Origin of the sequence: Bradyrhizobium sp. 41S5 (assembly GCF_011516665.3) — a bacterium.
Lineage (GTDB): Bacteria > Pseudomonadota > Alphaproteobacteria > Rhizobiales > Xanthobacteraceae > Bradyrhizobium > Bradyrhizobium quebecense.
Window position 1 is genome coordinate 115343 of record NZ_CP083722.1, and the last position, 57671, is coordinate 173013.

A 57671-nucleotide genomic window follows, 5' to 3' on the forward strand; every position below is an offset into this window, starting at 1 on the left:
CCTGACGTTTTCCTATGCCAACGCGCCAATGTCCTCCGCCGACCGTCTCATCAACCCCCTCGGCTTTCTGGTCTCGGAATATCGCGCCGATCCGGAGGTCGTGCCATGAAGTCTTTCGTTCTCTTGATGACCTTTGTCCTGGGATTCGCGGAGCCGGCTTTTGCGTTGCAACAGCCGTCACCCGGACAACATGATGCGCGCGTGCGAACCGTGACCTACGATCCAGCCAACGTGGTCCGGGTCAACGGCGTGATTCGGGCGTCAACCCAGGTGGTGTTTGCCGACGATGAGGAGGTCGCGCATGTCGCAATCGGCGACGCGATCGCATGGGAGGTCGCACCGGCGGGCTCAATCCTGTTCCTTAAACCCCGGGAGAAACATCCGCCAACCAATCTGCAGGTCGTCACCACGCGCCCTGATGGCCGCAAGCGCTCGTATCAGTTCGAGTTGTCGATCGCCGAGACGACTCTGGCGGACAGCTATTTCGTCGTCCGCTTCGCCTATCCCGGCGACGAGATCGAGCGTCGGCGTGCGGAGGCGGCCGCCCGTGGCGCGGAGCGGGAAGGCGCGCTGATCGACCAGACCTTTGACCTGCATCATGCCTATGGCGCCCGCAACTGGCGCTTTTCAGCACAGGGCTCGGTCGACCTCGAGCCCGAAGCCGTTTTCGACGACGGCAAGGAGACCACGTTCCGCTTTGCAGGCAACCGCGAAGTCCCCGCGATCTACCTGATCAACTCCGACGGCTCGGAGAGCCTGGTGCCCAAGGATGTCCGCGGCGAGCTCGTGGTGGTCCATGCCACGGCGCGGGAGTTTCGGCTGCGCAAAGGCGACACCGTGCTCTGCATTTTTAACGAAGCATTCGACGCGGTGGGAATTAATCCGGGCACCAACACCACAAGCCCGTCTATTGAGCGGCGGGCGAAGAAATCAGCACCAACTCCAAGGCCACGATAGGCGAGGGCGATATGACCGAACATGATGATGAGAAGATCGCCGGCGACCGTGCCATTACGCCTGTGGGAGGAGGGGACAATGCTCGCGCGACGATGCTCAAACGCGGCTTCGGCGCGCTGGCGCTCACCGCCTTTGCCGCTCTGATCATCTGGGGCACTTGGAAGGGCGAGAAGCCTGTCAGCGATTCCGCCCGAAAGCTGATAATCCGCCAGGCGGCAGCTTTCGAACCCATCCCGGAAGCGCCGGCCGCGCCTGTTACCACGGCCTCAGTTGGAGCCCCGCCGGTCTCAGCCACGCCAGCGGTCCCCGCGCCCGCCTCCGACCAGCTTCTGGAAAGTGCCCGGCGCGCACCGGTGCTGGCCTATAACAGGCCGAGTTCTGTAGGACGCGCGGCCCACGACGGCGTGACCGGAAGTGTCGTCACCGACCCCTATGGGTTCGGACGGGGCGAGCCGCGCAACGACCTCGCCGACAAGCTGAAGCCGACCCCGATCGAGGGCGTGCGCGCGGCGCGGCTCCCCAACCGCAATCTGCTGGTCACCCAGGGCACCTCGATCCCGTGCGTGCTGGAGACGGCGATGTCCTCGGACGTGGCCGGCTTCGTCTCCTGCGTCGTCGTGCGGGACGTGATGTCCGATTCCGGCAACGTGGTGCTGATGGAAAAAGGCACGCAAGTGGTTGGCGAGTATCGCGGCAATGTGCGGCGCGGATCAAAACGCCTGTTCGTGCTGTGGACCCGCGCCAAGACGCCGACCGGCGTCATTGCGGCATTGGCCTCGCCGGCCACGGACGCACTGGGTCGCGCCGGTTTTGACGGTGACATCGACACCCACTTCTTTGAACGGTTCGGCTCGGCGCTGTTGCTGTCCATCGTCAGCGACGCCTCCTCAATCGGGCGTCAGCAGCTGCAGGACAGCTCGATCCAGATCAACAACACCACGGGAGCCACCAACACTGCCGCCAGCATCGCCGTCGAGCAGTCGATCAACATTCCGCCCACTCTGAACAAGAATCAGGGCGAGCTCGTCAATATCTTTGTCGCGCGCGATGTTGATTTCTCCTCGGTCTATCGATTGCGGCGGGTCGAGACCCGCACGCAGATTTTGGACCGCACCGTCCCCGGGGGCCTCGTGGCCCCGGCGGTGGTGACAAAGTGAGTGCCGTACATTCCATCGAGCGCGATGGCAGCCGGCTCGTGCTAGCGCGCTATCTCGAGCCGTTGGCTCCATTTCTGCCGGACAAATCCTTGACCGAAATCGTCGTCAATCGCCCCGGCGAGGTCTTCGTGGAAGGTCCCGGCGGCTGGACCCGGCACGAAGCGCCAGCTCTGACGCATGCCTACCTATCACACCTGGCGACCGCGGCCGCCGGCCACACCCGTCAGGACATCGGCCCGGAGCATCCGGTGGTCTCGACCACCCTGATCGGCGACGAGCGCTGCCAGATCGTGGTGCCGCCGGCGGTGCCAACAGGAACGATCAGCCTCACCATCCGCAAGCCGTCGGCTTTGACAATGACACTGGACGCCTTTGACCAGGCAAAACTGTTCGATGAAGTCCGCGCCGCCAACAACGAACTCACTACCGACGAGCATCGGCTTCTGGCCCTGAAAGAGGCCGGTGCCTGGCGCGACTTCCTCCAGCTTGCCGTCTCAACGCGGCGCAATATCATCATTTCCGGCGCGACGGGTTCGGGAAAGACCACGCTATCCAAGGCGTTGATCTCGGCGATCCCGGCACATGAGCGGCTCATCACCATCGAGGACACCGCCGAGCTTGTTGTCCCTCATCAGAATTGCGTGCGGCTGCTCTACGCCAAGGACGGGCAGGGTCTTGCCAAAATTGGCCCGCGCGAACTTCTGGAGTCCTGCCTGCGGATGCGGCCGGATCGCATTCTGCTGCAGGAGCTGCGCGACGGGACGGCGTTCTTCTATCTGAGGAATGTGAACTCGGGCCACCCCGGATCGATCACAACGGTTCATGCCGACAGCGCCAGGCTCGCCTTTGAGCAGCTGACGTTGCTTGTCAAGGAAAGCGCGGAAGGGCGCGACCTGCATCGCGACGACATCCGCTCACTGCTGCTGCTTCTCGTCGACGTCGTCATCCAGATGCAGAAGCGGGACGGCCGCTACCGCATTTCGGAGATTTATTATGACCCCGTTCGCAAACGCGACCAGAACAATTAGGGCCGCGCAGGGCCTGGCAGTCGCGCTCGCGGGCTGCGCGCTGTTCCTGCTGGTCGCCTCGAACGTTCTGCTGCTGGGGCTCCGGCTTCACGATGGAGGACTGCATTGGTCGGAGATAGCGACGGGCTGGCCGCGTTACGGCGCTGACACACGTTTCGACCGCTGGCTGACTCTGTCGACTCTCACCGGGGTGGTTGTGGTCTTTGGCCTGCTCGGCGCACTCTTCCGGCACCGTCCTCTCCCGCTTTACGGCAGCGCGCGTTTCGCGTCCGAGCGAGAGATCAAGGCCGCTGGCCTGCGATCCAAGGAAGGCGTGCTACTCGGCCGTAAGGACGGTGCACTGCTCTGCTTCGGCGGGTCGGAACACGTCCTGGTCTACGCTCCGACCAGGGCGGGGAAGGGTGTCGGCTATGTCATTCCAAACCTATTGAATTGGCCAGATTCGGTGGTCGTTCTCGATGTAAAGAAGGAAAACTGGGATCGGTCTGCGGGATTTCGCGCAGCTCACGGGCAGGAGGTCTACTTGTTCGATCCGCTCGAGGAGAACGGTCGCACCGCGCGCTACAATCCGCTTGGTTATGTGCGCGGCGATCCCGCGGATCTCTATGACGATCTGCAACGCATCGCGGTGATGCTGTTTCCGGCCGAAAGCCGAGGCGATCCGTTCTGGTTCGAGGCGGCCCGCTCGGCCTTTGTGGCGATCGGCGGCTATGTCGCGGAAACGCCGGGCTTGCCATTGACGATCGGAGAAATCCTGCACCAGCTGTCCGCTGCCCCCGACCTCAAGACACATTTCGACAAAATTGTCGCCGCGCGCAAGTCCGGCCCTTCGCCACTGTCGCGGAATTGCATCACGGCCTTGAACGACTTCCTCGCGGCTTCTGAAAACACCATGAACTCCGTGCGCAAGACCGTCACGGCGAGGCTCGGGCTTTGGCTCAACCCGCGCATCGATGCCGCCACATCGACCAACGATTTCGATCTGCGGCAGCTGCGGCAAAAACCGATGTCGATCTATCTCGGCGTGACCCCTGACAATCTCGACCGCATGGCGCCGCTTCTGAACTTGTTCTTTCAGCAGGTGGTCGATCTCAATACCCGCGAGCTGCCGGAACAAAATCCCAAACTCAATCGCAAGGTGCTGCTGCTGCTCGATGAATTTCCGGCGCTGGGCAATGTCAACGTACTCGCGAAATCCGTCGCGTTCATCGCCGGTTACGGCATCCGCCTCCTGACCGTGGTCCAGAGTCCGGCCCAGCTGCGCTCGATTTACGGGGTCGACGCTGCCCGCAATTTCATGACCAACCATGCCGTCGAGGTGGTGTTCGCGCCGAAAGAACAGGACGTAGCAAATGAGCTTTCCGAACGCATCGGATACGACACCGTGAAAGCGCGGAGCCGCAGCGGGCCAAAAGGGCTCGCGATGCGCTCGACCAGCGAGACGGTCTCTGAACAACGGCGCGCCCTGATGCTGCCGCAGGAGCTGAAGCTTCTTCCAAGATCCAAGGCCTTCATCCTCGGCACAGGCCTTCCCCCGGTCGTCGCCGACAAGATCGTCTATTACGAAGACAAGGCGTTCCTCACACGCCTGCTACCCGCACCGGTCCAGCAGCTGCCGGGCGGCCGCTCGACCGCGCTGCTTGACGCCGAGATCAAGGAGCTGCGCTCCGAGGTTGCGGAGCTACGCGCGGTATTTCGGTCCCGCCCGTTGACTGACGAAGAGGTAGCCGACCCCTCCACAATTCCAACCAATGCCAGCTTTGATTTCGGGGACGTGGACGTCGACCTCGAAGGACTCTCTGAGGACGACCTGAAAGCCTGGGTCCAGAACTACATCGACGCCCAAGCCGTCCCGCCGGCGCGACGGTCCAGCCGCAAGCAGAACGGACGACAGCATGAACGACACGCGTGACCACAGCGGGGATTTCAGCCTGGAGCGGCAACGTCGCGCGGGGCGCGCTTTCACCCGAGGCAAGGGGGACGCCGAGTCCACAGCAACAGCCCCCAACACGCCTTCATCCGCGGAGGTCACGGAAGTTGCGTTTCCGGACCGCATCCGTCGGAGATATTACGTGGTGGCCAGTGAACCCCAAAAGGATGGATCCGACCGCGAAGCCCGGCTCTATGCCGATGAGCGGAAAGAGTACCTCGCGTTCAAGGCCACTGACGATCGCCTGGTCACCCGCATAGCTGCCGCAGAAGTGATCCGGGACATGGTCAGCGTGGCACAATATCGCCACTGGGAGGCACTTCACGTCCGTGGTTCTGTCGAGTTCCGACGCGAGGCCTGGCTCGAGGCTGGCGCGCGCGGGATGGATGTCAAAGGCTATCAGCCAAGCGAGCCTGATCGCCAGGCGCTCGCTGACCGGCGAGTCGCATGGGATCGAGCCCGGGCCCGGGCCAACGATGCAGAGGCTCGCTCCGCCTCCGACAGGCCGCTGCAGGCGGATAGGCTCGATTACGACAAGGGCGTTTCCGGACGTCTTATGGAGGTCGGCTATGGCCCCTACCGCAACCGCGCCGACGCCGAGCCATCAACCTATGTAGCCATTGAACTGGATGATGGCCGGCGACATCAGGTGTGGGGCGTCGGGCTTGAAACGGACGTCGCAAATAGCGGCGGCAGGCCTGGCGACCGCATCTCTTTGCGCAGGGATGGCGTCGAACCCGTCATCAGGGCAATCAAATCCATAGACGCCGCCACAGGACTCGCTAGCATTGAGCGGCGGCAGATGTGGCGCAACAGGTGGAGTGTGACGGTGGAGGCACGCCGTGCAGACCGACCGGCGGCCGCGCATGATTCCGACCTGCTCGCTGCCCAATCCCAGATCGCCGTCATCAACAAGCTTGTCGAACGCGCTCTGCCGAACGATGAGAATGCTCGCCAGAACATTATGGCTTTCGCCAGGGAGCGCATCGCCCAGCATCTTGAGAACGGGCATTCGTTTTCGCGGGCAGCAGTCATGGAACCGGTTCGAGATCGTCATCCATCGGAACGAGATAAGGAGATCCGAATAGCTCAGACTGGTGAACGCGCGACAGTGCGTGAGCGTCAGCGCTGAATGCACGAGGTCCATCAATGGGCCGCATTGGGCTTTTGGGAAAGTAACCCCGCCCGAAGACAATCCAAAAATCAGCGTGTTTCTGATTTACCATGCTGGCTGGATTGGACGCCAGCATGGCCAGCATGGATAGGCAAGCCTTATTCTCTGGATCTCCGTGCGTGTCGTGGCCGCCATCGAGCGCGGGATGTCGCGCAATCGTGCCGCCAAGCAGTTTGGGGTGGCGATCAGTACTGCCATCGGCTGGATGCAGCGGGTCGAGGAGAGCGGCAGCGTTGAGCCTGGCCAGATGGGCGGTCACAAGCCGAAGGCGGTTTCGGGAGACCACGCAGTCTGGCTGTCGCAGCGGATCAGGGACGGCGATTTCACCAAACGCAGTCTCTTGCCGAGCTTGCCGGTCGCGACCTGAAGATCGACTATCGGTGTGGGACTTCGTGCATGCCGAGAAGCTCAGCTTCAAAAAAGCGTGGCGGCTGGCGAACGCGATCGCCCCTCGGCCTGGACACGGTGGGGCGTGCCCCACCGCCGATCCCCGACGCGCTGTCGTTCGCGCTTTATTGCAACGCGCTGCTGAGTATATGCGCCCCGGAGGCAGACCAGATGAATACCAACCCACCCGTTCAGCTCACCGCGAATTTCTCCATTTCCACTCGCGAGCAGTCGCCGCACCCGGCGCAGGGGCTATTTTCGTACAAGTGCGTTAGCATTGCTGGCCGGCAGCGAAAACGCTCGCTTGGCCTGCTCAGCGATTTTGTCACCAATGAACTGCCGCACCGCATTGCGGAGATTAGATGCAGTGAACAACCAAACGACGCGGTCAGGACCCTTGGCCGCCCGCGTTGAAGGCCGGGGATTGGGCGAAGGCGCTTTCGGCCGTCGAAGAGGCTGTCGCCGTGATGCCGGACGACCTCCATTTCCGCATGCTCCATGCGGATCTGTTGCTTCATAAACTGCGCGGCTTGCAGTCCGGCTTGCCGGCCCTGCGGCAATTTGTTCGGGACGCGATCGACAAAAATCCGAGCTATGGATGGAAGGGGCGCTGCGCCAACTCTTCAGTTCGGCGAATGATAACTCCCACTTCCCGCCTGCCGAGCGCCTTGGGATGGGCAAGGATGTTGTCCGAACTGCTCGGCCCTTATAGCACGACAACCGGTGAGCAACCAGCCGAGCGAGATATGTCGTTTTGGCGTTATCTTTGTCGATTTGTCGCGGTCGCAACACGATCATTCAGAGTCTGCCACCACGCGCTCAGCCAAGTCACTGAACAAAATGGAGAGCGGCTTTTGGAGTTCATCCTGTGCAACTGGCACGAACATTGAAGACGTCATTTCGTGACGGCAGCGGCCGCTGACCGTCCTCACGGAAAAGGAGTCAAGAAATGAAAGGCGACATGTCCGACTATGATGTAACTGAACTGACTCTCGAAGAAGCATGTTCAACGTCGGGAGGCGACAAATGTATCATTTTTAAGCCCCCGGGTGGCGGAACCATTGATGCCAATCCCCTGCCCCCCGCCGGGGATAGAGGGTTGATGTAAACTGACTACAAGCCTGCCAGAGACGCGATCATAAATCGCGTTCGCTGGCAGGCTTATTCTTATGCCCTCGTAACATGAGAACTCCATCGGGAACAACCGTTCGGATGCGTCGTAGAGGCCAGATTCGCGCGAAGGCCGATCTTGCTCGCGACCTCAAGATGACTAATCTCGACCGGCGGCGGAGGCCGAAGCCCGTGAATCGGCATCGCTGACGGTGCTTACCATCTGGAAAGAGGGGAGCCATGAAGCCTGAGATGTGGCTGAATTAACAGTTGAAGAAGCATCTGAACCTTCCGGAGGGAGTAGTTGTCGCAACTGCACTCGCGGCTATGGCTGCGTGGCAGCTGTCATCCGCCGCACTTGCATCTGAAGCGAGTTAGATGCGCAACCGCCTGACGTCGCATGGTGCAGACTGGCAGTTTCGCTACCAAATTAACGATTGCAAACCTTGTGACATAATCGAACAATGACCAATATCTTACTTCCTCCTGAAATTGTGAGCTACACGGCCGAAAGCATCCTCTCCCGGCAATCAGGACGATCTTTTCTCATTTACAAGATCATTGTGCTTTCTGTGGTCGCCGCATTGGTGGCGTTGCCACTCATTACCGTAACGGTCTCTGTTCAAAGCGCCGGCACCATTCGTCCCACCATCGAGAAGACTCCCCTGATCGCGCCCGTCTCAGGGCGCATTTCGCGTATCCTTGCCGTTGAGAACGATGTGGTTGCCCTGGGGCAAGAGATCCTCACCCTCGATGCCGTGGTGGTTGAGGAGAAGCTCAGAGCAGTTACAGGCGAAATTCGCGCCAAGGGCGATCTAGCCCGTGACCTTGAGACCCTAATCTCCTCCGGAACAGAAGCCAAGGACCCGATCCAGCTGCTGACCGAGTCCGCCACGGCCGAGCGGCTGCATTTTCTGAACCTGCTGCGGGAGAATGAATATGCCCGCAGTAACGCCGCGGCAGAACTCGAGCGCGCCAAGCGGCTGCTCTCCGTTGCTGCAGCGCCCGCAAAGGCGGTCGACGAACGGGCTTTCGCTCTCCAGAGCATTGAGGTCAAAGGCGAGATCCTCGCCCGGCGCAAAGCCGCCGAGTGGAACCAACAGCTCTTCGACACGAATCTGCGCTTGAAGGAACTCACTGCCAGCTTGCATCAGCTCGAGAACGAACGAGATCTGACCCGGATTCGAGCTCCCGTGTCCGGTGCTCTAGAGCAATTCTCCGGCCTCACCCCTGGTGGCTACGTCCAGGCGGGGCAAACTGTCGCTCGCGTCTCGCCGGATGGCGAACTGGTGGCGGAGATCTACGTCTCCCCCAACGACATTGGCTTCGTGCGAACCGGCCAGTCAGTGCGGCTCCAGGTGGATGCCTTCAACTACAATCAATGGGGCGTTCTAGAGGCGACAGTGCTCAACGTGGCCCAGGACTTCACCCTCCACGATAAAAGCCCGATCTTTAAGGTCCGCTGCGCGCTCTCTGCCAGTCATCTCACGCTCAAGAACGGAGTCATCGGTCAGTTGAAAAAAGGCATGACCGTGCGAGCCCGCTTCCTCGTGGCCGACCGCAGCCTCCTTCAACTCTTCTACAATGAGGTCGACGATTGGCTCAATCCGCTCCTTGCAGGCGGTTAATTCTTCCTCTTCAGAAACAGTGAGCGTCAATGTCGAGTAACGTCATCAAGTACAAACAGCGCGACGCCACGGATTGCGGAGCCGCCAGTCTTGCTTCCGTCGCAGCTTTCTATGGCTACAAGCTGCCATTGTCACGCATCCGCCAGTATGCGTCGACCGGCCGCTCCGGCACCACGGTGTCGGGCCTCATGCAGGCGGCTCAACAGCTAGGCTTCATCGCCAAAGGGGTGAAGGGTGGGTTCGACAGCCTTTACAAGATTCCCAAGCCCGCCATCGCGCATTTAGTCGTTAAGGAGGTCCTACACCACTTCGTCGTCATACAGGCGATCGACCGCCGGTCGATCATCGTCATGGACCCGGCCTATGGCGAAATCCGCAAGTTGTCGCACCAGGAATTTAAGATGCAATGGACTGGCGTCTTAGTGCTTTTGGTTCCGGCAGACATATTCCAGCGCCGCGACGAAACAACCTCATCCTTCGTCCGCTTCGCCCGTCTGCTTGCGCCACATAGGGAGCTGATGGCGCAGGCTCTCATCGGGTCACTGGTGACGACGATCCTTGGCCTCTCAACGGCTATCTACGTCCAGAAGATCGTCGATCATGTGATCGCAGCGGGCAACCACAACCTACTCAACCTGATGAGTGTCGCCATGCTGCTGATCCTGCTGCCGCAGACTCTGATCAATCTCCTCAGAAATCGGCTCCTCCTGCAAACGGGACAGAAGATCGATGTCTGCTTGATCCTCGGCTATTACAATCACGTCCTGAGCCTGCCTCAGAAGTTTTTCGACAGCATGCGTATAGGTGAAATCGTCTCCCGTATGAACGACGCAATGAAGATCAGAAGCTTCCTGAACGAAGTCTCGATCACCATGGTGGTTAACGTGCTCGTGATACTGTTCTCGTTCGGGCTGATGTTCGTCTACTCGTGGAAGATCGCCTTGGTCGTGGCGACCTCTATCCCACTATACTTATTGGCCTATTGGACCATCAATTGGCTGAATAGGAAGCGCCAGCGCACCATTATGGAAAATGCCGCCGATCTGGAAGCGCAATTAGTTGAATCACTAGGAGCGGTCTCCACGATCAAGACATTCGGTATAGAGAGCCTGGCCAATCTTAAGATGGAGACCCGCTTCATCAAGATGCTACACTCCGTCTATAGCGCCGGCCTTATCTCGGTCTTCGGAGACAATGCCTCAACCCTCCTCTCAAACCTATTCACCGTCGTGCTGATGTGGTTCGGTACGACGCTTGTCCTCGATCAGAGCGTCACGCCCGGCGAACTACTGTCCTGCTATACGCTGCTTGGCTATATTACCCGGCCGGTTGCCAGCCTGATCCAAACCAATCGGATCGCTCAGGATGCGTTTATCGCCGCGGATCGCCTGTTCGAGATCTTCGACCTGGAGCCGGCAAGCGGTGGCAGCATCGATGCCACCAAGTCCGAACTTGGCGATATCTGCCTGGAGAACGTCACGTTTCGCCATGGCGCGCAGCCTGAGCTTTTCCAGCATCTCAGCATCACCTTCCGCCGAGGCGAGATGACGGCCGTGGTGGGGAAAAGCGGCTCAGGCAAGAGCTCCCTTGCAGCGCTGGTGCAGAATCTCTATCCGCTTGAGCGTGGATGTATCCGGATCGGCCCGCATGACCTCCAGGACCTCTCGACTGAATCCCTGCGTAAAGTTGTCGCTGCGGTACCGCAGTCGGTCGACGTGTTCTCCGGCTCGGTGATCGATAACATCGCCCTTGGTGAGTTCGAGCCGGACATCGAGAAGATCGTGAAGATCTGCGATCAAATAGGGCTGCGGTCGGTGGTCGACCGCTGGCCCGGTGGCTTCCAGGCCTATCTGGGCGAGAACGGCGTACGCCTGTCCGGCGGCGAGAAGCAGCGTCTAGCCCTGGCTCGCGCCCTGTACCGGGACCCGGAAATCCTGATCCTCGATGAGGCGACCTCCTCTCTCGATTCGGTCGCCGAGGCGCTTGTCGTAGGGGTGGTTGAGGAATTGCGTCGGGCCGGTAAGATCATCATCGCCATCTCTCATCGACTGAGCACCATTTGCGAGGCCGACAAGATCGTGGTCCTAGACAATGGACGGGTTGTTGCGGAAGGAAGGCATCCTGATCTGCTGGCAGCTGAAGGTGCTTACGCTCGCTTGTGGCGGGCACAACTTGGAACCGGCTAACATTTCTACTGTTATTGCTGTGTGCATCTGAGCAACACTGGTCGGGATCATCACCTTGAGCCGCTTGCCGCACACCCGATCCGACGCCTCCCACAGCGCCGTCAGCGCGTCCTTGATCGTCGCGCCATATCTGCGTCTTCGCTTTCTTGTTGTCTCGAGCTTGCCCGATCCTACCGTCTCGCGTCGCCGGAGCGCGCGCACCGCATGCTTGCGATGCCAGCCCGTCGTCGCGCACAGCTCGTCGAGGATCCGTCCCTTCTCCCCTCGTTTGGCCGACCGGTAACGCTCCGTTGCTGCCGACACCACCCTCTCAGCATTCGCCAACCGGCGAAGGGAAACTCCACCGCCCTTGTAGCGGACGTACATCTTATGACCACATCGTGCGCACCAGGCGATGCCGTGGAGCAGGAGCTCGCCATTGCTAGAGCATTTTCGGTTCTGATTGAATCAGAACCGAAGCTCTAGATTCTTGTTTTGACGCGTTTTCTTCACGCGAACCGGTATCCACTTCGCTCGAAAATGCTCTAGGCGCGACGCAGGACTTGGGTTGTCGATCTGGATCGCGACGCAGCCGATCGATTTCCGTCGGGGGATGGACCGCCACCATCGATCGCCTGCTCGTCGATGTGAAGATCGCGGCAGCGGCGTTCAGGCGGCGCCGTGCCGGATTCTATTCGGCAATCAGGCGCGAGGTCCCGATCCGCACGTTCGCTGACTGGAACAGCCCGGTGCCCGGCTTCGGCGAGGTCGACATGGTCGCCCATGGCGGCACGTCGGTGGCTGGCTCGTTCATCCAGACCCTCACGATGGTCGATGTCGCCACCGGCTGGACGGAGTGCCTGCCGTTGCTGACGCGGGAAGGTTCGCTCGTCGTCGAGGCGATCAACCGCGCACAGAGCCTATTCCCCTGGCTGTTGCGCGGCGTGGACTTCGACAACGACAGCGCCTTCATGAACGATGTCGTCGTGCCATGGTGTCGCGAACAGAAGCTCGAAGTAACTCGCTCGCGCGCCTACAAGAAGAATGATCAGGCGTTTGTCGAGCAGAAGAGTGGTGCCGTCGTCCGCCGCCTCATGGGCTATGGCCGCTTCGATGGCGTCGAGACGGCGCGTATGATGGGCCACATCAACTTCTTCCAACCGTCGTTCAAGCTGAAGGAGAAGCGTCGCGAAGGAGCTAAAGTGATCAAGCGCTATCATCTCCCATCGACGCCCTAAGAGCGTGCCTTAGCGCATCCCAAGGTGACCGCGGCCGTGAAGAAACGGCTACGCGATCAGTATCGCTCGCTCGATCCGGTCGCGCTGTTGGCAGCGATTCGCGCGATCCAAGAGGAACTAGGCAATCGCGTCGATCATCGTGCCGGACAGGCGCGCGGCCCGCAACCCGCTCACACTAGCATCCTGCCAGCGACCGCAGCGACGTTCGCGAAGACGCTCGGCTCGGCAAGAGCGTGACGGTCGGCGAGCCGCGTGCTACACACCGGCGAACTCGTCGACCCTATAAGACCAGAGTTCGCATGCCGTCCAAGCTCGACCCGCATATTGCCGCGATCGAAGCGTGGCTCGCAGAGCAGCCGCAGCTGACGGCACTCGCAATTGTCGGCCGGCTGAGCGAGAAACACCCCGAGGAGTTCGGAAAGAGACAGCATTCGATTGTGCAACGTCTGCTGAGGGCGCTCAGACGAAGGGCTGCCGAACGGTTGGTCGCCCAGGGCCCGCTCGACGACGCCACAACCGCTGCCCCATGGCCCGGGCTATGTAGGGCCCCGACCCGCCCACAGCCCCTCTCGTCGAGCAAGCCGGAAAAGCCACTTAGCGCGGCCAATCCTTCAAGGTCGTATCGACCAGTACGATGGCGCCATGAGGGTAACATTCGCTAATGCGGCAATACGCGAGCCAAAATTGGACACGATGACGTAATTGCGGTCGGCGCCCGCGGCTCGAAAGGTCCGCTATCTTCAAGCCTTCCCGCAATCTCGCGAATCGGAGGGGGCTATGAAGCAATATGTTGGGCTGGATGTCTCGCAAAGAGAAACGTCAGTATGTGTGGTCGACGAAGTGGGTCAGGTCTTGTTCGAGGGAAAGGCCAAGTCCGACCCGGGGGCGCTCACGGCACTGCTTCGCAAGCGGGCGCCACAGGCGGAGCGCATCGGATTTGAGACCGGGGCGATGGCGAGTTGGCTATGGCATGAACTTCGTAGGGTTGATCTTCCGGTGGTCTGCATCGACGCGCGGCATGCCCACGCGGCTTTGTCCGTACGCATGAACAAGAGCGATCGGAATGATGCTCGAGGTCTGGCCGAATTGGTGCGGGTTGGCTGGTATCGAGAAGTCAAAGTCAAGAGTGAGGAAAGTCAGAAGATCCGCGCGATACTCATCGCGAGATCTCGGCTCGTGGCCATTCGTCGAGATATCGAGAACCAGGTCCGCAGTCTAATCAAAGAATACGGCTTGCTCTTCCCACGCGCGATCGGACTGAAGTTTCGCAATCAGGTCTGCGAGCTATTGGGCGAAGATCATCAACTCCTCGGTGTGATCGCGCCGCTTCTGTCGATCCATGAGCAGATCTGCAAGCAGCAAAGCAAGTTCGACGACGAGGTCCGCCAGTTGGCGAAGTCGGATGAGACGACGCGCCGCCTGATGACGGTTCCTGGTGTCGGCGTGGTGACCGCCTTGGCCTTCCGCCATACGATCGACGACCCATCGCGCTTCCGATCGGCATCAAGCGTCGGCGCCTATCTGGGTCTTACGCCCCGACGAAACCAGTCTGGTGAAACTGACATCAACGGCAAGGTATCACGATGGGGCGACCGTCTTCTCCGAGCGTACCTGTACGAGGCGGCGACCGTCCTGCTTTATCGAACGAAGAAATGGTCCTCTCTCAAGGCTTGGGGCATGAAGCTCGCCAATCGGATTGGCGTGCGAAAGGCAAAGGTCGCCATCGCGCGCAAAATCGCCATCGTTCTTCACTGTATCTGGGTCGACGGCACATCGTTCGACTGGGGCCAGGCGAAGGAAGCCTGATCCGATCTTGTAAAGTTCCTGGTCCGGGCTGCCGGACATGGCGATGTCCCGCTGGGACGGTGTTGTGGCGACCTCGGTCAATCGGCTGGTGGCGGCTCGCACTCCGCTGCAAACGTTGAGGCGCCCGACCCGGACATCATCATGAGGCGCTGCGCGACCTCGGAAAGGACCGTGACCCCAGCGAAGACATCAACCAGCCCCGGCGATCCAATGCCTGGCCGGCAAAGCACGTATCAGCCGCGCCCGCGCCGTCTCCGCAACCCGGACCAGCTCCGACGGCGCGAGCACTACCTCCGTGCCGTGGGCGAGTTCAGAAATGTAAGCTTGACAACAAACCGCAATTAAAGGACGCCGATTGACAAAGCGAACGTCCTTCTGTCGTTCCCGCGTGGATAAGAGGGACCGGCTTACCGTCATCAACGCCGTTTGAGGCAATGCGGTTTTGGCAACGATTTCGCCTGTAAGCGTCCCGAGCTTATCCTCAACGTGGACCGCCCCCTATATATCCACCTATTGCGGCAGCTGCCATCCCAACAACGCCGACAATTGCAAACACAACCCCCCAAAGCACGCCTCCCGAAGTAGCAGATGCTTCCTCAGGAGTTAGTTCCGTTAGACCCAAGGCTGAGATATCGGCCTTCATTGCTGTGTCCTTTCCAAATCTTAGGATGAGTGAGCGATGCTGGCAAGAAAATCAAGAATCGTGCCAACTGCATAGGAACAGCCCAGAAAAGCGTTCTGCTATCTATTCAACGGCTTAACTGAGTGCGGCGGCACGCCGGCCGAACATCACCGTGTCACGGACGCGACAAAACGCCCTTACTAACCTACTCCGAGGCCCTCCGGCACGTGCAGGCTCAAGAGGCCAAGGGCAACATGGTGGCCTGGGTCATCGATCGCGCCGGAGCAGGCGCCACCAAATAGGAATGGTGATCAGTAAGCGCGATTTTCTTCGCACGCCGGCGGTTTTGATGGATTGCCCTGGTATCGGGCGATACCGAGCCGTTCAGGCAGTGGCGGCTTTGTGGAAGTTGAAGGGCAGCAGGTCTGTAATATCGGCGTCGCCGGCGCGCTGAGGCAATTCGGTGAGGACGTGGCGCAACCACGCTAACGGCTCGACACGTGAGGCGCGGCAGGTCAGCATCAGGCTATAGACGACGGCACTGGCCTTGGCTCCGTCCACGGTATCGCTGAACAACCAACTCTTCCTGCCAGTTGCAAAAACCCTGATGTCGCGCTCCAGAAGATTGTTGTCAATCGGCATGCTGCCGTCCCCGGTGTAGCGCGTCAGATATTCCCATTGGTTTCGGGTGTAGGATACGGCGTCGCCGAGCTTGCTGTCAGGCAAGACCTTCGGGGCCATGTCATCGAGCCATACTTTGAGAGCATTGAGGATGGGGACACTATGTTGCTGGCGGAAGCGGCGAATGCAGTAGGCCTGTGTTTCACCCTTCTCCGGTATTCCGTCCCACGCCCGCCTTTCAACCCGGTAGAGCTGTTCAAAGAACCGCAGCGCTTGCTCGGGCGGACCGCCGCCCTTCTTCCTGGCTTTGAGGGCATCGACAAAGCGCCGCCGGGAGTGGGCCATGCATCCAATGTGGGTGGCCCCTTCCAGCGTGCGCCATGCGGTATAGCCGTCACTCATTACAATGCCACGGTAATCGCCGAGGAAGGCTTGCGGGTGGATTTGGCCGCGGCCCGGCTGATAATCCAGAAGAACGATCGGCTCGTGGCTGCCCTTGCCGCTGCGATAAGCCCACATGTACGATGTGCTGGTGGCCCGTTTGTCCTTCTCCTTGAGGACCTGAACCGTTGTCTCGTCGCCATGGATGAGAGGTTGTGATCTGAGCCGCAGCTTCAGGGCGTCGTAGATGCGATGCAGATGCTTCTCGCTCGAGCCAATCACCCAGTGGCCCAAAGCGCCGCGGCTGACAGGAACACCTGCACGTTCGAAGGCCTGCGCCAGGCGGTAGAGCGGCGTGCCATCGACATATTTGTGAACCAGCGCGAACGCCAGCGTCGAGGGCGTGGCAACGCTGCCCGGCAATGGTTGCGGCGGCATCGGCGCGGTCACGACAGGGGCGTGGATCCCGGTGCGATCGCAATGGCGGCACGCATATTTGAAGCGCACATTCTGTAAAACCTTCGCCTTCACCTCGATATGAAGTTGCTCGGTGACAGCCTCGCCCATGCGATGCATCTGGCCACGGCAGCAAGGACACGCCTTCTGATCGTCGGACAGGTCATACTCGACGCGCTCACGAGGTAGGTTCCCCGGCAGCGGCTTGCGGCCGCGCTTCTTTCCCATTGTGTTTTCGACGGGTGGCAAGCCCGTGTCCGGAAGTTCGGCGATATTGTTCGTTTCACTGCCGGCGTCCTCCTCATCGGAGGCCTGCTCGGCTTCATTGAAGAGACGATCAACATGCTTTTCGCTGCGCGGCGCAAAACGATGCAGGCGTGCCAGCGCCAGTTCTTCCTCGAGCTTGGCGACGCGGTCGGCGAGTTGATGGTTCTCCGCCTGCAGCGCAGCAATGCGTGCCAACAGCACTTCAACACTCGGATCGCCGGTTCGATTCATCGAATTCTTGAATCTGAACCGTACCGACGCGTCAACCGCTCAACTCGAGAGCTCAGCCGGCAACCTGATATTGCCGCACCGGATGGCGGACCATCGCATCGATATCGATGCCGTCAAGGATCCAGTGCAATTGCTCCGTCGTCAGCGTGACGATCGCCTCCTGGCGGCGCGGCCATCGGAACCTGTCTTCGGTCAGCCGCTTCAGGACCAGTACAAAGCCGGACCGATCGAAGAACAGAAGCTTCATCCGGTCGCAACGGCGATTGCAGAACGCAAAAACCGCCGGAGTGAATGGATCGAGCGCCATCGTCTCCTGGACCAGGACCGCAAGGCTGTTGATGCCAGCCCGGAAGTCGATCGGCTCACGGTGCAGATAGACCTGCAGGTCATCGCCCAGTCTAAACATCGCCCAGCGCTCCGATGATCGCCGTCAATGCATCCACATCGCCGCATTCCAGCGCGAGCTTCACGCCATTCGGCAGCGACACGCTCACTTTGGCCGGAGAACAAAAAGCTGGAGTCCCTTTGGGTTCCGAACCACGCACTTCATCGTAAGCCGGCAAATCAACCGTCGCCACGCTGTCTTTTCGCGACAGGTCCCGCTCGGACTTCCCCTCAAGCTGAACCGGGATGAACGCCGGGCGTGAGGACGGCGGCAGCGACCTGGTCGCGCTGTGCTTCTTGATCCACTTCCGAAGGAGGTTCGCGTTGACCCCATGTTCGAGTGCAAGCCTCGATACCGAAACCCCAGGCTCAAGGCAGGCCGCGACAAGACGCTCTTTCGATGCCGCCTCGTAGCGCCGGCGACCGTTCCGGCCGACAAGCCTGACCCGCAGTTTCTGATCATCGTCGCTCATCACAAGGTGTCCACCTATTTTGGTGGACACCTCATGCATCAGGACTCTCAAAAGCAAAAGGTGCGGAGAAATTCGCGCTTACGCATGAACTGTGGATTCTTGTAGTTGACCAGCGCAGCGTTCTCTGAGCCAAATCGCGGTCAAACCCACCTTTTGCCAGTCGCGAGGGCTCTGAGCGCGACTGCGAGGAAGCAGAGCTAAAGCCATGTCTCCTTTAGAAGCAATCAGCCGCTGGCTGGAATCACAGGACTTAGACACTCAACTTGAGGTCGCTGCATACGTGACATTCTCGATCTTTAGGAAGAGTGACGTTCTCACGCTTGGCGGGCCGGAGGAGCTCGACACTCTTCAGCGTTGGTTGACCGAACCAGAGTTGGATCCAAGGGCCGCCGCAGGTCGTGCTCTGACCTTCCGGCTCGCCTTCGAGTACTTTGCCGAGGGCAGAATCAGAGGGGGTGGATGGAAACAAACCGAAGAACTAGAGCGTAAGAATCTGGAACAAGCTAAGCGCGACGGAAAGCTTGCGGCTGCGCGCAAGGCGCAAAGAAAGCTTCAACTGTTGCCAACCCGAAAAGAGCACTGGTATCGTGTTGCGAAATCCTGGAATGAATTGGCGGCGACTTATCTAACACGCGAGGCTCTCGCTCTCGGATCTTTGCCGAGATGCGACCTGAAGGCCATTTCAAATAGTCACTGTCTTCCATTGGTGCCTACGGTCGAGGCTTCGGATGCGGCCTTGGTTCCGATAGTGCCCGCTACAGCTGTTGAAGAAGGCGAAGAAGGGAGGAACGAAGTGCTCTTCTCACAAAAGAGTGGACAGAGTTAAGCTGCTTATACCTCGGTCGGCAAGGAACTTGGTCTGCGCGATGCGTTTGCGGTGGACGGCCCATTGCACGATCGTTGAACCTGTTGGCGTCGATGCCGCTCCTCGTTTCGCCAACCGCAAAACAGGAATCCGACATCAGCCCATAGGTTCCACGATGCAGGTTTCATGAAATCGATCCTCTAGTAGGAAGGATGGCTTCGCCGGATTGATTTCCGTCACCTGGAGATTAATCCCGCGCGAAGGTTGCGTGGACGCCGGGCTTGGTGGCAAATCGGATGCGGTCGTCGCGATGGCCTGGATAACAGCATGCCCCATCGAATGGCGCTTTTGATTCTCACGAAATTTCAGATCCCTCCGAAGGATTGGAAAAAACGACACATCGCCTGGGGACGCAAGCAATACGCGGCGACAATGACAGACCGGGAATGCGAATATGAAGCAGCAGGAATTCTCCCATGAGCGATAGTGACAAGGTGGGGCGGTGTCGGCCGCCCAAGGAAAGCCAATTTGGACGTGGACAGCGCCGCGCTTCAGGCCGTCCTAAGGGCGCAAGGGGCGAGAACGCGATCGTCCAGGATATTGCCACGGAGCTTCATCGGGTCCAGCTAAACGGTCGCGAGGTGGAGAAAACAACTGCTGAGCTGCTGCTAATTTCGATGCGCGACCTTGCGATGGAGGGTAACCTCAAGGCGGTAAAATGGTTGAACGAATATCGTGCCCGTCTAGACCCCGGAAGATATGCCGCCCGAGGCCTGGATAGAAAGGGAGCTGTTCGAAAACAGGTTCAGAACTGACCCAGAACTCTGGGACGATCCGCTATTAAGACCGGTTAGTCCTGGACAATAGGCGCGAAGATCACAGAGAGCGGCGATGAAATCTGATCCCGATCTTTACGGGCTGTTCGGCGCTGAGACCGAGTTTAGTACCTGGGAACAGCGTACTAAGCAGGGAATACTACCCACTCGCGAGCAACTGAAAGCCATTCTGCTCGCAAACGCGGGCCAACAATTTCCGGATTGGCTGCTCGGAGTAGTCATCATAGGGATTGAGGGCCGGCTCAAGGGCACTCGCGGGCGACGGAAGGAGAACGCGCTCTTGAAAAGCCGATGGACGCTCGCCGTGGCAAAATATGAATATTTGCTGCCATGGCTCCAACGGCGGGAAAAACGCTGCGGACTCCAGGGTTGGAGCGTGTTGCGCGGGAAGCATTGGTGGACGGGACCCCCGCATGAACGAGCGGCCCGCATCGTTATTGCTCAGCTCAATCTGAGCATAGACTGGCGCGCGTTTCTCAATCGAATCTCTTCAGATAAATCTGCCGATTTGTTGTGAATGTTGGGTGCTAATCGCTCCGCTAGACCTCCTTGATCCAGGCAAAGGAGGTTTTCATGCTGGAGCATGTTCAAAAACAACGACTTTCCATCGATTATTTTCCGACACATCAATTAAATCCCTGTCAATCGGCGTTCGACTGGGACCCCCTATCGGCATCCAAAAGGGACCCCTTTGATCGGCGTGCTCTGCTGGTAGCGCTCGGGTCGTCGGAGCTGGTCGGGGTTGCGGAGACGGCGCGAGCGCGGGTTGTTTGAACATCGTCGCGGCTTTTGAATCGCCAGCTGTCGTTGCCGGTCTCGACGATGTCGCAGTGATGGGTCAATCGGTCGAGTAGCGCGGTGGTCATTTTGGCATCGCCGAACACGGCAGAGTACCCCTATTCTTGAACGGGTCGTGTCTCACGTCACGATCACTGACCCGCATCATTTCCTATTTGGGCACCGGCTTGAGGTGCTGAAGGAGCGGTCGGGACGCGGTCCCGCCTACGTTGTTGTCGCGCTGCCGGACGGACGGCGGCGGGGGGTTCGGATCGCGTCGACGGATCTTACCGAGACGTCGATCGCTTTCCGCCCGAACGCGGCCGACCTGCCGCGCATCAGTGTACGGACGCTGATCCCATTGATGCAACATTTGAGCGCGAGTCTGAGCCTTCTCGACGAGAAGGTGATTCGCGATGACCCACCGACCGCTCCCAGGTCGCGTTGCGTATCGACCCCTGCCAACGTTGGCAAATCCATCCGGCCGTCCGATGGCCGACATTCCGCGCCTCTGGCCGAATCTGTCGACCGCGACGCAAACCCAGATTGCTCAAACGATCGCCGCGCTGATGCGGCGAATGCAAGCGATCCCCGGCACGCCCGGAAGGGGACTGGGTCGTGCTGATCAGCTCGACCGTCGCTGACGAGCGGCTCACGACGGCTCACCGAGCCAAGTTGGCCTATGTCTACGTGCGGCAGTCATCCGTGAACCAGGTGCGCCAGCATCAGGAGAGCACCGAGCTGCAGTACCGCCTTGTCGATCGCGCCATCGGTCTGGGCTGGCCGCCCGAGCGCGTCCAGGTGATTGACGAGGATCTGGGCAAATCCGGTGCTGGCGGCGTGGACCGTCATGGTTTCCAGAAGCTCATTGCCGAGATCGGCCTTGGCAACGCCGGTCTCGTGGTGAGTCTCGACGCTTCGCGCTTGGCCCGCAATAACCGGGACTGGCATCAGCTTCTCGAACTGTGCTCGGTATTTGGCGTGCTGATTGCGGATGGCGAGCGGCTTTACGATCCGCGCGCCTATCACGACCGCCTGCTGTTGGGCCTGTCCGGCATCATGAGCGAGGCGGAGCTGCATCAGCTTCGGATGCGCCTTCACCAAGGGGAACGGCAGAAGGCGGCGCGGGGCGAACTGCGGCTGCCGCTGCCGGCCGGGCTCGCCTACGATCGAGCGGGCACAATTGTTCTCAATCCGGATGAGGAGGTGCGCGCCCGTCTTCATCTCGTATTTGCTAAATTCCGGGAACTGCAAAGTGCGCGCCGTGTGATGCGCTACTTGGACAGGAATGGATTGTCCTTGCCGGTTCGGCCGCTGCTTGGACCTGCTCCACACGAGATCGTCTGGCGTGCGCCAGATAGCACACGCGTCCTTAATATCCTTCAGAATCCGGCCTATGCTGGGGCGTATGTTTATGGCCGCCGGCAAAAGGACCCGAGCCGATGCCGGCGGGGATCGCTGACGGGAACGGTCAAGGTAGCGATCGCGGATTGGGCGGTTTGCCTCCACGCCGCTCACCCAGGCTATATCAGCTGGGAGGAGTTCATGGCCAACCAGGGGCGATTGGCAGATAACGTCTGCCGCTATGAGGCAGGTCACTCTGGCGTACCGCGCAAGGGGGCAGCCCTGTTACAAGGAATTGCGGTCTGCGGTCGTTGTGGACGGCGCATGAGCATGCGCTACACGGGCCCGAATGCCGACTATCCGGTCTATTGCTGCCGCTCGGATCGGGACCAGCAAGGCAGTGCAATGTGCCAGGAAGTCCGGGCCTTGGCGGTTGACGCGCTGGTCGAGCGGATAGTCCTCGACGCCCTGGTGCCGGATCAGATTGAGATCGCACTCGCAGCCGCGGGCCAACTGGAGCAGGAGAGCCGTCAGCTCGAGCGCCAGTGGGCGCTTCGCGTGGAGCGCGCCCGCTACGAGGCCGAGCGCGCTCGGCGCCAGTATGACGCCGTAGAGCCCGAGAACCGTCTTGTGGCGCGCTCACTTGAGCGGGCTTGGGAAGAGAGGCTGCGTGTCGCAGAGGCGGTCGAGCAGGAGCATGCGCGTTGGCGCGGGCAAGAGCCGCTTCTGATTGGCCCGGCGGAATGCGCAGGGCTACAAGCGCTCGGCGAGAACCTGCCGCGGATTTGGAACGCGGCCACCACGTCGGCAGCCGATCGCAAGCGCATTCTGCGATTTGTGATCCGCGAAGTCGTTCTTGATCAGAAGCGGACCCGAGGTCAGGTGTGGCTCAAGATCGTCTGGCAGACCGGTGCAACCAGCGAGCATCACGTGCAACGGCGCGTTCAGACATACCGTGATTACATCGACATTGATCGGTTGCGGCAACGGATCGTCGAGTTGAATGCTGAACACAAAATGGATGCCGAGATCGCGGCAATACTCAATCAGGAAGGCTTCGTCGCGGCTCGAGGTTGCGCCTTCAAAGGCGAGAATGTCTGGCTGTTGCGTACCCGCTGGGGCATTCCCACCGTCAAAATCAACGGCGTGGACAAGAATCCGATGCGCTGGCCCGATGGAAGCTTCTCAATTCAGGGCGCAGCGGCTGAGCTTGGAGTGACCCCGCAGACGGTGTTCGATTATCTCGCGCGGGAATTGCTGGCAGGTCGTCAGTTAGCCAAAGGCCAGCCATGGCAGATCGAGCTCTCAGACGACCAAATCCGTCAGCTTCGCAATCGGGTACGACGCACCAAGCGTTCGAAGAAGGAGGCATCATGAAGTCATCGGCTCACCGAACACACTGGGCCATTCGCCGAACGCAAGATTGGTGGTGACAATGATGGAGGTGCGCTCGTAGAGCCGGCTGATGAGATGGAACAGGAGCTGACCGCCGGATTGCGCGAACGGCAGATAGCCCAGCTCGTCGAGAACGATGAAGTCCATGCGGGTCAGATGCTCGGCGAGCCGTCCCTGCCGACCGTTGCGGGTCTCGGTCTCGAGCCGGTTGACGAGGTCGACTACGTTGTAGAAGCGTCCTCTGGCGCCATCGCGGATGCAACTTCTGGCGATGGCAATGGCCAGGTGGGTTTTGCCTGTACCGGTGCCGCCAACCAGCACGACGTTGCGTTGTTGGGCGATGAAGCCGCCGCCAGCGAGATCATTGACGAGAGTCTGATTGATCGGCGTGCCGTCGAACTGGAAGTCGGCGATGTCCTTGGCGAGCGGCAGCTTGGCAATGGTGAGCTGGTATTTGATCGACCTGGCTTGCTTCTCGTTGATCTCGGCGTTGAGCAGGTCGCCGACAATGCGTTGAGGCTCGTGCTGGCGCTTGACGGCAGTTGCCATGATCTCGTCGAAGGCAGCCTTCATGCCGTAGAGCTTAAGTTCGCCCATGAGGTCGAAGATTTGGGTTCGTTCCATCAGATGGTCCTCCGGAGGTTGTCGTAGCGGGCACAATCGGCGATCGGTGCATGACGGAGCGTCAGTGCGGCCGGCGTCATGATGTTGGCCGGTGGGGCGGGTTCACGTTGACGGGCCAGGATATTGAGAACGACATCGGCGGAATGGACGCTGTGACTGAGCGCTTCGGCACAAGCCGCTTCCACCGCGGACAGACCGTCAGTCAGCACCGCGGTGAGGATGTCGACCATCTGCCGATTGCCATCGTCGGTGCTGGCCAGCTTGCGCCGGATCCGCTCGATCGCGGCCGGCAGCACCCAGTCTTTGAAGGGAGCACCGTTGCGCAAGGCGCCGGGTTTGCGGGCGAGCACCGGCACATAATGCCAGGGGTCGTAGACGGTATCGCCGCGGCCAAAGGATCGCGGGTGCTCGGCAACGATACGTCCATCCTGACGGATCACGATGCGATCGGCATAGGCTTGAACCTCGACCGGTCGTCCGACTGCACTGGCTGCGACCGAGTACTTGTTGTTGTCGAAGCGCACCAGGCAGGTCTTCGAGACCGATGCTGTCACCGCATGGAAGCCGTCGAAGCGGCCGGCATAGGGAACGAGTTTGGGGCGTTCGGCTTCGAACACGTCCCAGATCGTCTGATCGGTCAGCTCCGGATGGCGATGAGCCTTGGCGTAGGCGATGCATTTGTCGAGCAGCCAGGCGTTTAACTCGTCGAGGTTTTTGAACCGCAGCCGCGGCGTGAAGAAGCGTTCCCGGACCAGCCCGACCTGGTTCTCGACCTGCCCCTTCTCCCAGCCCGACGCTGGCGTACAGGCGACCGGATCGACCAGATAGTGGCTGCACATCTGCAGGAAGCGGCGATTGTAGAGACGGCCTTTACCGACAAAGATCGTCTCCACCGCGGTCTTCATGTTGTCGTAGATGCCGCGGGTGCAGGTGCCTTTGAACAGGGCGAATGCCCGGTCGTGGGCGTCGAACACCATCTCCTGCGTCTCGCGCGGATAGGCCCGCACGAACAGCATGCGGCTGTGACAGAGCCGGACATGAGCAGCCTTCACCATCACCGTGGTGCCGCTCAGCAGGACCACCTCGTGGCTCCAGTCGAACTGGTAGGCTTCGCCTGGTGCAAAGCTCAGCGGCACATAAGCCGACGCTGTCGAGGTGCCGCGTTCCTTGGTCCACCGTCGGGCGTATCGACGAACCGCATCATAGCCGCCGGCATAACCCAGGCCGCGGAGTTCCTCGAATAGCCGGATCAGCGTCAGCCGTTCCCGCGCCGCCTTGCTCTCATTCCCTGCCAGCAACCGATCAAGCTCGGCACTCCAGGCACCCATCTTCGGGAGCGGCTGCGTCTCGCGCTCGTACCGGAACTCCGTCGCTTGAGAACGAATGACCTTGCGAACCACCTTCCGCGATACGCCAAGTTCTCGGCAGATCGCCTTGATCGGACGACCATCAACAAAGTAGGCGCGACGGATCTTACCAATCGTCTCCACCACCAGCATCCCAACCTCGGCTTCCATGACTCGATGGAAGCCACTGTGGACCCTTATCCCGGGGTCCCGATTGGATGCCGATCACCCCGAAACGGGGTCCTTATTCCATGCCGAAACACAGCAATGCCCGCGTTCGCCGCGTAGCCAACCGAGAAAGACTCGCATCAGCATCGCCGTATCCAGCCGGTCGGTCTTCGCCCGCCGGTGCTCGCGCGTGACCGCAACGCTCGTCGAATGGATCACATACGCCTCGATGCCGCGCTCTTGCAGCCATCGCGCTAGCCAGAAGCCGTCGCGGCCTGCCTCGAAGGCGACCGCGACCCGGTCGATCCGCCGCTGTTTCCTCTCCGCTTCGCAGCGCCAGCGACTGACCAGGTTGAGTAACGCCACCGGATCGGGATCGAGCTTCTTCATGGGATGCCGCTCAATACCAGGCACCATCCCGGCGACGAGCCAACTTGACTTGCTCATTTCGATAACCGTCATCAACGTGCTATGTTGATTCAGCGCGGTGAGGGAACGACTCAAATCATCGACTGCGGGCATGATCTACATCCATCTTTGGTGGTCCAGCGCCGATAGTGCCTCAGCCTCGCCGCCCCCCATAGCTTCTCCAGGCGCTCCCATGCGCGCGGTGCATCTGGCCTACTTTTGCGCCGACCACGTGGCCAGCTTTTCCGCCGCCCTTGACAGGGGTAGCCAGTACGTCTCTATCAAGTACACCGAGCGCCTGGCTGAAGCTGGCATTGAGCCTTCTGTCGGCAGTGTCGGAGATTCCTACGACAATGCTCTCGCCGAAACCATCAACGGTCTCTACAAGGCCGAGGTGATCCATCGGCGCGGACCGTGGCGAAGCTTCGAGGCCGTCGAGTTCGCAACCCTGGAATGGGTCGATTGGTTCAACAACCGAAGGCTCCTGGAGCCCATCGGCAACGTCCCGCCGGCCGAAGCCGAACAACGCTACTACGCTATGCTGGAACAACCCGCCATGGCGGCATAACTTAAACCAAATGGCCTCCGGCAATCCCGGGGCGGTTCAACCTCAGCTCGGACCGCGGCTCTGGCAGTGCCTTGTCGCTGTCCCACTGGAGACCAATCCAATGGAGCCGGTCGGGCCTCTCATGTCGCCATGCAGTTGCGGTTGCCGAGAGCGGGCGCAACGGCGACCCGCATAGCTCTTTCAGGAGAGTCGCACCCGACAAGGCGGTGGGGCCGGGCCGGAAAAATCACTTTGACGTTCCAGGCTCCGCTTTTCTTTGCCCGGAACACATCAGGCGAGCTTTCAGAAGCCTTGTGCCGATTGTGTACGATATCCGGCGAGGTCGGATAAGTGACATAGCAGTGTTAGGGTTCAGACTCAATTGATCCAATAAGCGACATGGCGGCAAGGTGGACGGCAGCCAAGAAATTTCTTGCAAGTTTGTCGTAGCGAGTTGCGACACGCCTGAAATCCTTGACCCGACAGAAACAGCGCTCGATAACGTTGCGCCCTTTGTAGACGCGTTTGCTGAAGCTGTGGAGGGTTACCCTGTTGGATTTGTTTGGAATAACTGGCTTCGCGCCGCGATTGACGATTTCGGCGATCGCCTCTTCCTCGATGGAAAGGACAGTCGACTTGACTTCCTTGGGGCCTGTCGAACGATCGGCGACGGTCTCGCGCTGCTTCCACTTCGCGACAGTCTTCTGATTGATCCCGTAGCGCTTGGCGAGACCTCTCAGGTTCTCTTGACTATTTGTATTGCTCGACGGACTGCCTCCGTCGTACTGGCGCAGCCGTGTAAAACTTATCCATAGCGCATCCTTCGAATCGTGCGACAAAAATGCACCATCAAAGCGTGGGACTAAACAGCTAGGGCTAGCATACTGACAGAGAACGATTTCTCCTTTGGCACGATACATGCCCAGTCTCCTCTATAAAGGCGCATTGACTGAGGAGAAGTCGTCCGATGATCTCGCTCACCGGAAACTCAGACCAGGTTAAGGTGGGAGCTGCGATTCTGCCGGAGACGATATCTGAAGGCGCGGGGTCTGCCCGCGACGTGGAAGATCTGCGCGGCGGGCAAGAATTTCGGCACCGCCAATACCTCCCCCATACTGCGCAAGCGACTGTGGGCGCGGTTATCCCGAGCAAATTCGAACCAATGTGGCTGGTTTGAGTCACTACGTGGCGCGACTGGTGGGAATGCCCAGCTGATGGATGGACTGCAGGAGCGGTGAAGATGACATATCGGGCATCTCCGGCGCGCGGGAGCGCCTGCCAACCAGGCGATCAGAACAGGCCACCTGAAGCGCGATCGATCTCCCCTACCGTCATTGTCGGCAGTGGTACGCTCGCTATCAGATGCGCGCAGCTGGCAATTGAGATGGGCCACGTCATTGGTGCGGCGTTGTGTGCCGGCGGCGTATTCCGCGATTGGGCCGTTCGCTCGAACATCCCGTCTGTAGCAAGCGTTGAAGAGCTCTCTTCTTTTTGAAGGCTGAGCCGATGGATTGGATTTTCTCCGTTGCCAATCCGTTCATACTGCCACCGGACGTGTTTGGGCGAGTGCATCGAGGTGCTTTCAATTACCACGACGGACCATTGCCACGATACGCGGGAACGCACGCGACGTCTTGGGCGCTGCTGGCGCAAGAGACCGAATATGCCATCACGTGGCATCGGATCGATGATGGTGTTGATACCGGCGACGTCGTGGTTCAGCGCCAAGTGCTGATTGCGCCCACCGATACGGCACTGACCCTGAACCTTAAATGCTATGAAGCCGCGATTGAGGGCTTCCGCGAGCTCTTAACTGGCCTCGAAAACGGGAAGCTTACTGCCTACCCGCAGGCGCTGGTGGGCCGGAGCTACTTTCCGAGACGTCGACGCCCAGATGCGGCAGGCTGTCTGCGATGGGATCAATCCGCGCAAGAGTTGTCGGCGATGACGCGGGCCCTAGGCTTTGGGCCATATCATCCCAATCCATTGTGTCTGCCCAAGGCGCTCGTAGGCGATGAGGCTGTCACAGTCAGGCGCGTGGAGGTGTTGCCTCAACAATCGGGCGTTCCGGCAGGTTCTCTGCTTGAAGTCCACTCCAGCCATTGGCGTGTGGCCACGGGTACGCAGGATGTTGATGTTTGCTTTGGCAACTCCGATGGTCAGGTGTTGGACGCGCGCGCCCTCGCTAGGCACTCCAATCTGGAAGAAGGTGGTCGCCTTCCGATCTTGAGCGATGAGGAGGCACGGAGCATAACTGCCACCCATGAGTTGCTGGCGCCTTGGGAGGATTTTTGGCGACAGCGGCTCGGGCAGTTTAGAGTATTGCATCCTCCTTTCGTGTCGTCGTTCCTAGCTACGGCGCCGCACCAATGGCAGTCGAGTTCGTGGTTCAGTCCAAGTGCTTTGGCTAAACTGTCCCCACTCGATCGCTCGGAATCCTTGGTAACGGCTTGGCTTATCTATTTCGCCCGCATCACCGGGGAAACAGAGCTTCAACTGGGATGGATGCGTGAACCGGATGGATGGCGAACCGGCTCGAAAGCGATCGAGGTGTTGATCGCCTCTGTCGTTCCGATGGAAGTGACCATTGATCTTGCACATGACTTTGAAGACGTGCGCAAAACCGTAGCGGCCGAATGCGCCCAGCTGAGGGCGCACGCTAGCTTTGCCCGGGATATTGTCGCGCGCTGCCCGACATTGCGAGGTGTGGAGGCTCTACGGTCGCACCAGCCCTGGCCGGTTGGCATCAGAATCATGACACAGAGCTGTTCCGGCTCTGGCGATCTGATGACGAGCCACAGAGCTGGCCTATGCGGCGATTTGCTGACCTTTGAGGTTTGCGCTTTGGATGGGAGCTTCCGCTGGCATTTTGATGCCAGTCGATTAGCGCCGAAGCAGATCGACCGCATGACGCAGCATTTGCAAACTTTGTTGCATGGCGTGATGGCCGATGCGGGGCGGCCGGTCGGCCGCATCGACATTCTGCCGGCGGCTGAACGCAGCTATCTGCTGGAGGAGCTGAACCGGACGGCGGCGGCCTATCCGTCGCAGCGGTGCATCCACGAACTGTTCGAGCAGCAGGTGCAAAAGGCGCCGGAGGCGGTGGCGGTGGTCTGCGCGGACGAGCGGTTGAGCTATGGCGAGCTCAATGCGCGGGCCAACCGCCTGGCGCATCATCTGATCGCCTTCGGGGTCAAGCCGGACCTGCCGGTGGCGATCTGCCTGGAGCGCAGCCCGGCGATGGTGGTGGGGGTCTTGGCGATCCTCAAGGCGGGAGGGGCCTATCTGCCGCTGGACCCGGCCTATCCCAGCGCGCGGCTGCGCCAGGTGCTCGAGGATGCGGCGCCGCCGCTGCTGCTGGCCGATGCGGCCGGACGCGCCGCGCTGGGCGGCGACGGGCTCACCGGCGTGACGGTGCTGGATCTGGAGACGGCGACGCCGGCCTGGGCGGAGCTGCCGGCCACCGATCCGGACCCGCGCGCGCTCGGCCTCACCTCACGCCATCTCGCCTATGTCATCTACACCTCCGGCTCAACCGGCACACCAAAGGGCGTCATGGTCGAGCATGGAAGTTTGGTGAACTATTTGTATTGGTCGGATCGCAGCCATTACGAAGGAGCGTTGAACGGTTCGCCGATGCTGCTGTCGTTCAGCTTTGACGGCACCATTACGACCGTGTTCGGTCCACTGCTGGCCGGTACCCAGCTCCGCATTCTAAACCAGGCTTTCCCAATAGATTGGTGTGCGGCCGTCGGGCAGGCTCAGACCTATGATCTGATTAAGCTGACGCCTTCGCATTTAAGCACGCTGACCAATCGGTTTGACGGCTATAAAGGACCAGCTCCAACACGAGTGCTCATGCTTGGAGGCGAAGCCTTAATCCCGGCGGATATACAGTTTTGGCAAGAGCGTTTTCCGACCGTGCGTCTGATCAATCATTACGGTCCGACAGAAGCGACGGTTGGAAGTACCACATTCGCAATATCTGAGGCCGTCGATAAGTTGAGCTCGATCCCGATCGGTCGCCCGATCGCGAACGCGCGGGTGTACTTGCTGGACGCTTATGGTGCGCCGGTTCCGTTCGGAGCGGCGGGTGAGCTTTACATCGGCGGGGCAGGGGTGGCGCGCGGCTATCTGAACCGTCCGGAGCTGACGGCGGAGCGGTTCATCGCCAGCCCGTTTGTGGACGGCGACCGGCTGTACCGGACCGGCGACCTGGGGCGTTATCTTCCGGACGGCAATCTGGAGTTTTTGGGCCGCAACGACGAGCAGGTGAAGATCCGCGGCTTCCGGATCGAGCCGGGCGAGATTGCGGCGCGGCTTTGCGAGCACGCCTGGGTGCGCGAGGCGGTGGTGGTGGCGCAGCAGGATGGCGCCGGCGAGAAGCGGCTGGTGGCCTATGTGGTATGTGCGTCCGAGGCAGGATCGGACGAGGACGATGGAGGCGGGCTTGCCGGCGCCCTGCGGGCGCATCTGAGCGCGCGGCTGCCGGACTACATGGTGCCGGCGGCGTTCGTGCGGCTGGCGGCGCTGCCGCTGACGGTGAACGGCAAGCTCGACCGCAAGGCACTGCCGGGGCCGGCCGATGCGGCCTATGCGCTGGCGGCCTATGAGGCGCCGCGCGGCGAGGTCGAGACGATGCTGGCCGGGATCTGGGCCGAGCTTCTCGGTGTCGAGCGCATCGGGCGTCACGACAACTTCTTCGAACTCGGTGGCCACTCGCTGCTGGCGGTGCAGCTGATGGAGCGGCTGCGGCGGCTGTCGCTCGGGGTGGAGGTGCGCACCCTGTTCGCCAGACCGGTGCTTTGCGATCTGGCCGCAAGCCTTGGCAGCCATCGCGAGGTGGCGGTGCCCGCCAACCTGATCGACGAGCACAGCACGGCGATCACGCCGCGGATGCTGCCGCTGATCGAGCTGACGCAGGAAGAGATCGACCGGGTCGTCGCCACGGTGCCGGGCAGGGTCGCCAACATCCAGGACATCTATGGCCTGTCGCCGCTGCAGGACGGCATTCTGTTCCATCATCTTCTGGCCAGCCGGGGCGATCCCTATCTGCTGGTCAGTCAAATGGCGTTTGCCAAGCGTGGGCTGCTGGATGGCTATCTTGGTGCGGTTCAAGAGGTGGTGGACCGCCACGACATTCTGCGCACGGCCTTTGTCTGGGAGGGCCTGTCGAGCCCGGCGCAGGTGGTGTGGCGCAAGGCGGCCTTGGATGTGCTCGAGGTCGAGCTGGACGAGAATGGCGGTTCCGGTCGCGAGCAGCTGAAGCGGCGGTTCGATCCGCGTCAGTACCGCATCGATCTTGGCCGGGCGCCCTTGATGCGCTTCGTGATCGCGCGCGAGCCGGGCAGCGGGCGCTGGCTGCTGCTGCAGTTGCTGCATCATCTGACAGGGGATCACACGACGCTGGAAGTGATGCATGCCGAGGTGCGGGCCGTGCTGGCGGGACGCGGGCATGAGCTTGCTGTACCGCAGCCGTTCCGCAATCTGGTGGCGCAGGCGCGGCTTGGCATCGATGCCAAGGCGCATGAAGCGTTCTTCCAGGAGATGCTGGGCGACATCGACGAGCCGACGCTGCCGTTCGGGCTTCGCGAGGTGCATGGCGACGGCAGCGGGATCGGCGAGGCGCATCGGATGCTTCCGCAGGCGCTCAACGATCGACTGCGCGCTCAGGCGCGGCGGCTCAGGGTGAGCCTTGCGAGCCTGTGCCATCTGGCCTGGGGGCAAGTGGTGGCGCTGAGCAGCGGCCGAGAGCAGGCGGTGTTCGGCACGGTGCTGTTCGGCCGCATGCATGCGGGTGCGGGCGCCGACCGTGCGATGGGCCTGTTCATCAACACCCTGCCGGTGCGGCTCGACCTTGACGGAGCCGGTGTCGAGGCGAGCGTGCAGGCCACGCATGCGCGGCTTTCCGAGCTGCTGGCGCATGAGCATGCCTCGCTGGCGCTGGCGCAACGCTGCAGCGGCGTTGCGGCGCCGGCGCCGCTGTTCAGCGCGCTGCTGAACTACCGCCACAACACGCCGGCGGCCAAGTCCGGCTCAGGAACGGATGATGTCCTGGCCGGCATCGAACGGCTGGGCGGGGAAGAGCGCACCAACTATCCGTTGACGCTATCGGTGGAGGATTTTGGCGAGGCGCTCGGCCTGACGGCGCAGGTGGCGGAGCCAATCTCTGCGGATCGGGTCTGCGGCTACATGCAGCACACGCTCGAGCAGCTAGCAGATGCATTGGAGCAGGCTCCCGACAGACCGGTGCGGGAGCTGGACATCTTGCCGGCGGCTGAACGCAGCTATCTGCTGGAGGAGCTGAACCGGACGGCGGCGGCCTATCCGTCGCAGCGGTGCATCCACGAACTGTTCGAGCAGCAGGTGCAAAAGGCGCCGGAGGCGGTGGCGGTGGTCTGCGCGGACGAGCGGTTGAGCTATGGCGAGCTCAATGCGCGGGCCAACCGCCTGGCGCATCATCTGATCGCCTTCGGGGTCAAGCCGGACCTGCCGGTGGCGATCTGCCTGGAGCGCAGCCCGGCGATGGTGGTGGGGGTCTTGGCGATCCTCAAGGCGGGAGGGGCCTATCTGCCGCTGGACCCGGCCTATCCCAGCGCGCGGCTGCGCCAGGTGCTCGAGGATGCGGCGCCGCCGCTGCTGCTGGCCGATGCGGCCGGACGCGCCGCGCTGGGCGGCGACGGGCTCACCGGCGTGACGGTGCTGGATCTGGAGACGGCGACGCCGGCCTGGGCGGAGCTGCCGGCCACCGATCCGGACCCGCGCGCGCTCGGCCTCACCTCACGCCATCTCGCCTATGTCATCTACACCTCCGGCTCAACCGGCACACCAAAGGGCGTCATGGTCGAGCATCGGGGATTGGTCAATCTTGTCACATGGCATGTGCAAACGTTTTGTCCGCAACCAGAGGCCTGCTGCGCACTCGCGGCTGGAGTGGCATTCGATGCCAGCACTTGGGAGCTATGGTCTGCGTTATGTAACCGCAGCACATTGCAGCTGCCGCCCAGAGCGGCAGCTGCAGATTCCTTACATCTGCTGCAATGGTGGCGAGATCAATCGCTGGACGTTGCCTTCTTGAGCACGCCACTGGCTACACTCGCGCTGGACGATAAGCTCATCAATTCCAGATTGGAGTACTTGCTTGTTGGCGGGGATCGTCTTCAGCGTGTGCCTGGGCCTCTGTCGCCTCTGAAGCTAATCAACAACTATGGGCCTACTGAAGCTACGGTCGTGGCGACCTCAGGACGGCTCTTCAGCGACAACGCTGTGCCACATGTCGGTCGCCCGATCGCGAACGCGCGGGTGTACTTGCTGGACGCTTATGGTGCGCCGGTTCCGTTCGGAGCGGCGGGTGAGCTTTACATCGGCGGGGCAGGGGTGGCGCGCGGCTATCTGAACCGTCCGGAGCTGACGGCGGAGCGGTTCATCGCCAGCCCGTTTGTGGACGGCGACCGGCTGTACCGGACCGGCGACCTGGGGCGTTATCTTCCGGACGGCAATCTGGAGTTTTTGGGCCGCAACGACGAGCAGGTGAAGATCCGCGGCTTCCGGATCGAGCCGGGCGAGATTGCGGCGCGGCTTTGCGAGCACGCCTGGGTGCGCGAGGCGGTGGTGGTGGCGCAGCAGGATGGCGCCGGCGAGAAGCGGCTGGTGGCCTATGTGGTATGTGCGTCCGAGGCAGGATCGGACGAGGACGATGGAGGCGGGCTTGCCGGCGCCCTGCGGGCGCATCTGAGCGCGCGGCTGCCGGACTACATGGTGCCGGCGGCGTTCGTGCGGCTGGCGGCGCTGCCGCTGACGGTGAACGGCAAGCTCGACCGCAAGGCACTGCCGGGGCCGGCCGATGCGGCCTATGCGCTGGCGGCCTATGAGGCGCCGCGCGGCGAGGTCGAGACGATGCTGGCCGGGATCTGGGCCGAGCTTCTCGGTGTCGAGCGCATCGGGCGTCACGACAACTTCTTCGAACTCGGTGGCCACTCGCTGCTGGCGGTGCAGCTGATGGAGCGGCTGCGGCGGCTGTCGCTCGGGGTGGAGGTGCGCACCCTGTTCGCCAGACCGGTGCTTTGCGATCTGGCCGCAAGCCTTGGCAGCCATCGCGAGGTGGCGGTGCCCGCCAACCTGATCGACGAGCACAGCACGGCGATCACGCCGCGGATGCTGCCGCTGATCGAGCTGACGCAGGAAGAGATCGACCGGGTCGTCGCCACGGTGCCGGGCAGGGTCGCCAACATCCAGGACATCTATGGCCTGTCGCCGCTGCAGGACGGCATTCTGTTCCATCATCTTCTGGCCAGCCGGGGCGATCCCTATCTGCTGGTCAGTCAAATGGCGTTTGCCAAGCGTGGGCTGCTGGATGGCTATCTTGGTGCGGTTCAAGAGGTGGTGGACCGCCACGACATTCTGCGCACGGCCTTTGTCTGGGAGGGCCTGTCGAGCCCGGCGCAGGTGGTGTGGCGCAAGGCGGCCTTGGATGTGCTCGAGGTCGAGCTGGACGAGAATGGCGGTTCCGGTCGCGAGCAGCTGAAGCGGCGGTTCGATCCGCGTCAGTACCGCATCGATCTTGGCCGGGCGCCCTTGATGCGCTTCGTGATCGCGCGCGAGCCGGGCAGCGGGCGCTGGCTGCTGCTGCAGTTGCTGCATCATCTGACAGGGGATCACACGACGCTGGAAGTGATGCATGCCGAGGTGCGGGCCGTGCTGGCGGGACGCGGGCATGAGCTTGCTGTACCGCAGCCGTTCCGCAATCTGGTGGCGCAGGCGCGGCTTGGCATCGATGCCAAGGCGCATGAAGCGTTCTTCCAGGAGATGCTGGGCGACATCGACGAGCCGACGCTGCCGTTCGGGCTTCGCGAGGTGCATGGCGACGGCAGCGGGATCGGCGAGGCGCATCGGATGCTTCCGCAGGCGCTCAACGATCGACTGCGCGCTCAGGCGCGGCGGCTCAGGGTGAGCCTTGCGAGCCTGTGCCATCTGGCCTGGGGGCAAGTGGTGGCGCTGAGCAGCGGCCGAGAGCAGGCGGTGTTCGGCACGGTGCTGTTCGGCCGCATGCATGCGGGTGCGGGCGCCGACCGTGCGATGGGCCTGTTCATCAACACCCTGCCGGTGCGGCTCGACCTTGACGGAGCCGGTGTCGAGGCGAGCGTGCAGGCCACGCATGCGCGGCTTTCCGAGCTGCTGGCGCATGAGCATGCCTCGCTGGCGCTGGCGCAACGCTGCAGCGGCGTTGCGGCGCCGGCGCCGCTGTTCAGCGCGCTGCTGAACTACCGCCACAACACGCCGGCGGCCAAGTCCGGCTCAGGAACGGATGATGTCCTGGCCGGCATCGAACGGCTGGGCGGGGAAGAGCGCACCAACTATCCGTTGACGCTATCGGTGGAGGATTTTGGCGAGGCGCTCGGCCTGACGGCGCAGGTGGCGGAGCCAATCTCTGCGGATCGGGTCTGCGGCTACATGCAGCACACGCTCGAGCAGCTAGCAGATGCATTGGAGCAGGCTCCCGACAGACCGGTGCGGGAGCTGGACATCTTGCCGGCGGCTGAACGCAGCTATCTGCTGGAGGAGCTGAACCGGACGGCGGCGGCCTATCCGTCGCAGCGGTGCATCCACGAACTGTTCGAGCAGCAGGTGCAAAAGGCGCCGGAGGCGGTGGCGGTGGTCTGCGCGGACGAGCGGTTGAGCTATGGCGAGCTCAATGCGCGGGCCAACCGCCTGGCGCATCATCTGATCGCCTTCGGGGTCAAGCCGGACCTGCCGGTGGCGATCTGCCTGGAGCGCAGCCCGGCGATGGTGGTGGGGGTCTTGGCGATCCTCAAGGCGGGAGGGGCCTATCTGCCGCTGGACCCGGCCTATCCCAGCGCGCGGCTGCGCCAGGTGCTCGAGGATGCGGCGCCGCCGCTGCTGCTGGCCGATGCGGCCGGACGCGCCGCGCTGGGCGGCGACGGGCTCACCGGCGTGACGGTGCTGGATCTGGAGACGGCGACGCCGGCCTGGGCGGAGCTGCCGGCCACCGATCCGGACCCGCGCGCGCTCGGCCTCACCTCACGCCATCTCGCCTATGTCATCTACACCTCCGGCTCAACCGGCACACCAAAGGGCGTCATGGTCGAGCATGGAAGTTTGGTGAACTATTTGTATTGGTCGGATCGCAGCCATTACGAAGGAGCGTTGAACGGTTCGCCGATGCTGCTGTCGTTCAGCTTTGACGGCACCATTACGACCGTGTTCGGTCCACTGCTGGCCGGTACCCAGCTCCGCATTCTAAACCAGGCTTTCCCAATAGATTGGTGTGCGGCCGTCGGGCAGGCTCAGACCTATGATCTGATTAAGCTGACGCCTTCGCATTTAAGCACGCTGACCAATCGGTTTGACGGCTATAAAGGACCAGCTCCAACACGAGTGCTCATGCTTGGAGGCGAAGCCTTAATCCCGGCGGATATACAGTTTTGGCAAGAGCGTTTTCCGACCGTGCGTCTGATCAATCATTACGGTCCGACAGAAGCGACGGTTGGAAGTACCACATTCGCAATATCTGAGGCCGTCGATAAGTTGAGCTCGATCCCGATCGGTCGCCCGATCGCGAACGCGCGGGTGTACTTGCTGGACGCTTATGGTGCGCCGGTTCCGTTCGGAGCGGCGGGTGAGCTTTACATCGGCGGGGCAGGGGTGGCGCGCGGCTATCTGAACCGTCCGGAGCTGACGGCGGAGCGGTTCATCGCCAGCCCGTTTGTGGACGGCGACCGGCTGTACCGGACCGGCGACCTGGGGCGTTATCTTCCGGACGGCAATCTGGAGTTTTTGGGCCGCAACGACGAGCAGGTGAAGATCCGCGGCTTCCGGATCGAGCCGGGCGAGATTGCGGCGCGGCTTTGCGAGCACGCCTGGGTGCGCGAGGCGGTGGTGGTGGCGCAGCAGGATGGCGCCGGCGAGAAGCGGCTGGTGGCCTATGTGGTATGTGCGTCCGAGGCAGGATCGGACGAGGACGATGGAGGCGGGCTTGCCGGCGCCCTGCGGGCGCATCTGAGCGCGCGGCTGCCGGACTACATGGTGCCGGCGGCGTTCGTGCGGCTGGCGGCGCTGCCGCTGACGGTGAACGGCAAGCTCGACCGCAAGGCACTGCCGGGGCCGGCCGATGCGGCCTATGCGCTGGCGGCCTATGAGGCGCCGCGCGGCGAGGTCGAGACGATGCTGGCCGGGATCTGGGCCGAGCTTCTCGGTGTCGAGCGCATCGGGCGTCACGACAACTTCTTCGAACTCGGTGGCCACTCGCTGCTGGCGGTGCAGCTGATGGAGCGGCTGCGGCGGCTGTCGCTCGGGGTGGAGGTGCGCACCCTGTTCGCCAGACCGGTGCTTTGCGATCTGGCCGCAAGCCTTGGCAGCCATCGCGAGGTGGCGGTGCCCGCCAACCTGATCGACGAGCACAGCACGGCGATCACGCCGCGGATGCTGCCGCTGATCGAGCTGACGCAGGAAGAGATCGACCGGGTCGTCGCCACGGTGCCGGGCAGGGTCGCCAACATCCAGGACATCTATGGCCTGTCGCCGCTGCAGGACGGCATTCTGTTCCATCATCTTCTGGCCAGCCGGGGCGATCCCTATCTGCTGGTCAGTCAAATGGCGTTTGCCAAGCGTGGGCTGCTGGATGGCTATCTTGGTGCGGTTCAAGAGGTGGTGGACCGCCACGACATTCTGCGCACGGCCTTTGTCTGGGAGGGCCTGTCGAGCCCGGCGCAGGTGGTGTGGCGCAAGGCGGCCTTGGATGTGCTCGAGGTCGAGCTGGACGAGAATGGCGGTTCCGGTCGCGAGCAGCTGAAGCGGCGGTTCGATCCGCGTCAGTACCGCATCGATCTTGGCCGGGCGCCCTTGATGCGCTTCGTGATCGCGCGCGAGCCGGGCAGCGGGCGCTGGCTGCTGCTGCAGTTGCTGCATCATCTGACAGGGGATCACACGACGCTGGAAGTGATGCATGCCGAGGTGCGGGCCGTGCTGGCGGGACGCGGGCATGAGCTTGCTGTACCGCAGCCGTTCCGCAATCTGGTGGCGCAGGCGCGGCTTGGCATCGATGCCAAGGCGCATGAAGCGTTCTTCCAGGAGATGCTGGGCGACATCGACGAGCCGACGCTGCCGTTCGGGCTTCGCGAGGTGCATGGCGACGGCAGCGGGATCGGCGAGGCGCATCGGATGCTTCCGCAGGCGCTCAACGATCGACTGCGCGCTCAGGCGCGGCGGCTCAGGGTGAGCCTTGCGAGCCTGTGCCATCTGGCCTGGGGGCAAGTGGTGGCGCTGAGCAGCGGCCGAGAGCAGGCGGTGTTCGGCACGGTGCTGTTCGGCCGCATGCATGCGGGTGCGGGCGCCGACCGTGCGATGGGCCTGTTCATCAACACCCTGCCGGTGCGGCTCGACCTTGACGGAGCCGGTGTCGAGGCGAGCGTGCAGGCCACGCATGCGCGGCTTTCCGAGCTGCTGGCGCATGAGCATGCCTCGCTGGCGCTGGCGCAACGCTGCAGCGGCGTTGCGGCGCCGGCGCCGCTGTTCAGCGCGCTGCTGAACTACCGCCACAACACGCCGGCGGCCAAGTCCGGCTCAGGAACGGATGATGTCCTGGCCGGCATCGAACGGCTGGGCGGGGAAGAGCGCACCAACTATCCGTTGACGCTATCGGTGGAGGATTTTGGCGAGGCGCTCGGCCTGACGGCGCAGGTGGCGGAGCCAATCTCTGCGGATCGGGTCTGCGGCTACATGCAGCACACGCTCGAGCAGCTAGCAGATGCATTGGAGCAGGCTCCCGACAGACCGGTGCGGGAGCTGGACATCTTGCCGGCGGCTGAACGCAGCTATCTGCTGGAGGAGCTGAACCGGACGGCGGCGGCCTATCCGTCGCAGCGGTGCATCCACGAACTGTTCGAGCAGCAGGTGCAAAAGGCGCCGGAGGCGGTGGCGGTGGTCTGCGCGGACGAGCGGTTGAGCTATGGCGAGCTCAATGCGCGGGCCAACCGCCTGGCGCATCATCTGATCGCCTTCGGGGTCAAGCCGGACCTGCCGGTGGCGATCTGCCTGGAGCGCAGCCCGGCGATGGTGGTGGGGGTCTTGGCGATCCTCAAGGCGGGAGGGGCCTATCTGCCGCTGGACCCGGCCTATCCCAGCGCGCGGCTGCGCCAGGTGCTCGAGGATGCGGCGCCGCCGCTGCTGCTGGCCGATGCGGCCGGACGCGCCGCGCTGGGCGGCGACGGGCTCACCGGCGTGACGGTGCTGGATCTGGAGACGGCGACGCCGGCCTGGGCGGAGCTGCCGGCCACCGATCCGGACCCGCGCGCGCTCGGCCTCACCTCACGCCATCTCGCCTATGTCATCTACACCTCCGGCTCAACCGGCACACCAAAGGGCGTCATGGTCGAGCATCGGGGATTGGTCAATCTTGTCACATGGCATGTGCAAACGTTTTGTCCGCAACCAGAGGCCTGCTGCGCACTCGCGGCTGGAGTGGCATTCGATGCCAGCACTTGGGAGCTATGGTCTGCGTTATGTAACCGCAGCACATTGCAGCTGCCGCCCAGAGCGGCAGCTGCAGATTCCTTACATCTGCTGCAATGGTGGCGAGATCAATCGCTGGACGTTGCCTTCTTGAGCACGCCACTGGCTACACTCGCGCTGGACGATAAGCTCATCAATTCCAGATTGGAGTACTTGCTTGTTGGCGGGGATCGTCTTCAGCGTGTGCCTGGGCCTCTGTCGCCTCTGAAGCTAATCAACAACTATGGGCCTACTGAAGCTACGGTCGTGGCGACCTCAGGACGGCTCTTCAGCGACAACGCTGTGCCACATGTCGGTCGCCCGATCGCGAACGCGCGGGTGTACTTGCTGGACGCTTATGGTGCGCCGGTTCCGTTCGGAGCGGCGGGTGAGCTTTACATCGGCGGGGCAGGGGTGGCGCGCGGCTATCTGAACCGTCCGGAGCTGACGGCGGAGCGGTTCATCGCCAGCCCGTTTGTGGACGGCGACCGGCTGTACCGGACCGGCGACCTGGGGCGTTATCTTCCGGACGGCAATCTGGAGTTTTTGGGCCGCAACGACGAGCAGGTGAAGATCCGCGGCTTCCGGATCGAGCCGGGCGAGATTGCGGCGCGGCTTTGCGAGCACGCCTGGGTGCGCGAGGCGGTGGTGGTGGCGCAGCAGGATGGCGCCGGCGAGAAGCGGCTGGTGGCCTATGTGGTATGTGCGTCCGAGGCAGGATCGGACGAGGACGATGGAGGCGGGCTTGCCGGCGCCCTGCGGGCGCATCTGAGCGCGCGGCTGCCGGACTACATGGTGCCGGCGGCGTTCGTGCGGCTGGCGGCGCTGCCGCTGACGGTGAACGGCAAGCTCGACCGCAAGGCACTGCCGGGGCCGGCCGATGCGGCCTATGCGCTGGCGGCCTATGAGGCGCCGCGCGGCGAGGTCGAGACGATGCTGGCCGGGATCTGGGCCGAGCTTCTCGGTGTCGAGCGCATCGGGCGTCACGACAACTTCTTCGAACTCGGTGGCCACTCGCTGCTGGCGGTGCAGCTGATGGAGCGGCTGCGGCGGCTGTCGCTCGGGGTGGAGGTGCGCACCCTGTTCGCCAGACCGGTGCTTTGCGATCTGGCCGCAAGCCTTGGCAGCCATCGCGAGGTGGCGGTGCCCGCCAACCTGATCGACGAGCACAGCACGGCGATCACGCCGCGGATGCTGCCGCTGATCGAGCTGACGCAGGAAGAGATCGACCGGGTCGTCGCCACGGTGCCGGGCAGGGTCGCCAACATCCAGGACATCTATGGCCTGTCGCCGCTGCAGGACGGCATTCTGTTCCATCATCTTCTGGCCAGCCGGGGCGATCCCTATCTGCTGGTCAGTCAAATGGCGTTTGCCAAGCGTGGGCTGCTGGATGGCTATCTTGGTGCGGTTCAAGAGGTGGTGGACCGCCACGACATTCTGCGCACGGCCTTTGTCTGGGAGGGCCTGTCGAGCCCGGCGCAGGTGGTGTGGCGCAAGGCGGCCTTGGATGTGCTCGAGGTCGAGCTGGACGAGAATGGCGGTTCCGGTCGCGAGCAGCTGAAGCGGCGGTTCGATCCGCGTCAGTACCGCATCGATCTTGGCCGGGCGCCCTTGATGCGCTTCGTGATCGCGCGCGAGCCGGGCAGCGGGCGCTGGCTGCTGCTGCAGTTGCTGCATCATCTGACAGGGGATCACACGACGCTGGAAGTGATGCATGCCGAGGTGCGGGCCGTGCTGGCGGGACGCGGGCATGAGCTTGCTGTACCGCAGCCGTTCCGCAATCTGGTGGCGCAGGCGCGGCTTGGCATCGATGCCAAGGCGCATGAAGCGTTCTTCCAGGAGATGCTGGGCGACATCGACGAGCCGACGCTGCCGTTCGGGCTTCGCGAGGTGCATGGCGACGGCAGCGGGATCGGCGAGGCGCATCGGATGCTTCCGCAGGCGCTCAACGATCGACTGCGCGCTCAGGCGCGGCGGCTCAGGGTGAGCCTTGCGAGCCTGTGCCATCTGGCCTGGGGGCAAGTGGTGGCGCTGAGCAGCGGCCGAGAGCAGGCGGTGTTCGGCACGGTGCTGTTCGGCCGCATGCATGCGGGTGCGGGCGCCGACCGTGCGATGGGCCTGTTCATCAACACCCTGCCGGTGCGGCTCGACCTTGACGGAGCCGGTGTCGAGGCGAGCGTGCAGGCCACGCATGCGCGGCTTTCCGAGCTGCTGGCGCATGAGCATGCCTCGCTGGCGCTGGCGCAACGCTGCAGCGGCGTTGCGGCGCCGGCGCCGCTGTTCAGCGCGCTGCTGAACTACCGCCACAACACGCCGGCGGCCAAGTCCGGCTCAGGAACGGATGATGTCCTGGCCGGCATCGAACGGCTGGGCGGGGAAGAGCGCACCAACTATCCGTTGACGCTATCGGTGGAGGATTTTGGCGAGGCGCTCGGCCTGACGGCGCAGGTGGCGGAGCCAATCTCTGCGGATCGGGTCTGCGGCTACATGCAGCACACGCTCGAGCAGCTAGCAGATGCATTGGAGCAGGCTCCCGACAGACCGGTGCGGGAGCTGGACATCTTGCCGGCGGCTGAACGCAGCTATCTGCTGGAGGAGCTGAACCGGACGGCGGCGGCCTATCCGTCGCAGCGGTGCATCCACGAACTGTTCGAGCAGCAGGTGCAAAAGGCGCCGGAGGCGGTGGCGGTGGTCTGCGCGGACGAGCGGTTGAGCTATGGCGAGCTCAATGCGCGGGCCAACCGCCTGGCGCATCATCTGATCGCCTTCGGGGTCAAGCCGGACCTGCCGGTGGCGATCTGCCTGGAGCGCAGCCCGGCGATGGTGGTGGGGGTCTTGGCGATCCTCAAGGCGGGAGGGGCCTATCTGCCGCTGGACCCGGCCTATCCCAGCGCGCGGCTGCGCCAGGTGCTCGAGGATGCGGCGCCGCCGCTGCTGCTGGCCGATGCGGCCGGACGCGCCGCGCTGGGCGGCGACGGGCTCACCGGCGTGACGGTGCTGGATCTGGAGACGGCGACGCCGGCCTGGGCGGAGCTGCCGGCCACCGATCCGGACCCGCGCGCGCTCGGCCTCACCTCACGCCATCTCGCCTATGTCATCTACACCTCCGGCTCAACCGGCACACCAAAGGGCGTCATGGTCGAGCATGGAAGTTTGGTGAACTATTTGTATTGGTCGGATCGCAGCCATTACGAAGGAGCGTTGAACGGTTCGCCGATGCTGCTGTCGTTCAGCTTTGACGGCACCATTACGACCGTGTTCGGTCCACTGCTGGCCGGTACCCAGCTCCGCATTCTAAACCAGGCTTTCCCAATAGATTGGTGTGCGGCCGTCGGGCAGGCTCAGACCTATGATCTGATTAAGCTGACGCCTTCGCATTTAAGCACGCTGACCAATCGGTTTGACGGCTATAAAGGACCAGCTCCAACACGAGTGCTCATGCTTGGAGGCGAAGCCTTAATCCCGGCGGATATACAGTTTTGGCAAGAGCGTTTTCCGACCGTGCGTCTGATCAATCATTACGGTCCGACAGAAGCGACGGTTGGAAGTACCACATTCGCAATATCTGAGGCCGTCGATAAGTTGAGCTCGATCCCGATCGGTCGCCCGATCGCGAACGCGCGGGTGTACTTGCTGGACGCTTATGGTGCGCCGGTTCCGTTCGGAGCGGCGGGTGAGCTTTACATCGGCGGGGCAGGGGTGGCGCGCGGCTATCTGAACCGTCCGGAGCTGACGGCGGAGCGGTTCATCGCCAGCCCGTTTGTGGACGGCGACCGGCTGTACCGGACCGGCGACCTGGGGCGTTATCTTCCGGACGGCAATCTGGAGTTTTTGGGCCGCAACGACGAGCAGGTGAAGATCCGCGGCTTCCGGATCGAGCCGGGCGAGATTGCGGCGCGGCTTTGCGAGCACGCCTGGGTGCGCGAGGCGGTGGTGGTGGCGCAGCAGGATGGCGCCGGCGAGAAGCGGCTGGTGGCCTATGTGGTATGTGCGTCCGAGGCAGGATCGGACGAGGACGATGGAGGCGGGCTTGCCGGCGCCCTGCGGGCGCATCTGAGCGCGCGGCTGCCGGACTACATGGTGCCGGCGGCGTTCGTGCGGCTGGCGGCGCTGCCGCTGACGGTGAACGGCAAGCTCGACCGCAAGGCACTGCCGGGGCCGGCCGATGCGGCCTATGCGCTGGCGGCCTATGAGGCGCCGCGCGGCGAGGTCGAGACGATGCTGGCCGGGATCTGGGCCGAGCTTCTCGGTGTCGAGCGCATCGGGCGTCACGACAACTTCTTCGAACTCGGTGGCCACTCGCTGCTGGCGGTGCAGCTGATGGAGCGGCTGCGGCGGCTGTCGCTCGGGGTGGAGGTGCGCACCCTGTTCGCCAGACCGGTGCTTTGCGATCTGGCCGCAAGCCTTGGCAGCCATCGCGAGGTGGCGGTGCCCGCCAACCTGATCGACGAGCACAGCACGGCGATCACGCCGCGGATGCTGCCGCTGATCGAGCTGACGCAGGAAGAGATCGACCGGGTCGTCGCCACGGTGCCGGGCAGGGTCGCCAACATCCAGGACATCTATGGCCTGTCGCCGCTGCAGGACGGCATTCTGTTCCATCATCTTCTGGCCAGCCGGGGCGATCCCTATCTGCTGGTCAGTCAAATGGCGTTTGCCAAGCGTGGGCTGCTGGATGGCTATCTTGGTGCGGTTCAAGAGGTGGTGGACCGCCACGACATTCTGCGCACGGCCTTTGTCTGGGAGGGCCTGTCGAGCCCGGCGCAGGTGGTGTGGCGCAAGGCGGCCTTGGATGTGCTCGAGGTCGAGCTGGACGAGAATGGCGGTTCCGGTCGCGAGCAGCTGAAGCGGCGGTTCGATCCGCGTCAGTACCGCATCGATCTTGGCCGGGCGCCCTTGATGCGCTTCGTGATCGCGCGCGAGCCGGGCAGCGGGCGCTGGCTGCTGCTGCAGTTGCTGCATCATCTGACAGGGGATCACACGACGCTGGAAGTGATGCATGCCGAGGTGCGGGCCGTGCTGGCGGGACGCGGGCATGAGCTTGCTGTACCGCAGCCGTTCCGCAATCTGGTGGCGCAGGCGCGGCTTGGCATCGATGCCAAGGCGCATGAAGCGTTCTTCCAGGAGATGCTGGGCGACATCGACGAGCCGACGCTGCCGTTCGGGCTTCGCGAGGTGCATGGCGACGGCAGCGGGATCGGCGAGGCGCATCGGATGCTTCCGCAGGCGCTCAACGATCGACTGCGCGCTCAGGCGCGGCGGCTCAGGGTGAGCCTTGCGAGCCTGTGCCATCTGGCCTGGGGGCAAGTGGTGGCGCTGAGCAGCGGCCGAGAGCAGGCGGTGTTCGGCACGGTGCTGTTCGGCCGCATGCATGCGGGTGCGGGCGCCGACCGTGCGATGGGCCTGTTCATCAACACCCTGCCGGTGCGGCTCGACCTTGACGGAGCCGGTGTCGAGGCGAGCGTGCAGGCCACGCATGCGCGGCTTTCCGAGCTGCTGGCGCATGAGCATGCCTCGCTGGCGCTGGCGCAACGCTGCAGCGGCGTTGCGGCGCCGGCGCCGCTGTTCAGCGCGCTGCTGAACTACCGCCACAACACGCCGGCGGCCAAGTCCGGCTCAGGAACGGATGATGTCCTGGCCGGCATCGAACGGCTGGGCGGGGAAGAGCGCACCAACTATCCGTTGACGCTATCGGTGGAGGATTTTGGCGAGGCGCTCGGCCTGACGGCGCAGGTGGCGGAGCCAATCTCTGCGGATCGGGTCTGCGGCTACATGCAGCACACGCTCGAGCAGCTAGCAGATGCATTGGAGCAGGCTCCCGACAGACCGGTGCGGGAGCTGGACATCTTGCCGGCGGCTGAACGCAGCTATCTGCTGGAGGAGCTGAACCGGACGGCGGCGGCCTATCCGTCGCAGCGGTGCATCCACGAACTGTTCGAGCAGCAGGTGCAAAAGGCGCCGGAGGCGGTGGCGGTGGTCTGCGCGGACGAGCGGTTGAGCTATGGCGAGCTCAATGCGCGGGCCAACCGCCTGGCGCATCATCTGATCGCCTTCGGGGTCAAGCCGGACCTGCCGGTGGCGATCTGCCTGGAGCGCAGCCCGGCGATGGTGGTGGGGGTCTTGGCGATCCTCAAGGCGGGAGGGGCCTATCTGCCGCTGGACCCGGCCTATCCCAGCGCGCGGCTGCGCCAGGTGCTCGAGGATGCGGCGCCGCCGCTGCTGCTGGCCGATGCGGCCGGACGCGCCGCGCTGGGCGGCGACGGGCTCACCGGCGTGACGGTGCTGGATCTGGAGACGGCGACGCCGGCCTGGGCGGAGCTGCCGGCCACCGATCCGGACCCGCGCGCGCTCGGCCTCACCTCACGCCATCTCGCCTATGTCATCTACACCTCCGGCTCAACCGGCACACCAAAGGGCGTCATGGTCGAGCATCGGGGATTGGTCAACTATCTGTCCTGGGCCTGCGACGTTTATGATCCCCGGTCCTCTTCCATGGTGTCCTCATCACTCGCCTTCGATTCAACGATTACGAGCCTATTTGCGCCTCTGATCTGTGGTGGCCACACACAGCTTGTGATGGAGGAAGACAACGTCGAGGGACTAAGGATAACGATCAGTTCCCACTGCGGCGTAATCAAGATCACGCCGAGCCATCTGGATGCCCTTGGGCAACAGATGCTGGCACAGAAGGTGTCAAGCCAGGTCGACACTTTTATTATCGGCGGGGAACCACTTTCGCATTCAACGGTCTCGTTGTGGCGCAGCATCCAGCCTATGGCCAGGATGGTGAATGAATATGGCCCGACCGAAGCTGTCGTCGGCTGCGTCTTCTTTGACATTCCGACCGGGCTCACCACCTCCACAAACGTCCCGATCGGTCGCCCGATCGCGAACGCGCGGGTGTACTTGCTGGACGCTTATGGTGCGCCGGTTCCGTTCGGAGCGGCGGGTGAGCTTTACATCGGCGGGGCAGGGGTGGCGCGCGGCTATCTGAACCGTCCGGAGCTGACGGCGGAGCGGTTCATCGCCAGCCCGTTTGTGGACGGCGACCGGCTGTACCGGACCGGCGACCTGGGGCGTTATCTTCCGGACGGCAATCTGGAGTTTTTGGGCCGCAACGACGAGCAGGTGAAGATCCGCGGCTTCCGGATCGAGCCGGGCGAGATTGCGGCGCGGCTTTGCGAGCACGCCTGGGTGCGCGAGGCGGTGGTGGTGGCGCAGCAGGATGGCGCCGGCGAGAAGCGGCTGGTGGCCTATGTGGTATGTGCGTCCGAGGCAGGATCGGACGAGGACGATGGAGGCGGGCTTGCCGGCGCCCTGCGGGCGCATCTGAGCGCGCGGCTGCCGGACTACATGGTGCCGGCGGCGTTCGTGCGGCTGGCGGCGCTGCCGCTGACGGTGAACGGCAAGCTCGACCGCAAGGCACTGCCGGGGCCGGCCGATGCGGCCTATGCGCTGGCGGCCTATGAGGCGCCGCGCGGCGAGGTCGAGACGATGCTGGCCGGGATCTGGGCCGAGCTTCTCGGTGTCGAGCGCATCGGGCGTCACGACAACTTCTTCGAACTCGGTGGCCACTCGCTGCTGGCGGTGCAGCTGATGGAGCGGCTGCGGCGGCTGTCGCTCGGGGTGGAGGTGCGCACCCTGTTCGCCAGACCGGTGCTTTGCGATCTGGCCGCAAGCCTTGGCAGCCATCGCGAGGTGGCGGTGCCCGCCAACCTGATCGACGAGCACAGCACGGCGATCACGCCGCGGATGCTGCCGCTGATCGAGCTGACGCAGGAAGAGATCGACCGGGTCGTCGCCACGGTGCCGGGCAGGGTCGCCAACATCCAGGACATCTATGGCCTGTCGCCGCTGCAGGACGGCATTCTGTTCCATCATCTTCTGGCCAGCCGGGGCGATCCCTATCTGCTGGTCAGTCAAATGGCGTTTGCCAAGCGTGGGCTGCTGGATGGCTATCTTGGTGCGGTTCAAGAGGTGGTGGACCGCCACGACATTCTGCGCACGGCCTTTGTCTGGGAGGGCCTGTCGAGCCCGGCGCAGGTGGTGTGGCGCAAGGCGGCCTTGGATGTGCTCGAGGTCGAGCTGGACGAGAATGGCGGTTCCGGTCGCGAGCAGCTGAAGCGGCGGTTCGATCCGCGTCAGTACCGCATCGATCTTGGCCGGGCGCCCTTGATGCGCTTCGTGATCGCGCGCGAGCCGGGCAGCGGGCGCTGGCTGCTGCTGCAGTTGCTGCATCATCTGACAGGGGATCACACGACGCTGGAAGTGATGCATGCCGAGGTGCGGGCCGTGCTGGCGGGACGCGGGCATGAGCTTGCTGTACCGCAGCCGTTCCGCAATCTGGTGGCGCAGGCGCGGCTTGGCATCGATGCCAAGGCGCATGAAGCGTTCTTCCAGGAGATGCTGGGCGACATCGACGAGCCGACGCTGCCGTTCGGGCTTCGCGAGGTGCATGGCGACGGCAGCGGGATCGGCGAGGCGCATCGGATGCTTCCGCAGGCGCTCAACGATCGACTGCGCGCTCAGGCGCGGCGGCTCAGGGTGAGCCTTGCGAGCCTGTGCCATCTGGCCTGGGGGCAAGTGGTGGCGCTGAGCAGCGGCCGAGAGCAGGCGGTGTTCGGCACGGTGCTGTTCGGCCGCATGCATGCGGGTGCGGGCGCCGACCGTGCGATGGGCCTGTTCATCAACACCCTGCCGGTGCGGCTCGACCTTGACGGAGCCGGTGTCGAGGCGAGCGTGCAGGCCACGCATGCGCGGCTTTCCGAGCTGCTGGCGCATGAGCATGCCTCGCTGGCGCTGGCGCAACGCTGCAGCGGCGTTGCGGCGCCGGCGCCGCTGTTCAGCGCGCTGCTGAACTACCGCCACAACACGCCGGCGGCCAAGTCCGGCTCAGGAACGGATGATGTCCTGGCCGGCATCGAACGGCTGGGCGGGGAAGAGCGCACCAACTATCCGTTGACGCTATCGGTGGAGGATTTTGGCGAGGCGCTCGGCCTGACGGCGCAGGTGGCGGAGCCAATCTCTGCGGATCGGGTCTGCGGCTACATGCAGCACACGCTCGAGCAGCTAGCAGATGCATTGGAGCAGGCTCCCGACAGACCGGTGCGGGAGCTGGACATCTTGCCGGCGGCTGAACGCAGCTATCTGCTGGAGGAGCTGAACCGGACGGCGGCGGCCTATCCGTCGCAGCGGTGCATCCACGAACTGTTCGAGCAGCAGGTGCAAAAGGCGCCGGAGGCGGTGGCGGTGGTCTGCGCGGACGAGCGGTTGAGCTATGGCGAGCTCAATGCGCGGGCCAACCGCCTGGCGCATCATCTGATCGCCTTCGGGGTCAAGCCGGACCTGCCGGTGGCGATCTGCCTGGAGCGCAGCCCGGCGATGGTGGTGGGGGTCTTGGCGATCCTCAAGGCGGGAGGGGCCTATCTGCCGCTGGACCCGGCCTATCCCAGCGCGCGGCTGCGCCAGGTGCTCGAGGATGCGGCGCCGCCGCTGCTGCTGGCCGATGCGGCCGGACGCGCCGCGCTGGGCGGCGACGGGCTCACCGGCGTGACGGTGCTGGATCTGGAGACGGCGACGCCGGCCTGGGCGGAGCTGCCGGCCACCGATCCGGACCCGCGCGCGCTCGGCCTCACCTCACGCCATCTCGCCTATGTCATCTACACCTCCGGCTCAACCGGCACACCAAAGGGCGTCATGGTCGAGCATCGGGGATTGGTCAACTATCTGTCCTGGGCCTGCGACGTTTATGATCCCCGGTCCTCTTCCATGGTGTCCTCATCACTCGCCTTCGATTCAACGATAAACAGCCTGTTTACACCTTTACTTCATGGTGGCCATGCTTCCCTTTTAAAGAAAGGAGATGAGGTCGAAGGACTAAAGACAAGGATCGGCTCGGCATGTGGGCTGGTCAATATCACGCCGAGCCATCTGGATGCCCTTGGGCAACAGATGCTGGCACAGAAGGTGTCAAGCCAGGTCGACACTTTTATTATCGGCGGGGAACCACTTTCGCATTCAACGGTCTCGTTGTGGCGCAGCATCCAGCCTATGGCCAGGATGGTGAATGAATATGGCCCGACCGAAGCTGTCGTCGGCTGCGTCTTCTTTGACATTCCGACCGGGCTCACCACCTCCACAAACGTCCCGATCGGTCGCCCGATCGCGAACGCGCGGGTGTATCTGCTGGACGCTTATGGTGCGCCGGTTCCGTTCGGAGCGGCGGGTGAGCTTTACATCGGCGGGGCAGGGGTGGCGCGCGGCTATCTGAACCGTCCGGAGCTGACGGCGGAGCGGTTCATCGCCAGCCCGTTTGTGGACGGCGACCGGCTGTACCGGACCGGCGACCTGGGGCGTTATCTTCCGGACGGCAATCTGGAGTTTTTGGGCCGCAACGACGAGCAGGTGAAGATCCGCGGCTTCCGGATCGAGCCGGGCGAGATTGCGGCGCGGCTTTGCGAGCACGCCTGGGTGCGCGAGGCGGTGGTGGTGGCGCAGCAGGATGGCGCCGGCGAGAAGCGGCTGGTGGCCTATGTGGTATGTGCGTCCGAGGCAGGATCGGACGAGGACGATGGAGGCGGGCTTGCCGGCGCCCTGCGGGCGCATCTGAGCGCGCGGCTGCCGGACTACATGGTGCCGGCGGCGTTCGTGCGGCTGGCGGCGCTGCCGCTGACGGTGAACGGCAAGCTCGACCGCAAGGCACTGCCGGGGCCGGCCGATGCGGCCTATGCGCTGGCGGCCTATGAGGCGCCGCGCGGCGAGGTCGAGACGATGCTGGCCGGGATCTGGGCCGAGCTTCTCGGTGTCGAGCGCATCGGGCGTCACGACAACTTCTTCGAACTCGGTGGCCACTCGCTGCTGGCGGTGCAGCTGATGGAGCGGCTGCGGCGGCTGTCGCTCGGGGTGGAGGTGCGCACCCTGTTCGCCAGACCGGTGCTTTGCGATCTGGCCGCAAGCCTTGGCAGCCATCGCGAGGTGGCGGTGCCCGCCAACCTGATCGACGAGCACAGCACGGCGATCACGCCGCGGATGCTGCCGCTGATCGAGCTGACGCAGGAAGAGATCGACCGGGTCGTCGCCACGGTGCCGGGCAGGGTCGCCAACATCCAGGACATCTATGGCCTGTCGCCGCTGCAGGACGGCATTCTGTTCCATCATCTTCTGGCCAGCCGGGGCGATCCCTATCTGCTGGTCAGTCAAATGGCGTTTGCCAAGCGTGGGCTGCTGGATGGCTATCTTGGTGCGGTTCAAGAGGTGGTGGACCGCCACGACATTCTGCGCACGGCCTTTGTCTGGGAGGGCCTGTCGAGCCCGGCGCAGGTGGTGTGGCGCAAGGCGGCCTTGGATGTGCTCGAGGTCGAGCTGGACGAGAATGGCGGTTCCGGTCGCGAGCAGCTGAAGCGGCGGTTCGATCCGCGTCAGTACCGCATCGATCTTGGCCGGGCGCCCTTGATGCGCTTCGTGATCGCGCGCGAGCCGGGCAGCGGGCGCTGGCTGCTGCTGCAGTTGCTGCATCATCTGACAGGGGATCACACGACGCTGGAAGTGATGCATGCCGAGGTGCGGGCCGTGCTGGCGGGACGCGGGCATGAGCTTGCTGTACCGCAGCCGTTCCGCAATCTGGTGGCGCAGGCGCGGCTTGGCATCGATGCCAAGGCGCATGAAGCGTTCTTCCAGGAGATGCTGGGCGACATCGACGAGCCGACGCTGCCGTTCGGGCTTCGCGAGGTGCATGGCGACGGCAGCGGGATCGGCGAGGCGCATCGGATGCTTCCGCAGGCGCTCAACGATCGACTGCGCGCTCAGGCGCGGCGGCTCAGGGTGAGCCTTGCGAGCCTGTGCCATCTGGCCTGGGGGCAAGTGGTGGCGCTGAGCAGCGGCCGAGAGCAGGCGGTGTTCGGCACGGTGCTGTTCGGCCGCATGCATGCGGGTGCGGGCGCCGACCGTGCGATGGGCCTGTTCATCAACACCCTGCCGGTGCGGCTCGACCTTGACGGAGCCGGTGTCGAGGCGAGCGTGCAGGCCACGCATGCGCGGCTTTCCGAGCTGCTGGCGCATGAGCATGCCTCGCTGGCGCTGGCGCAACGCTGCAGCGGCGTTGCGGCGCCGGCGCCGCTGTTCAGCGCGCTGCTGAACTACCGCCACAACACGCCGGCGGCCAAGTCCGGCTCAGGAACGGATGATGTCCTGGCCGGCATCGAACGGCTGGGCGGGGAAGAGCGCACCAACTATCCGTTGACGCTATCGGTGGAGGATTTTGGCGAGGCGCTCGGCCTGACGGCGCAGGTGGCGGAGCCAATCTCTGCGGATCGGGTCTGCGGCTACATGCAGCACACGCTCGAGCAGCTAGCAGATGCATTGGAGCAGGCTCCCGACAGACCGGTGCGGGAGCTGGACATCTTGCCGGCGGCTGAACGCAGCTATCTGCTGGAGGAGCTGAACCGGACGGCGGCGGCCTATCCGTCGCAGCGGTGCATCCACGAACTGTTCGAGCAGCAGGTGCAAAAGGCGCCGGAGGCGGTGGCGGTGGTCTGCGCGGACGAGCGGTTGAGCTATGGCGAGCTCAATGCGCGGGCCAACCGCCTGGCGCATCATCTGATCGCCTTCGGGGTCAAGCCGGACCTGCCGGTGGCGATCTGCCTGGAGCGCAGCCCGGCGATGGTGGTGGGGGTCTTGGCGATCCTCAAGGCGGGAGGGGCCTATCTGCCGCTGGACCCGGCCTATCCCAGCGCGCGGCTGCGCCAGGTGCTCGAGGATGCGGCGCCGCCGCTGCTGCTGGCCGATGCGGCCGGACGCGCCGCGCTGGGCGGCGACGGGCTCACCGGCGTGACGGTGCTGGATCTGGAGACGGCGACGCCGGCCTGGGCGGAGCTGCCGGCCACCGATCCGGACCCGCGCGCGCTCGGCCTCACCTCACGCCATCTCGCCTATGTCATCTACACCTCCGGCTCAACCGGCACACCAAAGGGCGTCATGGTCGAGCATGGAAGTTTGGTGAACTATTTGTATTGGTCGGATCGCAGCCATTACGAAGGAGCGTTGAACGGTTCGCCGATGCTGCTGTCGTTCAGCTTTGACGGCACCATTACGACCGTGTTCGGTCCACTGCTGGCCGGTACCCAGCTCCGCATTCTAAACCAGGCTTTCCCAATAGATTGGTGTGCGGCCGTCGGGCAGGCTCAGACCTATGATCTGATTAAGCTGACGCCTTCGCATTTAAGCACGCTGACCAATCGGTTTGACGGCTATAAAGGACCAGCTCCAACACGAGTGCTCATGCTTGGAGGCGAAGCCTTAATCCCGGCGGATATACAGTTTTGGCAAGAGCGTTTTCCGACCGTGCGTCTGATCAATCATTACGGTCCGACAGAAGCGACGGTTGGAAGTACCACATTCGCAATATCTGAGGCCGTCGATAAGTTGAGCTCGATCCCGATCGGTCGCCCGATCGCGAACGCGCGGGTGTACTTGCTGGACGCTTATGGTGCGCCGGTTCCGTTCGGAGCGGCGGGTGAGCTTTACATCGGCGGGGCAGGGGTGGCGCGCGGCTATCTGAACCGTCCGGAGCTGACGGCGGAGCGGTTCATCGCCAGCCCGTTTGTGGACGGCGACCGGCTGTACCGGACCGGCGACCTGGGGCGTTATCTTCCGGACGGCAATCTGGAGTTTTTGGGCCGCAACGACGAGCAGGTGAAGATCCGCGGCTTCCGGATCGAGCCGGGCGAGATTGCGGCGCGGCTTTGCGAGCACGCCTGGGTGCGCGAGGCGGTGGTGGTGGCGCAGCAGGATGGCGCCGGCGAGAAGCGGCTGGTGGCCTATGTGGTATGTGCGTCCGAGGCAGGATCGGACGAGGACGATGGAGGCGGGCTTGCCGGCGCCCTGCGGGCGCATCTGAGCGCGCGGCTGCCGGACTACATGGTGCCGGCGGCGTTCGTGCGGCTGGCGGCGCTGCCGCTGACGGTGAACGGCAAGCTCGACCGCAAGGCACTGCCGGGGCCGGCCGATGCGGCCTATGCGCTGGCGGCCTATGAGGCGCCGCGCGGCGAGGTCGAGACGATGCTGGCCGGGATCTGGGCCGAGCTTCTCGGTGTCGAGCGCATCGGGCGTCACGACAACTTCTTCGAACTCGGTGGCCACTCGCTGCTGGCGGTGCAGCTGATCAGCCAAGCACTAAACCGAGGATTAATGTTGGGTGCTGCCGATCTTTTCCAGGCCCCGGTCCTGAAGCTGCTTGCGTCGAAAGTTCACTTGGACCACCTCCGTCACACAGCTGGAGTGCTGCCGGTACGAACGAACGGATCTCAATCACCACTATTCTTTGTTCCGTCAGGCTATGGAGATTGCTCATACGTCCTATCGTTGGTGAAGGATATGGAAATAGACTGCCCTGTCTACGCTCTGCCATGGCCATCGTTCAACGAAAATGATCGGCCAACGCTCGAAGCGATAGCCGCGCAAGTCGTTTTGGCCGTGAAGAAAACCCAGCCGCGTGGCCCCTACCGTCTTGCTGGATATTCCTCGGGGGCAATCTTGGCTTATGCGATTGCCCAGCACTTACTGAGCATCGATGACGCCGTATCGTTCGTTGCTTTCATCGATGTCACCCTTTCCGCAACTCCATCGAACATGTCGGATGCGCAAATAGCGCTAGAAATGATTTTCGAGCCTCTCGATACTCTAGATGATAAACGCTTCCAACTCTTGGAGCGTCTTGCCAAGGAATGCTCAATTACTGAGTTGCTTCAGAAGGCACAGCAGATCGGCGCAATAATAGTAGACGAAGAACTCTACGCTACGGCTTCGATGTACGCACACTTTCACCAGGCGCTGCAGTCATATGAAATTCCAGCCCTGCCATTGGAAATACATCAATTTTATGCCGCCGAACCTTCCGGGGGGCGGCGTGTGCGAGCCGACGCTTCGATGCGTACAGAACAGAGGTCACCTATGCGCGGTTGGGACAAGATCCTGGATGTCGCGGCCATTCATGCCGTGCCGATTCCCGGTGATCATTTAACACTGATGAGCGTTTGGGAAAATCGTCGGGTTCTGGCCGCTGTTCTATCGAAGGCCTTAGCAACTGATCCACTCCCTAGAATCTTCGATCAACACGGCAGCGGTTGGCGGCGATGAGAAGCTGATGACGTCACGGCACCGACAATTTGAGAACCAACTGAGACGCGACAACGCGTTGCCTCACCTGAGGTTGGACCAAATACGTGGATTGCGGGGCCCACAGCACCGGCGCGCGTGGAAGGCATAGCCCTCGAATAGCCAGGGACTGAGCGGCGTCGACATCCGCTATGCTGTCCAATTCGAGGGCGGCCACTCGGGCAGCGGCACAAAGAGTCGCTGCCTGCGGCCGCGCACTCGAGATCGGCGCACGAACCGTACGCATACGACGAAGCTTACGATTACCCACATCTTTGAGTCAGAGCTTCGCCCCCGTTGCGATATCGATGAATCGCGATAATCCGCGCCACATGATGAGATTCCCTGGTGACGGATCGTTGGCGCGGGCGAGATAGCCGCCGAGCCTGGCGATCTTGATGAGATAATGCGACAATGTCGTAAGACCGTATGTCCGCCTCTACCGATGAGGTGGCTCGCCCTACACTGCGCGTCCGAGGGTTGCTCGGGCGAACCGAGCCGATCCTCATCACAGGAGGACGAGCCGTGGCAGATTATAGGGAAGCATTCGTCGGAATCGATGTGGCCAAGCTGAGAAATGCCGTCGCGATTGCGGATGCAGGCCGGGAGGGGGAGGTTCGGTTCTTCGGCGAGGTTGATGCTTCGGCCACCAACATGCGCCGCGTCTTAGGGCGGATCGCCAACCGGTTTGACCGCGTCCACTTCTGTTACGAAGCCGGCCCGACTGGCTATGGTCTTTATCGCCTGATCCGGTCGCTCGGCCACCAATGCACGGTGGTGGCGCCGTCGCTGATCCCAAGGAAGCCGGGTGATCGTGTGAAGACGAACCGCCGGGACGCCGTTTCTCTCGCGCGGCTGCTACGCGCCGGCGAGCTGACGGCGGTATGGGTTCCCGATGAAGGTCACGAAGCGATGCGCGACCTCGTTCGCGCTCGATCGGCAGCGGTTGAGACGCTGCGCATCCACCGGCAGCAGGTGAGCGCCTTCATGCTCAAGCATGGCCGCACCTATCCCCGCAAAAAGGGCTGGACGATGCGCTATTTGCGTTGGCTCCAGGAACAACAGTTCGACCACCCCGCACATCAGATCGCGCTACAAGAAATGGTCGAAGCAGTTCGCGTCGCCAGGGACCGGGTCGACCGGCTCGAGCGCACGATCGAAGAGTTCGTCTCGACCTGGTCTCTGGAGCCGCTCGTGCGGGCGCTTCAAACATTGCGCGGCGTCGATCTGGTCGTCGCAGTGACATTCGCAACCGAGGTCGGTGACGTGAGCCGTTTTGAGGGCCCACGTCAACTTATGGGTTACCTCGGTCTGGTGCCAAGCGAGCGATCGACGGGAGAGGCTGTCAGACGTGGCGGCATCACCAAGGCCGGCAACGGCCGTGTTCGCCACATGTTGGTCGAAAGCGCCTGGACATATCGACACCCGCCGAAGATCGGCAAGACAAAACTATACCGGCTCGAACAGACGTCGCCAGCAGTGCGAGAGATTGCTTGGAAGGCGCAGAGCCGCTTGACGGCCCGGTACCGGAAGCTGGCGGCGCGCGGCAAACGAACGACGGTGGTCTGCACCGCTATCGCCCGTGAACTGGTGGGGTTCATGTGGGCGGTTGCCAGGCAAGTGCAGACAGCCTGATCGAGCGCCCTTATCATCGTGCATGGGCGGAGGCGGGACCACGGCAGAGGGAATGCCCGTCAGACGCTTTGTGGCCGGCAAGAGCGCCGACGCCCGCAGTAAGATAGGAGCAGACCTCGGACGCACAATCGGGAATGCGGTAGCCAACCCGCGCATCAGAGCTTGATCACCGACGTCCTTCGGTTCCGCCTCCACCTATGCACGACCATCTCTATGAATAGCCGATCGACGACGATCGGGGCGGTGCTCTGCGTTCTAATCCTTGACAGCGGACATCAGAGCGTCGTTCTCAGGCCACAGCTTTGAGGTCTTGACGACAATAGGCCCACGGAAGCAGCTGATCGATGTCGCTGTTTGGATGGCCGTTGACGATCCTGGTGAGGGCGTCGGTCAGGTAAGCGAGCGGATCGACGTCGTTCAGCTTACAGGTTTCGACCAGGGAGGCGATGGTGGCCCAGTGCTCGGCGCCGCCGTCGGAGCCTGCGAACAGCGCATTTTTCCGGTTCAGCGTGATCGGACGGATCGAGCGCTCGACGACGTTGTTGTCGAGCTCGATGCGGCCGTCATTGATGAAGCGCGTCAGGCCCTCCCAGCGTGAGAGCGCATAGCGAATGGCGTCGGCCAACTTGCCCTTTTGGCTGATCAACGCGAGCTTTGCGCGGAGCCATCGCTCGAAGGCTTCCGCCAGCGGCCGGATTTTCTGCTGCCGAACGAGGCGACGCTCCTCGGCGCTGCGGCCACGGATGTCCTTCTCGATGGCATAAAACTCGGCGATATGCTGAAGCGCCTCGCTCGCAATGGGCGCGGGGCCAGGAGCGGCAAGTTCGTAGAAGTTACGCCGCATATGCGACCAGCAGAATGCAAGCTGAACGTCGCCACGTTCGGCCAGCTTGCCATAGCCGGCATAGCCATCGACCTGCAGGATCCCACTGAAGCCTGCCAGATGGGCGATCGGTCGGTCGGCCTTGCGGTCGGGGGCATAGACATAGGCGACGCCCGGCGGATCGGCACCGCCCCATGGCCGGTCGTCCGCCGCATAGGCCCAGAGCTGACCGGTCTTGGTGCGCCCCCGGCCGGGATCGAGCACCGGCATCGTCGTCTCGTCAGCGAACAGC

At 62.9% G+C, this 57671-nt stretch carries 25 protein-coding genes and 8 pseudogenes (2 of these 33 running past the window's edge); 23 read left to right on the forward strand and 10 right to left on the reverse strand.

All coding sequences use genetic code 11. The annotated features are described in order from the left end of the window. From HAP47_RS40975 to HAP47_RS41035, 13 genes and pseudogenes are all read left to right on the forward strand, one after another. A protein-coding gene (locus HAP47_RS40975) for a virB8 family protein (RefSeq protein ID WP_166217509.1) crosses the window boundary here: on the forward strand, positions 1-109 show its final stretch. 563 nt of this gene lie to the left of the window's left edge; only the last 109 of its 672 coding nucleotides appear in the window; the start codon falls outside the window, past its left edge; its stop codon occupies positions 107-109. Then, positions 106-957: a P-type conjugative transfer protein VirB9 gene (virB9, locus tag HAP47_RS40980; protein ID WP_176396328.1), complete on the forward strand. Its 852-nt coding sequence runs from the start codon at positions 106-108 to the stop codon at positions 955-957. Before HAP47_RS40975 ends, virB9 begins: the two co-directional genes overlap by 4 nt. 11 nt (positions 958-968) lie before the next feature. Beyond that, the gene (gene virB10, locus HAP47_RS40985; RefSeq protein WP_176396327.1) at positions 969-2114 is read left to right on the forward strand and encodes a type IV secretion system protein VirB10; all 1146 of its coding nucleotides are present in this window, start codon (positions 969-971) and stop codon (positions 2112-2114) included. After that, a complete protein-coding gene (gene virB11, locus HAP47_RS40990; RefSeq protein ID WP_176396326.1) occupies positions 2111-3142 on the forward strand; it encodes a P-type DNA transfer ATPase VirB11 in 1032 nt (343 codons plus the stop codon). The genes virB10 and virB11 overlap by 4 nt, the downstream gene beginning before the upstream one ends. Beyond that, a complete protein-coding gene (locus HAP47_RS40995) occupies positions 3108-5054 on the forward strand; it encodes a type IV secretory system conjugative DNA transfer family protein (RefSeq protein ID WP_166217499.1) in 1947 nt (648 codons plus the stop codon). Before virB11 ends, HAP47_RS40995 begins: the two co-directional genes overlap by 35 nt. After that, on the forward strand, positions 5038-6204 hold the full coding sequence (locus HAP47_RS41000; protein ID WP_176396325.1) for an LPD7 domain-containing protein: 1167 nt from the start codon (positions 5038-5040) through the stop codon (positions 6202-6204). Before HAP47_RS40995 ends, HAP47_RS41000 begins: the two co-directional genes overlap by 17 nt. A 129-nt stretch (positions 6205-6333) precedes the next feature. Continuing rightward, positions 6334-6697: pseudogene (locus tag HAP47_RS41005) on the forward strand (IS630 transposase-related protein); the annotation flags it as partial. Between the two features lie 107 nt (positions 6698-6804). Beyond that, entirely contained in the window at positions 6805-7047 is a 243-nt protein-coding gene (locus HAP47_RS41925; RefSeq protein ID WP_371821855.1) for a hypothetical protein, read from the forward strand. Beyond that, positions 7044-7523: a hypothetical protein gene (locus HAP47_RS41015; RefSeq protein ID WP_173644002.1), complete on the forward strand. Its 480-nt coding sequence runs from the start codon at positions 7044-7046 to the stop codon at positions 7521-7523. The genes HAP47_RS41925 and HAP47_RS41015 overlap by 4 nt, the downstream gene beginning before the upstream one ends. A gap of 684 nt (positions 7524-8207) precedes the next feature. Continuing rightward, on the forward strand, positions 8208-9371 hold the full coding sequence (locus HAP47_RS41020) for an HlyD family secretion protein (protein WP_166217175.1): 1164 nt from the start codon (positions 8208-8210) through the stop codon (positions 9369-9371). A gap of 29 nt (positions 9372-9400) precedes the next feature. Beyond that, a complete protein-coding gene (locus tag HAP47_RS41025) occupies positions 9401-11557 on the forward strand; it encodes a peptidase domain-containing ABC transporter (RefSeq protein ID WP_176396324.1) in 2157 nt (718 codons plus the stop codon). A gap of 728 nt (positions 11558-12285) precedes the next feature. Continuing rightward, positions 12286-12774, forward strand: a complete 489-nt coding sequence (locus tag HAP47_RS41030) for an integrase catalytic domain-containing protein (protein ID WP_208073973.1) — start codon at positions 12286-12288, stop codon at positions 12772-12774. Positions 12775-13551: 777 nt separating this feature from the next. Further along, positions 13552-14580: an IS110 family transposase gene (locus tag HAP47_RS41035; protein WP_176396322.1), complete on the forward strand. Its 1029-nt coding sequence runs from the start codon at positions 13552-13554 to the stop codon at positions 14578-14580. A 1006-nt stretch (positions 14581-15586) separates the two neighbouring features. Here the strand turns inward: HAP47_RS41035 and tnpC (HAP47_RS41040) are convergent. Genes tnpC (HAP47_RS41040) through tnpA form a run of 3 tightly spaced genes read right to left on the reverse strand, consistent with a single transcriptional unit; the run spans position 15587 to position 18015 of the window. After that, on the reverse strand, positions 15587-17158 hold the full coding sequence (gene tnpC, locus HAP47_RS41040; RefSeq protein WP_166213725.1) for an IS66 family transposase: 1572 nt from the start codon (positions 17156-17158) through the stop codon (positions 15587-15589). Positions 17159-17210: 52 nt separating this feature from the next. After that, on the reverse strand, positions 17211-17564 hold the full coding sequence (gene tnpB / locus HAP47_RS41045) for an IS66 family insertion sequence element accessory protein TnpB (RefSeq protein WP_166073804.1): 354 nt from the start codon (positions 17562-17564) through the stop codon (positions 17211-17213). Then, positions 17557-18015, reverse strand: a complete 459-nt coding sequence (gene tnpA / locus HAP47_RS41050; protein ID WP_166073826.1) for an IS66-like element accessory protein TnpA — start codon at positions 18013-18015, stop codon at positions 17557-17559. The genes tnpB and tnpA overlap by 8 nt, the downstream gene beginning before the upstream one ends. A 205-nt stretch (positions 18016-18220) precedes the next feature. Between tnpA and HAP47_RS41055 the strand changes: the two genes are divergently transcribed. The 3 genes from HAP47_RS41055 to HAP47_RS41065 all read left to right on the forward strand — a co-directional run bounded on the left by HAP47_RS41055 (position 18221) and on the right by HAP47_RS41065 (position 20173). Further along, positions 18221-18841 (forward strand): hypothetical protein, encoded by a 621-nt coding sequence (locus tag HAP47_RS41055; RefSeq protein WP_176396321.1) that lies wholly within the window; start codon positions 18221-18223, stop codon positions 18839-18841. Between the two features lie 455 nt (positions 18842-19296). After that, positions 19297-19635 carry a DUF5681 domain-containing protein gene (locus HAP47_RS41060; protein WP_176396320.1) on the forward strand — a complete coding sequence of 113 codons (339 nt, stop codon included), beginning with the start codon at positions 19297-19299 and terminating at the stop codon, positions 19633-19635. Between the two features lie 76 nt (positions 19636-19711). Further along, entirely contained in the window at positions 19712-20173 is a 462-nt protein-coding gene (locus HAP47_RS41065; protein WP_176396319.1) for a hypothetical protein, read from the forward strand. A gap of 124 nt (positions 20174-20297) precedes the next feature. Here HAP47_RS41065 and HAP47_RS41070 read toward each other — a convergent pair. Further along, a pseudogene (locus HAP47_RS41070) lies at positions 20298-20546 on the reverse strand (ATP-binding protein); the annotation flags it as partial. A 378-nt stretch (positions 20547-20924) separates the two neighbouring features. On the opposite strand from HAP47_RS41070, the gene HAP47_RS41075 reads away from it, so the two are divergent. Together HAP47_RS41075 and HAP47_RS41080 are read left to right on the forward strand one after the other, a co-directional pair. Further along, complete coding sequence (locus tag HAP47_RS41075) at positions 20925-21077, forward strand: hypothetical protein (protein WP_224497196.1); 153 nt, start codon at positions 20925-20927, stop codon at positions 21075-21077. Beyond that, positions 21052-23154 (forward strand): recombinase family protein, encoded by a 2103-nt coding sequence (locus tag HAP47_RS41080; protein WP_173643870.1) that lies wholly within the window; start codon positions 21052-21054, stop codon positions 23152-23154. Before HAP47_RS41075 ends, HAP47_RS41080 begins: the two co-directional genes overlap by 26 nt. A gap of 15 nt (positions 23155-23169) precedes the next feature. Here HAP47_RS41080 and istB read toward each other — a convergent pair. The 3 genes and pseudogenes from istB to HAP47_RS41095 all read right to left on the reverse strand — a co-directional run. Beyond that, positions 23170-23796: pseudogene (gene istB / locus HAP47_RS41085) on the reverse strand (IS21-like element helper ATPase IstB); the annotation flags it as partial. Next, on the reverse strand, positions 23796-25295 hold the full coding sequence (istA, locus tag HAP47_RS41090; RefSeq protein WP_176396414.1) for an IS21 family transposase: 1500 nt from the start codon (positions 25293-25295) through the stop codon (positions 23796-23798). The pseudogene istB and the gene istA, both read right to left, overlap by 1 nt. A 111-nt stretch (positions 25296-25406) precedes the next feature. Further along, positions 25407-25832, reverse strand: a pseudogene (locus tag HAP47_RS41095) (IS110 family transposase); the annotation flags it as partial. A gap of 142 nt (positions 25833-25974) precedes the next feature. On the opposite strand from HAP47_RS41095, the pseudogene HAP47_RS41100 reads away from it, so the two are divergent. Then, positions 25975-26286: pseudogene (locus tag HAP47_RS41100) on the forward strand (integrase core domain-containing protein); the annotation flags it as partial. Positions 26287-26643: 357 nt separating this feature from the next. Here HAP47_RS41100 and HAP47_RS41105 read toward each other — a convergent pair. Both HAP47_RS41105 and HAP47_RS41110 read right to left on the reverse strand, forming a co-directional pair. Continuing rightward, positions 26644-26861, reverse strand: a pseudogene (locus HAP47_RS41105) (transposase); the annotation flags it as partial. 6 nt (positions 26862-26867) lie between these two features. Beyond that, a pseudogene (locus tag HAP47_RS41110) lies at positions 26868-27025 on the reverse strand (IS481 family transposase); the annotation flags it as partial. A gap of 207 nt (positions 27026-27232) precedes the next feature. Here HAP47_RS41110 and HAP47_RS41115 point away from each other — a divergent pair. The 4 genes and pseudogenes from HAP47_RS41115 (at position 27233) to HAP47_RS41130 (ending at position 56556) form a co-directional block, all read left to right on the forward strand. Then, entirely contained in the window at positions 27233-27442 is a 210-nt protein-coding gene (locus HAP47_RS41115; RefSeq protein WP_166106928.1) for a hypothetical protein, read from the forward strand. A gap of 329 nt (positions 27443-27771) precedes the next feature. After that, a pseudogene (locus HAP47_RS41930) lies at positions 27772-28005 on the forward strand (formyltransferase family protein); the annotation flags it as partial. A gap of 1167 nt (positions 28006-29172) precedes the next feature. Then, positions 29173-54903 (forward strand): non-ribosomal peptide synthase/polyketide synthase, encoded by a 25731-nt coding sequence (locus HAP47_RS41125; RefSeq protein ID WP_231169160.1) that lies wholly within the window; start codon positions 29173-29175, stop codon positions 54901-54903. A gap of 543 nt (positions 54904-55446) precedes the next feature. After that, positions 55447-56556, forward strand: a complete 1110-nt coding sequence (locus HAP47_RS41130) for an IS110 family transposase (RefSeq protein ID WP_173643979.1) — start codon at positions 55447-55449, stop codon at positions 56554-56556. A 289-nt stretch (positions 56557-56845) separates the two neighbouring features. Here HAP47_RS41130 and tnpC (HAP47_RS41135) read toward each other — a convergent pair whose 3' ends face one another. Then, a protein-coding gene (gene tnpC, locus HAP47_RS41135) for an IS66 family transposase (protein WP_176396425.1) crosses the window boundary here: on the reverse strand, positions 56846-57671 show its 3' portion. Its footprint extends 665 nt past the window's final position; the window shows 826 of its 1491 coding nt (coding positions 666-1491); its start codon lies beyond the right edge, outside the window; it ends in the stop codon at positions 56846-56848.

Coding starts and splice junctions, on each gene's coding strand:
- HAP47_RS41925 (WP_371821855.1), top strand. CDS start 6,805: ATGAATACCAACCCACCCGTTCAGCTCACCGCGAATTTCTCCATTTCC.
- HAP47_RS41020 (WP_166217175.1), top strand. CDS start 8,208: ATGACCAATATCTTACTTCCTCCTGAAATTGTGAGCTACACGGCCGAA.
- HAP47_RS41075 (WP_224497196.1), top strand. CDS start 20,925: ATGGCCGACATTCCGCGCCTCTGGCCGAATCTGTCGACCGCGACGCAA.
- HAP47_RS40995 (WP_166217499.1), top strand. CDS start 3,108: ATGACCCCGTTCGCAAACGCGACCAGAACAATTAGGGCCGCGCAGGGC.
- virB9 (WP_176396328.1), top strand. CDS start 106: ATGAAGTCTTTCGTTCTCTTGATGACCTTTGTCCTGGGATTCGCGGAG.
- HAP47_RS41065 (WP_176396319.1), top strand. CDS start 19,712: ATGAAATCTGATCCCGATCTTTACGGGCTGTTCGGCGCTGAGACCGAG.
- HAP47_RS41025 (WP_176396324.1), top strand. CDS start 9,401: ATGTCGAGTAACGTCATCAAGTACAAACAGCGCGACGCCACGGATTGC.
- tnpB (WP_166073804.1), bottom strand. CDS start 17,564: ATGTTTAGACTGGGCGATGACCTGCAGGTCTATCTGCACCGTGAGCCG.
- tnpA (WP_166073826.1), bottom strand. CDS start 18,015: ATGAGCGACGATGATCAGAAACTGCGGGTCAGGCTTGTCGGCCGGAAC.
- HAP47_RS41055 (WP_176396321.1), top strand. CDS start 18,221: ATGTCTCCTTTAGAAGCAATCAGCCGCTGGCTGGAATCACAGGACTTA.
- HAP47_RS41115 (WP_166106928.1), top strand. CDS start 27,233: ATGATCTCGCTCACCGGAAACTCAGACCAGGTTAAGGTGGGAGCTGCG.
- tnpC (WP_166213725.1), bottom strand. CDS start 17,158: ATGAATCGAACCGGCGATCCGAGTGTTGAAGTGCTGTTGGCACGCATT.
- HAP47_RS41035 (WP_176396322.1), top strand. CDS start 13,552: ATGAAGCAATATGTTGGGCTGGATGTCTCGCAAAGAGAAACGTCAGTA.
- HAP47_RS41060 (WP_176396320.1), top strand. CDS start 19,297: ATGAGCGATAGTGACAAGGTGGGGCGGTGTCGGCCGCCCAAGGAAAGC.
- virB10 (WP_176396327.1), top strand. CDS start 969: ATGACCGAACATGATGATGAGAAGATCGCCGGCGACCGTGCCATTACG.
- HAP47_RS41125 (WP_231169160.1), top strand. CDS start 29,173: ATGACGCAGCATTTGCAAACTTTGTTGCATGGCGTGATGGCCGATGCG.
- HAP47_RS41000 (WP_176396325.1), top strand. CDS start 5,038: ATGAACGACACGCGTGACCACAGCGGGGATTTCAGCCTGGAGCGGCAA.
- istA (WP_176396414.1), bottom strand. CDS start 25,295: ATGCTGGTGGTGGAGACGATTGGTAAGATCCGTCGCGCCTACTTTGTT.